General features: G+C 40.1%; 58 protein-coding genes, 1 tRNA gene and 2 other annotated features (2 of these 61 running past the window's edge). Of the genes, 54 read left to right on the top strand and 5 right to left on the bottom strand.

What is annotated here, in order from left to right; genetic code table 11:
- Window positions 1-935 carry the 3' portion of an aspartate kinase gene (locus J7E67_RS10825; RefSeq protein ID WP_214731838.1) on the top strand. Its footprint begins 283 nt before the window's first position, so 935 of the gene's 1,218 nt are visible here — the last part of the coding sequence; its start codon lies beyond the left edge, outside the window; it ends in the stop codon at window positions 933-935.
- Between the two features lie 48 nt (window positions 936-983).
- Here J7E67_RS10825 and J7E67_RS10820 read toward each other — a convergent pair whose 3' ends face one another.
- Window positions 984-1,427 (bottom strand): YslB family protein, encoded by a 444-nt coding sequence (locus J7E67_RS10820; RefSeq protein WP_214731836.1) that lies wholly within the window; start codon window positions 1,425-1,427, stop codon window positions 984-986.
- A 440-nt stretch (window positions 1,428-1,867) separates the two neighbouring features.
- Here J7E67_RS10820 and J7E67_RS10815 point away from each other — a divergent pair, with 440 nt between their 5' ends.
- The 7 genes from J7E67_RS10815 (at window position 1,868) to J7E67_RS10785 (ending at window position 8,633) form a co-directional block, all read left to right on the top strand.
- On the top strand, window positions 1,868-2,476 hold the full coding sequence (locus J7E67_RS10815; RefSeq protein ID WP_214731833.1) for a succinate dehydrogenase cytochrome b558 subunit: 609 nt from the start codon (window positions 1,868-1,870) through the stop codon (window positions 2,474-2,476).
- A gap of 57 nt (window positions 2,477-2,533) precedes the next feature.
- Window positions 2,534-4,282, top strand: coding sequence for a succinate dehydrogenase flavoprotein subunit (sdhA, locus tag J7E67_RS10810; protein WP_214731831.1), 1,749 nt, complete (start codon window positions 2,534-2,536; stop codon window positions 4,280-4,282).
- 15 nt (window positions 4,283-4,297) lie between these two features.
- On the top strand, window positions 4,298-5,059 hold the full coding sequence (sdhB, locus tag J7E67_RS10805) for a succinate dehydrogenase iron-sulfur subunit (RefSeq protein WP_214731829.1): 762 nt from the start codon (window positions 4,298-4,300) through the stop codon (window positions 5,057-5,059).
- Window positions 5,060-5,233: 174 nt separating this feature from the next.
- The gene (locus tag J7E67_RS10800) at window positions 5,234-5,815 is read left to right on the top strand and encodes a class D sortase (protein WP_214731827.1); all 582 of its coding nucleotides are present in this window, start codon (window positions 5,234-5,236) and stop codon (window positions 5,813-5,815) included.
- A gap of 141 nt (window positions 5,816-5,956) precedes the next feature.
- Complete coding sequence (gene gerE, locus J7E67_RS10795) at window positions 5,957-6,181, top strand: spore germination transcription factor GerE (RefSeq protein WP_026563391.1); 225 nt, start codon at window positions 5,957-5,959, stop codon at window positions 6,179-6,181.
- A 502-nt stretch (window positions 6,182-6,683) separates the two neighbouring features.
- Window positions 6,684-7,385 (top strand): Na-translocating system protein MpsC family protein, encoded by a 702-nt coding sequence (locus J7E67_RS10790; RefSeq protein ID WP_251026692.1) that lies wholly within the window; start codon window positions 6,684-6,686, stop codon window positions 7,383-7,385.
- Window positions 7,386-7,490: 105 nt separating this feature from the next.
- Window positions 7,491-8,633, top strand: a complete 1,143-nt coding sequence (locus tag J7E67_RS10785) for an ATP-binding protein (RefSeq protein ID WP_214731824.1) — start codon at window positions 7,491-7,493, stop codon at window positions 8,631-8,633.
- An 81-nt stretch (window positions 8,634-8,714) separates the two neighbouring features.
- Here J7E67_RS10785 and J7E67_RS10780 read toward each other — a convergent pair whose 3' ends face one another.
- Window positions 8,715-9,017 (bottom strand): HesB/YadR/YfhF family protein, encoded by a 303-nt coding sequence (locus J7E67_RS10780; protein ID WP_214731822.1) that lies wholly within the window; start codon window positions 9,015-9,017, stop codon window positions 8,715-8,717.
- A gap of 207 nt (window positions 9,018-9,224) precedes the next feature.
- Here J7E67_RS10780 and J7E67_RS10775 point away from each other — a divergent pair, with 207 nt between their 5' ends.
- From J7E67_RS10775 to yihA, 13 genes are all read left to right on the top strand, one after another.
- Window positions 9,225-9,671 (top strand): MarR family winged helix-turn-helix transcriptional regulator, encoded by a 447-nt coding sequence (locus J7E67_RS10775; protein ID WP_214731821.1) that lies wholly within the window; start codon window positions 9,225-9,227, stop codon window positions 9,669-9,671.
- Between the two features lie 14 nt (window positions 9,672-9,685).
- Window positions 9,686-10,480 (top strand): glutamate racemase, encoded by a 795-nt coding sequence (gene racE, locus J7E67_RS10770; RefSeq protein ID WP_251026691.1) that lies wholly within the window; start codon window positions 9,686-9,688, stop codon window positions 10,478-10,480.
- Between the two features lie 226 nt (window positions 10,481-10,706).
- A complete protein-coding gene (locus tag J7E67_RS10765) occupies window positions 10,707-11,759 on the top strand; it encodes a GerMN domain-containing protein (RefSeq protein ID WP_214731819.1) in 1,053 nt (350 codons plus the stop codon).
- Window positions 11,760-11,892: 133 nt separating this feature from the next.
- Complete coding sequence (gene rph / locus J7E67_RS10760; RefSeq protein WP_214731818.1) at window positions 11,893-12,660, top strand: ribonuclease PH; 768 nt, start codon at window positions 11,893-11,895, stop codon at window positions 12,658-12,660.
- Window positions 12,661-13,269 carry an XTP/dITP diphosphatase gene (locus J7E67_RS10755; RefSeq protein ID WP_214731816.1) on the top strand — a complete coding sequence of 203 codons (609 nt, stop codon included), beginning with the start codon at window positions 12,661-12,663 and terminating at the stop codon, window positions 13,267-13,269.
- Complete coding sequence (locus J7E67_RS10750; RefSeq protein WP_214731814.1) at window positions 13,269-13,784, top strand: metallophosphoesterase; 516 nt, start codon at window positions 13,269-13,271, stop codon at window positions 13,782-13,784. Before J7E67_RS10755 ends, J7E67_RS10750 begins: the two co-directional genes overlap by 1 nt.
- A 110-nt stretch (window positions 13,785-13,894) precedes the next feature.
- Window positions 13,895-13,968 (top strand) — tRNA-Arg (locus J7E67_RS10745).
- A 282-nt stretch (window positions 13,969-14,250) separates the two neighbouring features.
- Window positions 14,251-15,300: a tetratricopeptide repeat protein gene (locus J7E67_RS10740; RefSeq protein ID WP_214731812.1), complete on the top strand. Its 1,050-nt coding sequence runs from the start codon at window positions 14,251-14,253 to the stop codon at window positions 15,298-15,300.
- A gap of 158 nt (window positions 15,301-15,458) precedes the next feature.
- Window positions 15,459-16,739: a trigger factor gene (tig, locus tag J7E67_RS10735; RefSeq protein ID WP_214731810.1), complete on the top strand. Its 1,281-nt coding sequence runs from the start codon at window positions 15,459-15,461 to the stop codon at window positions 16,737-16,739.
- A gap of 398 nt (window positions 16,740-17,137) precedes the next feature.
- Window positions 17,138-18,397, top strand: a complete 1,260-nt coding sequence (gene clpX, locus J7E67_RS10730; protein ID WP_088089168.1) for an ATP-dependent protease ATP-binding subunit ClpX — start codon at window positions 17,138-17,140, stop codon at window positions 18,395-18,397.
- A 315-nt stretch (window positions 18,398-18,712) separates the two neighbouring features.
- Complete coding sequence (lonB, locus tag J7E67_RS10725; RefSeq protein WP_214731808.1) at window positions 18,713-20,380, top strand: ATP-dependent protease LonB; 1,668 nt, start codon at window positions 18,713-18,715, stop codon at window positions 20,378-20,380.
- Between the two features lie 244 nt (window positions 20,381-20,624).
- Window positions 20,625-22,952: an endopeptidase La gene (lon, locus tag J7E67_RS10720; protein WP_214731806.1), complete on the top strand. Its 2,328-nt coding sequence runs from the start codon at window positions 20,625-20,627 to the stop codon at window positions 22,950-22,952.
- A complete protein-coding gene (gene yihA / locus J7E67_RS10715) occupies window positions 22,949-23,530 on the top strand; it encodes a ribosome biogenesis GTP-binding protein YihA/YsxC (protein ID WP_214731804.1) in 582 nt (193 codons plus the stop codon). Before lon ends, yihA begins: the two co-directional genes overlap by 4 nt.
- Before the next feature lie 31 nt (window positions 23,531-23,561).
- Here yihA and J7E67_RS10710 read toward each other — a convergent pair whose 3' ends face one another.
- Entirely contained in the window at window positions 23,562-24,050 is a 489-nt protein-coding gene (locus J7E67_RS10710) for a LiaI-LiaF-like domain-containing protein (protein WP_214731802.1), read from the bottom strand.
- Window positions 24,051-24,326: 276 nt separating this feature from the next.
- Here J7E67_RS10710 and hemA point away from each other — a divergent pair, with 276 nt between their 5' ends.
- The 8 genes from hemA to ysxE all read left to right on the top strand — a co-directional run bounded on the left by hemA (window position 24,327) and on the right by ysxE (window position 33,145).
- Window positions 24,327-25,670 carry a glutamyl-tRNA reductase gene (gene hemA, locus J7E67_RS10705; RefSeq protein WP_214731800.1) on the top strand — a complete coding sequence of 448 codons (1,344 nt, stop codon included), beginning with the start codon at window positions 24,327-24,329 and terminating at the stop codon, window positions 25,668-25,670.
- Window positions 25,671-25,682: 12 nt separating this feature from the next.
- Window positions 25,683-26,516 carry a cytochrome C assembly family protein gene (locus tag J7E67_RS10700; protein ID WP_214731798.1) on the top strand — a complete coding sequence of 278 codons (834 nt, stop codon included), beginning with the start codon at window positions 25,683-25,685 and terminating at the stop codon, window positions 26,514-26,516.
- 25 nt (window positions 26,517-26,541) lie between these two features.
- Window positions 26,542-27,477, top strand: a complete 936-nt coding sequence (hemC, locus tag J7E67_RS10695) for a hydroxymethylbilane synthase (protein ID WP_214731796.1) — start codon at window positions 26,542-26,544, stop codon at window positions 27,475-27,477.
- Entirely contained in the window at window positions 27,474-28,256 is a 783-nt protein-coding gene (locus J7E67_RS10690; RefSeq protein ID WP_214731794.1) for a uroporphyrinogen-III synthase, read from the top strand. Before hemC ends, J7E67_RS10690 begins: the two co-directional genes overlap by 4 nt.
- Window positions 28,257-28,259: 3 nt before the next feature.
- Window positions 28,260-29,240 (top strand): porphobilinogen synthase, encoded by a 981-nt coding sequence (hemB, locus tag J7E67_RS10685; RefSeq protein WP_214731792.1) that lies wholly within the window; start codon window positions 28,260-28,262, stop codon window positions 29,238-29,240.
- 19 nt (window positions 29,241-29,259) lie between these two features.
- Window positions 29,260-30,546, top strand: coding sequence for a glutamate-1-semialdehyde 2,1-aminomutase (hemL, locus tag J7E67_RS10680; protein ID WP_214731790.1), 1,287 nt, complete (start codon window positions 29,260-29,262; stop codon window positions 30,544-30,546).
- A gap of 200 nt (window positions 30,547-30,746) precedes the next feature.
- A complete protein-coding gene (gene spoVID, locus J7E67_RS10675; RefSeq protein ID WP_308161385.1) occupies window positions 30,747-31,973 on the top strand; it encodes a stage VI sporulation protein D in 1,227 nt (408 codons plus the stop codon).
- 125 nt (window positions 31,974-32,098) lie between these two features.
- Window positions 32,099-33,145, top strand: coding sequence for a spore coat protein YsxE (gene ysxE / locus J7E67_RS10670; RefSeq protein ID WP_214731787.1), 1,047 nt, complete (start codon window positions 32,099-32,101; stop codon window positions 33,143-33,145).
- Window positions 33,146-33,164: 19 nt separating this feature from the next.
- Here the strand turns inward: ysxE and J7E67_RS10665 are convergent, their stop codons facing one another.
- Complete coding sequence (locus J7E67_RS10665; protein ID WP_214731785.1) at window positions 33,165-33,356, bottom strand: hypothetical protein; 192 nt, start codon at window positions 33,354-33,356, stop codon at window positions 33,165-33,167.
- Between the two features lie 166 nt (window positions 33,357-33,522).
- Window positions 33,523-33,758: a binding site (T-box leader), on the top strand.
- Window positions 33,759-33,809: 51 nt separating this feature from the next.
- Between J7E67_RS10665 and J7E67_RS10660 the strand changes: the two genes are divergently transcribed.
- From J7E67_RS10660 to pheA, 25 genes are all read left to right on the top strand, one after another.
- Complete coding sequence (locus tag J7E67_RS10660) at window positions 33,810-36,452, top strand: valine--tRNA ligase (RefSeq protein ID WP_214731783.1); 2,643 nt, start codon at window positions 33,810-33,812, stop codon at window positions 36,450-36,452.
- Window positions 36,453-36,727: 275 nt separating this feature from the next.
- Window positions 36,728-38,050 carry a bifunctional folylpolyglutamate synthase/dihydrofolate synthase gene (locus tag J7E67_RS10655; protein WP_214731781.1) on the top strand — a complete coding sequence of 441 codons (1,323 nt, stop codon included), beginning with the start codon at window positions 36,728-36,730 and terminating at the stop codon, window positions 38,048-38,050.
- Between the two features lie 217 nt (window positions 38,051-38,267).
- The gene (locus J7E67_RS10650) at window positions 38,268-39,032 is read left to right on the top strand and encodes a prepilin peptidase (RefSeq protein WP_214731961.1); all 765 of its coding nucleotides are present in this window, start codon (window positions 38,268-38,270) and stop codon (window positions 39,030-39,032) included.
- 16 nt (window positions 39,033-39,048) lie between these two features.
- Window positions 39,049-40,044: a type IV pilus biogenesis protein PilM gene (pilM, locus tag J7E67_RS10645; RefSeq protein ID WP_214731779.1), complete on the top strand. Its 996-nt coding sequence runs from the start codon at window positions 39,049-39,051 to the stop codon at window positions 40,042-40,044.
- A complete protein-coding gene (locus J7E67_RS10640; protein ID WP_214731777.1) occupies window positions 40,044-40,634 on the top strand; it encodes a PilN domain-containing protein in 591 nt (196 codons plus the stop codon). The genes pilM and J7E67_RS10640 overlap by 1 nt, the downstream gene beginning before the upstream one ends.
- A gap of 297 nt (window positions 40,635-40,931) precedes the next feature.
- Window positions 40,932-41,333, top strand: a complete 402-nt coding sequence (locus J7E67_RS10635) for a hypothetical protein (RefSeq protein WP_214731775.1) — start codon at window positions 40,932-40,934, stop codon at window positions 41,331-41,333.
- A gap of 67 nt (window positions 41,334-41,400) precedes the next feature.
- Window positions 41,401-41,709 (top strand): hypothetical protein, encoded by a 309-nt coding sequence (locus tag J7E67_RS10630; protein WP_214731773.1) that lies wholly within the window; start codon window positions 41,401-41,403, stop codon window positions 41,707-41,709.
- A gap of 133 nt (window positions 41,710-41,842) precedes the next feature.
- A complete protein-coding gene (locus J7E67_RS32100) occupies window positions 41,843-42,919 on the top strand; it encodes an SPOR domain-containing protein (RefSeq protein WP_214731771.1) in 1,077 nt (358 codons plus the stop codon).
- Between the two features lie 206 nt (window positions 42,920-43,125).
- Window positions 43,126-43,698, top strand: a complete 573-nt coding sequence (locus J7E67_RS10620) for a Maf family protein (protein ID WP_088089149.1) — start codon at window positions 43,126-43,128, stop codon at window positions 43,696-43,698.
- A 44-nt stretch (window positions 43,699-43,742) separates the two neighbouring features.
- Entirely contained in the window at window positions 43,743-44,432 is a 690-nt protein-coding gene (gene radC, locus J7E67_RS10615) for a RadC family protein (RefSeq protein WP_308161382.1), read from the top strand.
- A 160-nt stretch (window positions 44,433-44,592) separates the two neighbouring features.
- Window positions 44,593-45,615 (top strand): rod shape-determining protein, encoded by a 1,023-nt coding sequence (locus J7E67_RS10610; RefSeq protein WP_214731769.1) that lies wholly within the window; start codon window positions 44,593-44,595, stop codon window positions 45,613-45,615.
- 93 nt (window positions 45,616-45,708) lie between these two features.
- The gene (gene mreC, locus J7E67_RS10605) at window positions 45,709-46,590 is read left to right on the top strand and encodes a rod shape-determining protein MreC (RefSeq protein WP_214731767.1); all 882 of its coding nucleotides are present in this window, start codon (window positions 45,709-45,711) and stop codon (window positions 46,588-46,590) included.
- Window positions 46,587-47,105, top strand: a complete 519-nt coding sequence (gene mreD, locus J7E67_RS10600; protein WP_214731766.1) for a rod shape-determining protein MreD — start codon at window positions 46,587-46,589, stop codon at window positions 47,103-47,105. The genes mreC and mreD overlap by 4 nt, the downstream gene beginning before the upstream one ends.
- A gap of 162 nt (window positions 47,106-47,267) precedes the next feature.
- Window positions 47,268-47,948, top strand: a complete 681-nt coding sequence (gene minC, locus J7E67_RS10595) for a septum site-determining protein MinC (protein ID WP_214731764.1) — start codon at window positions 47,268-47,270, stop codon at window positions 47,946-47,948.
- A 1-nt stretch (window position 47,949) separates the two neighbouring features.
- Window positions 47,950-48,753: a septum site-determining protein MinD gene (minD, locus tag J7E67_RS10590; RefSeq protein WP_214731762.1), complete on the top strand. Its 804-nt coding sequence runs from the start codon at window positions 47,950-47,952 to the stop codon at window positions 48,751-48,753.
- A 600-nt stretch (window positions 48,754-49,353) separates the two neighbouring features.
- Window positions 49,354-50,142: a M23 family metallopeptidase gene (locus J7E67_RS10585; protein WP_214731760.1), complete on the top strand. Its 789-nt coding sequence runs from the start codon at window positions 49,354-49,356 to the stop codon at window positions 50,140-50,142.
- Window positions 50,135-51,001, top strand: a complete 867-nt coding sequence (locus J7E67_RS10580) for a M50 family metallopeptidase (RefSeq protein WP_214731758.1) — start codon at window positions 50,135-50,137, stop codon at window positions 50,999-51,001. Before J7E67_RS10585 ends, J7E67_RS10580 begins: the two co-directional genes overlap by 8 nt.
- Before the next feature lie 113 nt (window positions 51,002-51,114).
- Window positions 51,115-52,575: an Rne/Rng family ribonuclease gene (locus J7E67_RS10575; protein ID WP_214731756.1), complete on the top strand. Its 1,461-nt coding sequence runs from the start codon at window positions 51,115-51,117 to the stop codon at window positions 52,573-52,575.
- Between the two features lie 70 nt (window positions 52,576-52,645).
- Window positions 52,646-52,727 (top strand) — a sequence feature (ribosomal protein L21 leader region).
- Window positions 52,728-52,740: 13 nt separating this feature from the next.
- Window positions 52,741-53,049 (top strand): 50S ribosomal protein L21, encoded by a 309-nt coding sequence (gene rplU, locus J7E67_RS10570; protein WP_168245219.1) that lies wholly within the window; start codon window positions 52,741-52,743, stop codon window positions 53,047-53,049.
- Window positions 53,050-53,064: 15 nt separating this feature from the next.
- A complete protein-coding gene (locus tag J7E67_RS10565; protein ID WP_168245218.1) occupies window positions 53,065-53,394 on the top strand; it encodes a ribosomal-processing cysteine protease Prp in 330 nt (109 codons plus the stop codon).
- A gap of 12 nt (window positions 53,395-53,406) precedes the next feature.
- Window positions 53,407-53,700: a 50S ribosomal protein L27 gene (gene rpmA, locus J7E67_RS10560; protein ID WP_066257887.1), complete on the top strand. Its 294-nt coding sequence runs from the start codon at window positions 53,407-53,409 to the stop codon at window positions 53,698-53,700.
- A 210-nt stretch (window positions 53,701-53,910) separates the two neighbouring features.
- Entirely contained in the window at window positions 53,911-54,453 is a 543-nt protein-coding gene (locus J7E67_RS10555; protein ID WP_214731754.1) for a sporulation initiation phosphotransferase B, read from the top strand.
- A gap of 61 nt (window positions 54,454-54,514) precedes the next feature.
- Complete coding sequence (obgE, locus tag J7E67_RS10550; RefSeq protein WP_214731753.1) at window positions 54,515-55,807, top strand: GTPase ObgE; 1,293 nt, start codon at window positions 54,515-54,517, stop codon at window positions 55,805-55,807.
- 39 nt (window positions 55,808-55,846) lie between these two features.
- Window positions 55,847-56,296, top strand: a complete 450-nt coding sequence (locus J7E67_RS10545; protein ID WP_168245215.1) for an ACT domain-containing protein — start codon at window positions 55,847-55,849, stop codon at window positions 56,294-56,296.
- A 58-nt stretch (window positions 56,297-56,354) separates the two neighbouring features.
- Entirely contained in the window at window positions 56,355-57,212 is an 858-nt protein-coding gene (gene pheA / locus J7E67_RS10540; RefSeq protein ID WP_214731752.1) for a prephenate dehydratase, read from the top strand.
- A gap of 53 nt (window positions 57,213-57,265) precedes the next feature.
- Here pheA and J7E67_RS10535 read toward each other — a convergent pair whose 3' ends face one another.
- A protein-coding gene (locus J7E67_RS10535; RefSeq protein ID WP_214731751.1) for a transcription repressor NadR crosses the window boundary here: on the bottom strand, window positions 57,266-57,671 show its 3' portion. It continues 131 nt past the right edge of the window; only the last 406 of its 537 coding nucleotides appear in the window; the start codon falls outside the window, past its right edge; its stop codon occupies window positions 57,266-57,268.

Genomic DNA, 57,671 nt, shown 5'->3' with positions numbered 1-57,671 from the left:
TTACAGGCTGGCAGGCAGGAATCATCACAGAACCTGTCCATGGAAATGCCCGCATTTCGAATATTAAAACGTCTGCAATTGAAACGGAACTCGCAACGGGTAAGGTTGTCATTGTGGCAGGATTCCAAGGAATCACGGAAGAAGGCGCAATTACGACGCTCGGTCGTGGTGGTTCTGACACAACAGCTGTGGCATTAGCGGCAGCCTTAAAGGCAGATAAATGCGATATTTATACCGATGTTACTGGGGTTTTCACCACGGATCCAAGATATATCAAGAATGCTCGCAAATTATTATCTGTATCGTACGATGAAATGCTAGAGTTAGCTAATTTAGGTGCTGGCGTGCTCCATCCAAGAGCAGTAGAATTTGCTAAAAACTATCAGGTTCGGCTTGAGGTTCGCTCGAGCATGGAGAGAGTAGAAGGAACAGTTATTGAGGAGGAAGCAGCAATGGAACAAAACTTAGTAGTCCGCGGTGTCGCATTTGAAGACGAAATTACAAAAGTAACAGTATTAGGATTGGCGAATTCATTAACTAGTCTTTCTACCATCTTTTCAACACTAGCGGAAAATCACCTGAATGTTGACATTATTATTCAAAGTACTACAGAGGGCGATACGGCTAATTTGTCTTTCTCTATCCATACTAATGATTTATTAGAAACATTAAAGGTATTAGAAGACAATAAAGCAGTGCTTGCTTATGAGCAGATTGATGCGGAAAATAAATTAGCGAAGGTGTCAATTGTTGGCTCAGGAATGATTTCTAATCCTGGCGTAGCAGCAAAAATGTTTGAGGTACTCGCTGCAAACAACATCCAAATTAAAATGGTCAGCACATCCGAAATCAAAGTATCAGCAGTAGTAGAAGAAAAAAGTATGTTAAAAGCAGTAGAAGTCTTACACGAAGCCTTCGAACTGGCAAACAAATAAAAAAATGGTGTCAGGCACCAAGCGGTGCCTGACACCCTATTCTCACGTTTAGTTCTTTTCCCATTTAACAGTGAAAAGGACTTTATTTGATTTCTTTACAGGATGTTCAAAGGTTTCTGCATTGGCTTCTTTTTGTAGTTCAATTTGTTGGGCAAGGAAGCCGGCTTCGAGTTGGAAAAAGTGCTCAGCTTTTGATTTCACACGCGGGACAATAACAGGACTCATTAGTTCAAATTGGATCTCAGTTTTATTTTCTTTTTTAATTTCAAGTTGGCCCCAAGAGGCTTTGGTGAAAAAATCCATAATCTGAGCAATATCAGTTAGTGGAAATTTACGTGCGAGACGTTTTCCGGCCCAATATAAAATTTCAGGTGTATCTTTTCCTAAAATCTCAGGTAAAAGAATTTCTCTGATTAATTCATACCCGAATAGAGATATGGATTTTGGTTCATCGGTATCTATATTCTCAACAACAACTGTACTATCGTTCACAAGCTTCCCCTCTTTCTATCATTCTATTATATACGCTTTTTGTTAGGTGTCAGTACAGTTTTTTTAGATAAAACGAATCAAATTACATTAGTTTTTTTGTTATTTTGCAATATCTTGCCTTGTTTTCCATGATAATTATAATTCCCGATATGGTAAAAATAACAACCGTTATATCTTGGTAATTAATTGTAATTATCTATTTATTTTAATATAGATCCAAATTATTGGTGAAAATAATCAATCTATTATAATTTCAATATATTTTAAAAATTTTATTATTTATGATAGAATTGTGTATCCGTTTTCTTGACGCTCTAACATGATGGGAGTAAAATGGACATGTCACATTATTGTCACACTGATGTTAGGTTTCATATAAGGGGATTTCAATGCTAGAAACTGAACATCATTTTTTTTAAACATTATAGGGGGGTAAATTTATGGCAGGTAATCGAGAGTTTGTTTATCGGAGATTGCATTCGTTGCTAGGGGTTATTCCAATCGGGATCTTTGTAATCCAGCATCTGATTGTGAACCACTATGCGACAGTTGGGGTAGAATCCTTCAACAAAGCTGCGAATTTTATGGGAAATCTTCCTTTTCGCTATGTGTTAGAAACTGTAATTATTTATTTACCAATTTTATTCCATGCAATCTACGGGCTGTATATTGCTTTTACAGCCAAAAACAATGCAAGCCAATATGGATTCTTTAGAAATTGGATGTTTATGCTTCAACGTGTGTCTGGTGTGATTACACTTATTTTTATCACATGGCATGTATGGGAAACTCGGGTAGCAGCGGCGTTTGGAAATGAAGTTAACTTTCAAATGATGCAAGATATTCTTTCCTCACCGTTTATGTTTGCGTTTTATGTCATTGGGATTATTTCAGCAATTTTCCACTTTGCAAACGGATTGTGGTCATTCTTAGTTAGCTGGGGCATCACAGTATCTCCACGTTCTCAAGTTATTTCTACATACGTGACAATCGTTATTTTCTTAGCTCTATCCTATGTTGGAGTAACGACTTTATTAGCTTTTGTATAACAAATTCATGATTGATCGGAAAAATATTGGATTTTGGATTAAGGGAGTGAGTCACGAATGAGTAAAGGTAAGGTAATTATTGTCGGCGGCGGTTTAGCTGGCTTAATGGCAACGATAAAGGTTGCAGAAACAGGAACACCTGTAGAGTTATTTTCTCTTGTTCCAGTTAAACGCTCTCACTCGGTTTGTGCCCAAGGTGGTATTAATGGAGCAGTAAATACCAAAGGTGAAGGCGATTCAACATGGATTCACTTTGATGACACCGTTTATGGCGGAGACTTCTTGGCTAACCAGCCGCCAGTAAAGGCGATGTGTGATGCAGCACCAGGTATTATTCACTTAATGGACCGTATGGGCGTTATGTTTAACCGTACACCAGAAGGACTATTGGACTTCCGCCGTTTCGGGGGAACACAGTATCACCGGACAGCATTTGCAGGCGCAACGACTGGTCAACAGTTGCTTTATGCTTTAGACGAACAAGTTCGTCGCGAAGAAGTAGCTGGTCTGGTTACGAAATACGAAGGCTGGGAATTCCTGGGCGCTGTCGTTGATGACGATGGTGTGTGCCGTGGAATTGTGGCTCAAAATTTAAAAACAATGGAAATTAAGTCATTCTCAGGAGATGCCGTCATCATGGCAACCGGCGGCCCTGGTATTATCTTTGGAAAATCTACAAACTCAGTTATTAATACAGGTTCAGCAGCATCGATTGTGTATCAGCAAGGTGCTTATTATGCTAACGGTGAAATGATCCAAATCCATCCAACGGCCATTCCTGGTGACGATAAGCTTCGCCTCATGAGTGAATCGGCTCGTGGTGAAGGTGGCCGTATCTGGACATATAAAGATGGAAAACCATGGTATTTCTTAGAGGAGAAATATCCTGCTTACGGAAACCTGGTACCACGTGATATCGCCACTCGCGAAATTTTTGACGTTTGTGTTAATCAAAAACTCGGAGTCAATGGCGAAAACATGGTATACCTCGATCTTTCTCATAAGGATCCACATGAATTAGATATTAAACTTGGCGGGATTATTGAAATTTATGAAAAATTCATGGGTGATGATCCTCGTAAAGTTCCAATGAAAATCTTCCCTGCTGTTCACTATTCAATGGGTGGACTTTGGGTTGATTATGACCAAATGACAAGCATCCCTGGTCTATTTGCAGCGGGTGAATGTGATTATTCTCAGCATGGTGCGAACCGTTTAGGTGCCAATTCCTTGCTTTCAGCCATTTATGGCGGAATGGTTGTAGGACCAAACGTAGTTAAATATATCAAAGGCTTGGAGAAGAGTTCCGATGCAGTTTCTTCTAGCGTATTTGACCGACATGTTAAAGAACAAGAGGATAAGTGGAATTCAATTATGTCCCTAAATGGAAATGAAAATGCTTATGTTCTTCATAAAGAGCTTGGGGAATGGATGACAGATAATGTAACGGTTGTTCGTCATAACGACAGGCTATTAAAGACAGATGAGAAAATTCAGGAACTTCTAGAACGTTACCAAAACATCAATATTAATGATACATCCAAATGGAGCAACCAAGGGGCAGCCTTTACTCGTCAACTTCAAAACATGCTGCAATTGGCACGTGTTATTACAATTGGTGCATACAACCGGAATGAGAGCCGTGGTGCTCATTATAAGCCTGACTTCCCTACACGTAATGATGAGGAATTCTTAAAAACAACAATGGCGAAATTTGTTGACAGTTCATCAGCACCGGCTTTCCATTATGAAGATGTTGATGTTTCATTGATCAAGCCACGCGAACGCAATTACGCAAAAAGTTAAGGGGGAGTAGGAAGAATGTCTGAAACAAAAATGGTTAAATTTATTATTTCACGTCAGGATAACGAAAATACTACTCCTTACGAGGAGGAATTTGAGGTTCCTTACCGTCCGAATATGAATGTCATCTCGGCGTTAATGGAAATCCGTAAGAACCCATTAAATTCAAAAGGTCAAGACTCTAGCCCCGTTACCTGGGATATGAACTGTCTTGAAGAAGTATGCGGTGCATGTTCCATGGTCATCAACGGGAAGCCTCGTCAAGCTTGTTCAGCACTTGTCGACCAATTGGAGCAGCCGATTCGATTAGCTCCGATGAAAACTTTCCCTGTAGTTCGTGACTTGCAGGTTGACCGGAGTAGAATGTTTGATGCCTTAAAGAAAGTGAAAGCATGGATCCCAATCGATGGTACCTATGATTTGGGCCCAGGACCACGTATGCCTGAGACAAAGCGTCAATGGGCTTATGAGCTTTCAAAATGTATGACATGTGGTGTTTGCCTTGAGGCATGCCCGAACGTAAACAGCAAATCAAACTTTATTGGGGCACAGCCGCTTTCTCAGGTTCGTCTTTTCAATGCCCATCCAACTGGTGCAATGAATAAGGCAGAAAGACTTGAAGCGATTATGGGCGACGGCGGACTTGCAAACTGTGGGAACTCACAGAACTGTGTTCAATCTTGTCCGAAAGGTATTCCGTTGACTACCTCGATTGCTGCTTTAAATCGTGATACAACCATTCAAGCCTTCAGAAGCTTCTTTGGTAGTGACCACGCATAGAATTGCGGAAGACTTTTCGTTTAATTTAATTATGATTCAAAAAACCTTCTTTTCTATCATCGAAAAGAAGGTTTTTTGTCGTCTATGGGCTATAATTGCAATGGTTCTTTCAGTAGTGATTTGTTATACTCTTATTAATAACGTTAGTTCGTTGAAAAAGGAAGGTACATACAGGTGAAATCTAAATTTCCGCTATTAATTATTCTTACAGGACTAATTCTAGTAGGTATTGGGCTCTGGCAATTTATAGATGTGAAAACGCAAACACATGCTTCACTCAAGCAGGCTAAGGAACTAATTGCAGACCAGCCTGACGATGCCCCTAAAAAGAGGGAAGTAAACAGCAAGCCGCCAGAAATGGGGGAGACAGTCGGTCTTTTAGCCATTCCAAAAATCAAAGCAGAGTTAGCAATCATCGAAGGAACCGACCCCGACGATCTCGAAAAAGGTGTCGGCCATTATAAAGGAGCCTATTACCCTGGTGATCAAAGACAAATTGTTCTTTCAGGACATCGAGACACCGTGTTTCGTAAATTAGGGGAACTTGAGATTGGCGATTCACTGAAGATGGAAATGCCGTATGGATCCTATACTTATGAAATAATTGATACCAAAATTGTTAAGTCTGATGATACGAGCATTATTACGCTCCAACATAATAAAGAGGAATTAATCTTAACAACCTGTTACCCGTTTAGTTATATAGGAAATGCCCCAAAACGATACATTATTTATGCAAAGCCCAAAAACTCCTAATCACTAGGAGTTTTTTTTATAAAAACGAATCATCTGTTTGTAAATATAGTCACTACATTCGTACTGTTCACATAAGATATGTTGACTAAATATATACCCACCCCGTGTTCATACTGGCGAAGGCAAGGAGGGTTACAGTACTTGAAGGAGAATGTTTATAATCACAAGCCGTTACTCACCAAACGAGAAAGAGAAGTATTCGAGTTATTAGTACAAGACAAAACAACGAAAGAAATCGCTGGTGAATTATTTATAAGCGAAAAAACGGTTCGGAATCACATTTCAAATGCCATGCAAAAGCTTGGTGTAAAGGGGCGTTCACAAGCAGTTGTAGAGCTCCTTCGAATGGGAGAGCTAGAACTTTAATTATGACCGGCATCCTTTTGGGGAGGCCGGTTTAATTTTGAATAGATAGCCATAAAAAAGGTAAGCAAACGAAATGCTTACCCTTTTGTCTACAATGCAGATCAGCGATACTTGAAAAATACTTTTATGCTTACTTGAAAGCAGGCATTCTAAACCACCATTTTAGCCGAAAAGTGGTATGACTAAATAAGAATGCTGCTCTAATCCCCATAATAATTAAGGTTGAGAATAAGCTAAAGAGAATATTCAAAGCATATCCCTCCACATTGAAGATTCGTGTTAAAAAGTAACACTAAGATTATTGTTAATCTAGGAAATAATTTTATTCGGGATGTGTGTGATAACAACTACAAATTCAGTGCGAAATTTTCAACGAAAAGTAAATTTGTTACAAAAATTGCGAATAAATCTTCATAAATAAATTGATAATCTAGTTATAGACATTTAAAATAAACCTAGGATAAAAGAAATAATGCTTTTATCTCATAAAAGGATGTTTTTCTTGGAATACAAACAAGTGCAAACAGAACTGGCGGGGTATATTGGGAGAACACTTCGTGAAAACTTCGGGAAAGGTCCCGAATCTGTTTATGTTTCCTATAATCACACGATACTGACTGTTTATTTACGGAACTTTATTTCGCCTTCTGAAAGTGTTTTGTTAGGGCAGCAACAAGAAGCAATGATCCAAACAACAAGAGATTTGTTGATGCAAAAATTAATCCCTGAGTTTAAAGCCTATATTAAAATTCTGACAAGTATGGAAGTTAATGAGTTTTATTATGATTGGGGTTTACATAATAAAAGTGGATTATTTGTTTGTATTGGCTCTACCTCGACCGAAATCGAAATTAATAATGAAAAAACCTGTAATTATCATGGTCAAGAATCTCTTCACCAAGAAATTAATAGAATAAGCCTTCAAGCGGAAAAAACGCCTGAAGAGGTCGTTTCCTATTTATTAAATGAAAGAACGCTGGTAGTTATTCGAAATGGAATTCTTGTGCCAATTGAGAAGGAGTTAATTCGTTTAGGGAACTTTGAGATATTAAGGATTGCGAAACGGAATCTAGAGAAGCGATTATTACATAATAGCGGTAATTTTGAATCCATTCTACAAACGAAGGTGAATGATATATTTGTGGATTGGGATTTTTATCGCGATAAAAGTGTAATCGTACTAATATTATCACCAACTGCATAAAGGCGGAAGTGAACTAGACAATTTCAATTGAGCTAGACATAAGCCAAGATGGGATGACTCCTATCTTGGCTTTTATTTTATGGGGGAAGGAATAGATAAAAAGAGATGGGCAGTTCAATAAAAGCAGCTTATAATGGATCAATTAAAACGAATATAGAAGAAGAATTAGAAAAACGTGAAGAATCCTATCGGGATTTAATTGACAATTCACCTGACGCCGTAATCATTGCCTGTGAAGATGACATTCTTTTTATAAATGAAACGGGTGCAAGGTTATTTGGAGCATCAAACAAAGAAGAAATTCAACAAAAGAAAATAGTCGATCTCATCCATCCTGATTATCATGGGCGTATTAAAGAACGGGTGGAAATAGTTACGCGTGGGGATGCAACAGACTTTTTTGAATATAAATTGATCAGGTTGGATGGCACTGTGTTTGAGGCGGAAGTAAAAGGAATTCCCACGATATTTCAAAATAAACCAGCAAGGCATGTAATTATCAGGGATGTAACTGATCGAAAAAAAACACTAGAACTATTACTAAATGCTGAGAAATTAAATGTAGCTGGCCAACTGGCAGCAGGGATTGCCCATGAAGTACGAAATCCTCTCACTGCGATTAAAGGGTTTCTTCAATTAATAGAAACAAAGCTAAATGACCATAAATCTTACTTTGATATTATCCAATCGGAAATTGATAGAATAGAACTCATTCTCAGTGAGTTATTGATACTCGCAAAACCACAAGATCTAAAGTTTGAGCCTGTGCTTTTACAAGCATTGATTGAAGATGTGAAAACGCTGATTGATACCCAGGCAATTATGAATAATGTGCAGATTGAATTTGTTAATGATTGTGGAAATTTAATCATCAACGGCGATAAAAATCAACTAAAACAAGTGGTTATAAATTTTTTGAAAAATGCGATCGAAGCGATGCCGAATGGCGGGGTGATCACTATTGAGCTGAAGAAGCACGGTTTTAATCAAGTAAAGATGCTAATTAAGGATACAGGAAGTGGAATGCCGCAACATGTATTAAAACGAGTCGGGGAACCATTTTTTACAACAAAAGAGAGCGGCACTGGATTAGGAATTATGAATTCCAAACAAATTGTTGAAAATCACCATGGGACCGTTCATTTTTGGAGCGATGAAAAAGGAACGCTAATCGAAGTGATACTGCCAATTAATGGAGATAAGATTGAAAGGTCTAAACAGAGGGGGAGGGGTTTTTCGAAAAAATGATAAATAAAATAGGCAGGAGTTTTAATAAAGACTAAAATAGGAGGGTTGAGAACAACCTTCCTATTTTTATTGAGTATTCTATTATTCCGCTGACTTGGTATAACTATATTCTAATTCATCTGTTTTTTCATTGTAATTTACCTGTAAATCATGTCCATTAAAAAACCACAAGTCCCTTTCTTCAACATAAAACCACATGCCCTCTGATTCGAATTTAGTTATCATATCGATTGGCTCGTTATCTACTGTGAAACCGAGCGAAAAACCTTCTTGCACAGGGCTGTTTCCATAAACCTTTGGATAAAACTTCACCTTATCTCCTGTTTTTAACTCTACTTCGTCTTTAAACCACTTTAGTGCTGTCTTGCTGATTACAATTTCCATTCTTATCTCACCTTTGGTTGATTATTCTAATTTCCATTTTATTATACTCCAAAGAGTCTCAAACTAATATTTCTAATAGTTTCAACTTGAATTTTTAGCGAAAAAAGTAGAAAATAAGGTAAGTATTTAGATATTTAATTTTTGAACAATATGTTTAAATAGATATGGTCTTGAGGAGAAGAGAAGCTTTTATAGGAGTGTTATGAGATGAAACACGAAAATCAAGAAGCAAATGGTGACATTGTTGCCAATATTGAGAAGGATTTACGCTACATCTCTGGGATCATCAAGCAAAAAGGAAGAGAAATGCTAAGTAATTATACGATTACTCCACCGCAATTCATTGCATTGCAATGGCTCTTTGAAGATGGTGATATGACAATCGGGGAGCTCTCTAATAAGATGTATTTGGCATGCAGTACGACGACAGATCTTGTTGATCGAATGGAGAAAAATTTACTCGTAGAACGGGTAAAAAATCCAAACGATCGTCGTGTTGTCAGAATCCATCTACTTGAAGAGGGCAAGCGAATCATTGATGAAGTGATTAAAAAGCGTCAAGTCTATTTAGAAGAAGTGTTGGTCGATTTCTCATCTGAAGAAATTCAACTTCTTCAAAAAAGTTTAACGAAATTGCATCAGGAAATGCGTTAAAAGAGGCGATAAGTTTGAAACAAGCAATTGGTGTTATTGATTCCGGCGTTGGCGGATTAACTGTTGCCAAAGAGGTAATCAGACAGCTTCCAAATGAGAAAATCATCTATTTGGGGGATACCGCACGTTGCCCATATGGTCCGAGAACAACAAAGGAAGTAAAGAGGTTCACTTGGGAAATGACCTCTTTTTTATTAGAAAAGAAGATTAAGATGCTCGTTATTGCCTGCAATACGGCAACAGCAGCGGCACTAGACGAGATTCGTAAGGAATTGTCCATCCCAGTCTTAGGGGTAATTAATCCTGGAGCACGGGCGGCAATCAAAAAGACAAAAAACTACCGTGTCGGAATTATCGGCACAGAGGGTACAGTAAAAAGTGGTGCTTATGAAAGAGCCTTGAAATCATTAAATAGCCGGCTTTTTGTCAAAGCGCATGCTTGTCCAAAATTTGTCCCTCTTGTAGAGAGTGATGAATTTGGTGGGCCGATTGCGAAAAGAATTGTCGACGAGGCCTTAAAGCCGATGCAGAATCAGAACCTGGATACCCTTATTTTAGGCTGCACCCATTACCCATTGCTTGAGCCCGTCATAAAAAATGTCATGGGTGAGTCTGTAAGCGTAATTAGCTCTGGTGATGAGACCGCTCGAGAAATAAGTGCAATCCTCCAATATAATGGGTTACTTGATTCGTGTGAAGAAGAACCAGAGCATGAATTTTACACAACCGGTTCAAGGCGGATATTTTCAAAAATCGCCTCACAATGGCTGGGGAATCCAATTAACAATGTGCAAAAGATCAAGCTATAAGTCGAGCCTTCTTTAAATAAGAGGCTCGTTTTTATTTTGCTGAAAAAACGATAATGTCCACCGCTCGTAGACATTTGTACACGAGTGGTGCCTGACACCATTGTTACTATTTTTACTATTTATATTATTTTTTAAAATATTGTTCTATTTTTCTTGTGTAAGTCGGTCTAATTTCTCTCTAGGCTCGTATACATGTTAGTACAAACTGTCTTAGGGGGAAATAGTTATGTCTAAAAATAAAGCAAAGATCCTTATGTCGACTGTGCTTACTTCAACAGTTCTACTGTCAGGTTGTGGATTATTAGGGTCGGAAACACAAAAGAAAATTGATCCACCAAAGAGTACGACGATTGCAGAAAAAACAACAAGTAAGGAACCGACGGCTAAAGAAACGGCTAAGCAAGAAAACACAGTCAAAACGGAGCTTTATCTGGTTGATAAAGATGGCTATGTTGTACCGCAAACATTGGACCTACCGAAAACAACATCAGTTGCTAAACAGGCCCTTGAATATTTAGTGGCGAATGGACCTGTTACAGATCAACTACCTAATGATTTTCGAGCAGTCCTCCCAGAGGACACGGATCTGTCTGTGAATATTGATAAAGATGGCGTTGCCACGGTTAACTTTTCAAAAGAGTTTAAGAATTACCAAGCTGAAGATGAGATGAAGATCCTCCAATCGGTCACTTGGACGCTGACTCAGTTTGATAATGTTAAAACCGTTAAGCTAAAAATGAACGGTCATGATTTAACGGAAATGCCTGTTAATGGAACACCAATAAGTGAAAATCTTTCAAGAGTCACCGGTATCAACTATGATACAGCAGATGTAACTGATATCACTAATACCAAGCCAGTTACTGTCTATTATATTGGCGGTGAAGAAGGCTCCTACTATTATGTACCTGTGACGCGCCGGGTTAGCAACACTGAGAAAGATACTTATGTAGCAGTCGTCAATGAATTAATAAAAGGACCTAGTGGGAAATCACCACTCGTATCTGAATTTATGTCAGATGTTAAGCTCCTAGAGGCACCAAAGTACGAGGACGGACAAGTAACCTTGAACTTTAATGAGAATATTTTTGGCAGCTTTGAAGAAAAGGAAATTTCACAACATTTACTAGATGCACTCGTGCTTTCCTTAACGGAACAAGAGGGTGTTGAAAAAGTGGCTGTTCAAGTAAATGGCAAGGCAGACATCAAAAATGACAATGGCAAAAAATTAACTGAACCAGTAACTCGACCAGAAAAAGTCAATACAGGTAGTTTTTAAAAAAAATTATTTGTTATACTATATAGTGACCAAGAAAGAGGTTGGCTTTAAGCCCGCCTCTTCTTTATTTGGTATAAGTAAAATTCATGTACCAATTTAAAAATGCTTTACAAAGTTGAAGGAGGTAGTATTTGTGCGTGTTGATGGAAGAGAGCCGCTCCAACTAAGGCCCATACATATTGAACCAAATTATTTAATGCACCCTGAAGGTTCTGTCCTTATTTCTGTTGGGAATACGAAAGTGATTTGTGCTGCAAGTATTGAAGAGAGAGTTCCTCATTTTATGAGAGGGGAAGGCAAAGGCTGGATTACTGCCGAGTATTCGATGCTGCCAAGGGCGACAGAAACAAGAAACATTCGCGAATCGTCAAAAGGGAAGGTCTCTGGCCGGACAATGGAAATTCAACGGTTAATCGGGCGTGCCCTTAGAGCAGTTGTCGATTTAGGGGCGTTAGGTGAAAAAACCGTTTGGATCGATTGTGACGTGATCCAAGCGGATGGCGGGACACGAACAGCCTCGATCACCGGTGCATTTGTGGCGATGACCCTCGCTTTAAATTCTTTAGCAGAGAAAAAGTCGTTTGCAAGGTTTCCGATTACGGATTATTTAGCTGCAACAAGTGTGGGGATTTTACAAAATAACCAAACTGCTCTTGACTTAAATTATGCCGAGGATTCTAAGGCACAGGTCGATATGAATGTAGTCATGACTGGAAATGGCGAATTTGTTGAACTGCAGGGAACGGGCGAGGAATCAACATTCTCCTACGAGCAGCTTCAAGGTCTGCTTAGTGCTGCTCAAACTGGGCTTATGGAACTATTTGAACAACAAAAAGCGGTACTCGGTGAAGAGATTACCCGAAAAATAGAATCACGAAGACAAAACAAGGGGCGACTGTGAATGAAAGAAGTTATTATTGCGACGAAAAATCCCGGAAAGGCGAGGGAATTTGAGCATATCTTTGCGTCAAGAGGGATCGAAGTCCGAACCTTGCTTGATTTTCCTGAAATACCCGACGTAGACGAAACGGGCTCGACGTTTGAAGAAAATGCGATCTTGAAGGCGGAGGCTGTCTCCCAAGCACTTGGGAAAATGGTGATTGGCGACGATTCTGGCTTGATGGTGGACGCGCTTGAAGGAAGACCAGGAATCTATTCAGCACGCTATGCTGGGGAACCAAAAAATGACCAAAACAATACAGATAAAGTCCTGTCAGAATTAAAAGGACTTCCAGATGAAAAGCGATCCGCACGATTCTACTGTGCTTTAGCTGTCGCCGTTCCAGGTCAAGAAACCATAACGGTGTCAGGTACCTGTGAAGGTCGTATTCTTGAAGAACAAAGAGGTACCAATGGATTTGGCTATGATCCTGTTTTTTATGTACCTGAGAAAAGTCTAGCCATGGCCGAATTATCATCGGATGAAAAAAATAAAATCAGCCACCGTGCGAATGCATTGAAGAAGCTCGATGTGGTCTTGGATTCTATTTTAGAAAGAGCGGAAAAGTAATGAGCAAGATTTTAGTGGTTAGTGATAGCCATGGGTTGACGAAAGAACTCAATGTTTTAAGAGAAAGGCATTCTGAAGATGTTGATTTAATGATTCATTGTGGCGATTCGGAATTGATGCCTGATGATCAAGCGATTTCTGGTTATATAACGGTAAGGGGAAATTGTGATTTCGGCAGCGGATATCCGTTGGAGACGATGGCTGAGGCGGTGGGGAAGAAATTCTTCATTACCCATGGGCATCTTTATTCAGTAAAATCTTCTTTGATGAATATTAAATATAAAGCACAGGAAGTAAACGCCGATATCGTCTGTTTTGGCCACTCGCATGTCCTTGGTGCGGAAGTGATAGATGGTACCTTATTTTTAAATCCAGGCAGCATTCGCTTGCCGAGGGAACGCTTAGAAAAAACCTATGTTATTCTTGATTTGCAGGATGAGAAAGTTAAAATGTCAGTGTTTGAAGCGGATGGACGGGAAATTTCAGAGCTTGCCCGTGAATTTGCCCTTCGATAAATGCGAGGGAGATTTCCTCTCCCTTTTATTTTTTAAAAAAAATAATAGAAAGTCTGTTGACTTTTTGATATTACGGTAATATAATAAATCTTGTCTTAAACAACTTATATGTCCCAGTAGCTCAGCTGGATAGAGCAACGCCCTTCTAAGGCGTGGGTCGGGAGTTCGAATCTCTCCTGGGACGCTATACTACATGGTAGAAAAAAACTCACTTTTATAAGTGAGTTTTTTTCTGTTTATTAGTTGTCAAAACAATATTTATAGTTCTATATGACTGTAAAGGTGATGCAGCGAAGGTTACGGTCATATAAAGAGGTTCTATGTGACCGTAAAGGTGATGAGACCAAGTTTAAGGTCACGTATAATCAAATTCAACGAATAGAAATCAGTCACCATTGCTGGTGAGTTTTTTTTGCCTTCTATTTATGCTAAACTATGTTCCAAGACTATCATAAGGACGGATTTTATGAAAAAACGGGAACCTGTGAAAAGAATAGATAATGTGATCTTTTTTCCCGGACTTGAAAAAAGATTAACTGACAAAGGTCTGGAAAACCTTGAAAAGAAAAAATTCAACGAAGCGATAAACCTTTTGGAAGAAGCCAGAGAACATGATCCTGACAATGACGAAATATTGATTGGTTTGGTTCTGGCTTATTTTGAAGCATCTTCTTTTCAAAAAGCAAAAGCACTTGCCAAAGAAATGCTTCATAAAGGAATTGGGGACTATTTGCAAATGGTCGATCTCTATTTGACGGTCCTGATCCAGCTTCATGAATACCAGGAAATTGTAGCAACAATTGAAGTCTTATTAGAAGAAAAAGAGATTCCGCCTGAAAAACATGACCACTTTTTAACCATCCTGCAATTCAGCAGGAGAATGGCAGAAAACCGTCAACCAGACCCAGACCCAGACACAGAATCAAATACATATGACATCACCCCTGAGGAAACAAACGTTCATGAACTAAACCTTTTTTCGATTGATAATCTAAACGAACAAATGCTCCTCGTTTCGAGCTTGGCTGAGAAAAACATTCGCCCCTACCTTCCTGAGATTGCCGAATATTTAGCAGCAGAAGCAGGTCATCCATTCCTTAAAACAATCCTGTTATCTTTTTTAAAAGAACAGGAAATTGATACAGAATTATCTGTCATGAAATTTGAGATGGAGAAAAAAGTTATTCCCACACATCTTCCAGAAGTTAGGGAAGAACCAAGATTGAAAGAGGTAAAGGCTTTATTAGAGGCTCGATTGGAAAGTGAAGACCCCGTTCTTTTTGAAAACAGCTTCAGAATGGCAGAACGAAATTTTTTTATTAGCTATCCTTTCGAATTGCAGCCGAAAAGCACTGCTGCTTGGGCTGCAGCCTTTCACCACTTGGCCGAATATTACCTAGGTATGGACATAAAGATACATCACTTGTCCGGAGAATATGAAGTTCCAGTGGAGGAAATAGAAGAAGCTATCGCGATGATTGAGGTAATTGAGAAAATTTCTTATCCTAATATATAAGCTTCGCTGTTGAAAGAAAATAAACCTATGTTATAATGTAGTGGTTGCATTGTGTAAAAAACACATTTAAAAGAAGGATAATAGCTTGATGGACAAGTTATTTCCAAACTCAAATTCGTTACGAATGATATGAGAATAGATTGTTGGAGGGAAAAGGTATGACAACAGCGAAATGGGAAAAATTAGAAGGTAACCGCGGCGTTCTTACGGTTGAAGTAAGTGCGGAAAAAGTAAATGAAGGACTAACTGCGGCTTTTAACAAAGTTGTTAAGCAAGTAAATGTTCCTGGCTTCCGTAAAGGAAAAATGCCTCGTCCAATGTTTGAAAAGCGTTTTGGTGTAGAATCACTTTATCAAGATGCATTAGATATTCTTCTTCCAGAAGCATACGGAAGTGCAATTGACGAAACAGGCATCGAGCCAATCGACCGTCCAGATATCGACATCGAGCAAATGGAAAAAGGCAAAGAACTTATCTTCAAAGCTACTGTTACAGTTAAGCCTGAAGTAACATTAGGCGAATACAAAGGCTTAGAAGTAGAAGCACTCGATACAAACGTTACTGACGAAGACGTTGCTAACGAACTAAAAACTCTTCAAGAGCGTCAAGCTGAGCTTGTAGTTAAAGAAGAAGGCACAATTGAAAATGGTGATACTGTAGTTCTAGATTTCGAAGGATTCGTTGATGGCGAAGCGTTCGAAGGTGGAAAAGCTGAAAACCATTCACTTGAAATTGGTTCAGGATCATTCATCCCTGGCTTTGAAGAGCAATTAGTAGGTTTAGCTACTGGCGAATCTAAAGACGTGGAAGTTACATTCCCTGAAGAATATCATGCAGCTGAGCTTGCTGGTAAACCTGCAGTATTCAAAGTAACGATTCATGAGATTAAAGGTAAAGAACTTCCTGCATTAGATGACGAGTTTGCTAAAGATGTGGATGATGAAGTTGAAACATTAGACGCACTTAAAGAAAAAATCAAAACTCGTTTAGAAAACAGCAAAAAGCACGAAGCAGAGCATCATTTACGTGATACAGTTGTTGAAAAAGCTGCTGCCAATGCAGAAGTAGAAATTCCAGATGTAATGGTCAACAGCGAAGTAAACCGTATGCTTCAAGAATTCGAACAACGCTTACAAATGCAAGGTATGAACCTTGAACTTTACTTCCAATTCTCAGGTCAAGACGAAAATGCTTTACGTGAGCAAATGAAGGAAGAAGCTGTAATTCGCGTTCGTACGAACTTAACATTAGAAGCAATTGCTAAGGCTGAAAACCTTGAAGTAACTGACGAAGAAGTAGATGCAGAACTTGAGAACATGGCTGGAATGTACAACATGACCGTTGATAGCATTAAACAAGCATTAGGCGGACTTGAAGGTATCAAATCAGACCTTAAACTTAAAAAAGCAGTTGACTTTATTGTTGAAAACAAAAAATAATTTTTAAAATAATGCAGGGCACGATTCAAATCGTGCCTTGTTTTATACATTTTTTCAATTACATATTATAATAAGAAGTGGGAACATTTTTAACAATGGGCAGGAAAACAAGTTAGACATAGCGAATAAACAATAAATAATTTCCAGACAGGTTTGAGATTTATTTTCCTCATAATGGTTAAGATTAATGAGTACATAAGTTTTTAAAATGAATCACACCTAACAAAATGAGAGTTCAGAAAAACATATTTACCCTAAGCTTTTTATTTCCAGTCCATTGGCTTTATGTGTTACAATGCAACATACATACTATTCAATTATTAGAAAAGGACTCGAATTTTGGTTGTGTGATTCGCAGGTTCCAATAGGATTTTAACACGTTTTAAGGGGTGAAAGGATTGTTTAAATTTAATGATGAAAAAGGACAATTAAAGTGTTCCTTCTGTGGTAAAACGCAGGACCAAGTTCGTAAACTGGTTGCCGGGCCAGGAGTTTACATATGTGACGAATGTATTGAACTTTGTACCGAAATCGTTGAGGAAGAACTTGGAACAGAAGAAGAAGTAGAATTTAAAGATGTACCAAAGCCGAAAGAAATTTGTGAAATTCTTGATGAATATGTAATTGGCCAAGATCAAGCAAAGAAGTCTCTTTCTGTTGCGGTTTACAATCACTATAAGCGCATCAATTCCAATAGCAAAATTGATGATGTTGAGCTTGCAAAAAGTAATATTTGTATGATTGGACCAACAGGAAGCGGTAAAACTTTACTAGCCCAAACACTGGCACGTATTCTGAATGTACCTTTTGCGATTGCAGATGCAACTTCCCTTACCGAAGCTGGATATGTTGGGGAAGATGTTGAGAACATTTTATTAAAATTAATTCAATCTGCTGATTATGATGTTGAAAAGGCAGAAAAAGGAATTATTTATATTGATGAAATTGATAAAATCGCACGTAAATCCGAAAATCCTTCGATTACAAGGGATGTTTCTGGTGAAGGTGTTCAACAAGCATTATTAAAAATTCTTGAAGGTACGGTTGCAAGTGTTCCACCACAAGGGGGAAGAAAACACCCGCATCAAGAATTTATCCAAATCGATACAACAAATATTCTATTTATCTGCGGCGGAGCATTTGACGGGATCGAACCGATTATTAAGCGTCGTTTAGGCCAAAAAGTAATTGGTTTTGGTTCAGATATTAAGCAGCAGGAAGTGGGACAAAAAGAACTTCTTTCAAAAGTATTACCTGAAGACTTATTACGTTTTGGATTAATTCCTGAATTTATTGGGCGTCTTCCTGTAATCGCAAGTCTTGAGCAATTGGACGAAGCAGCATTGATTGAAATTTTAACTAAGCCAAAAAATGCGCTTGTTAAACAATATCAAAAAATGCTTGAAATCGACGAGGTGGAACTTCAATTTGAAGAAGGCGCATTGACTGAAATTGCCAAAAAGGCAATTGAACGCAAAACCGGCGCCCGTGGTTTACGTTCGATTATTGAAGGAATTATGCTTGATGTCATGTTTGACCTACCTTCACGTGATGACATTACTAAGTGTGTCATTACTAAAGAAACGGTCATTAACAATAGTGTTCCAAAACTTCTTTTGGAAGATGGAACTGTTGTTGCTGAAGAAAAATCTGCATAATAATTGACGAAGACCCGGCTTAAGCCGGGTCTTTTTCTTTCCAATAGGTGATTTTTCGTATATTTTATGTGCTTTTTATGTTCTATCAGCGAATTTTCATATTCAATCAGCGAATTTCTAGAATCAATGAGCGAATTTCTAGATTCAATGGGCGAATTTCTCGATTCAATGAGCGAATCCTCCGATTCAATGGGCAAATCTGATTTTCCACCACCCTCTGAACAGTTTCTTACAATTTGTGTTTATTCCACCCCACTGCAGGAAATACTTATTAATATATATTTAGTAATAAGTTGAAATGCAGGAGGGAAATGTATGAGTTGGACGGGGATTGCCTTATTTATACAGCTATTTTTCGGAATCATCATTGGGCTGTATTTTTGGAATTTGCTGAGGAATCAGCGGACACAAAAAGTATCCATTGATCGGGAATCCCGGAAGGAAATGGAACAGCTTCGCAAAATGAGATCCATTTCACTTACAGAACCATTAGCTGAAAAAGTTCGGCCTACAAGCTTTCAAGACATTGTCGGTCAAGAAGATGGAATCAAATCATTAAAAGCAGCACTATGTGGACCAAATCCGCAGCATGTGATCATTTATGGACCGCCAGGAATTGGAAAAACTGCAGCTGCACGCCTCGTATTAGAAGAAGCGAAAAAAAATCGTAAATCACCATTTAAACCTGAATCTGTGTTTATCGAACTAGACGCAACAACGGCACGATTTGATGAAAGAGGTATAGCCGACCCCTTAATTGGTTCCGTTCATGACCCAATCTATCAAGGTGCCGGAGCGATGGGACAAGCAGGAATTCCACAGCCGAAGCAAGGGGCAGTTACCAACGCCCATGGCGGAGTCTTGTTTATCGATGAAATCGGCGAATTACATCCGATTCAAATGAATAAGCTGTTAAAAGTATTAGAGGATCGCAAGGTCTTCCTGGAAAGTGCGTATTACCACGAGGAAAATAACCAAATCCCAACGCATATCCATGATATTTTTAAAAATGGACTTCCAGCTGATTTTCGTTTAATCGGCGCGACAACAAGAACGCCGAGTGAGATCCCGCCTGCGATTCGATCGCGCTGTATGGAGGTTTTCTTTAGGGACTTAAATCAGGAAGAAATTGTGGAAATTGCCAATAATGCCGCGAAAAAAGTTAACCTTCAAATAAGCGAACTTGGTGTGAATACCATCGCAAACTATGCAAGAAATGGCCGTGAAACAGTCAATTTGATTCAAATTGCGGCAGGATTAGCGATTACGGAAGACCGTAATTTTATCAAGGATGAAGATATCGAGTGGGTCATTCATGCTAGTCAAATGTCACCAAGAATGGAAAGAAAGATTAATGATATTTCTCATGTCGGGCTTATCAATGGACTGGCAGTTTATGGTCCGAATTCAGGTGCATTACTAGAAATCGAAGTGACTGTGATCCCAGCAAAAGATAAAGGATCGATCAATATTACTGGAATCGTAGATGAAGAAAGTATTGGCGGACAAGGGAAATCGATTCGTCGGAAGAGTATGGCGCGCGGTTCGATTGAAAACGTTATCACTGTTTTACGATCAATGGGTGTACCAGCAAATGACTATGATATCCATGTGAATTTCCCAGGTGGTGTTCCCATTGACGGACCATCCGCCGGAATCGCAATGGCGACGGGGATTTATTCCGCTATTTATAAAATTCCAATCGATAACACCGTGGCAATGACAGGAGAAATAAGCATCCATGGAAATGTAAAGCCGATTGGCGGTGTCTATCCAAAGGTGAAGGCAGCGAAAAAAGCAGGAGTAAAAACGGTGATCATCCCAGAAGAAAACATGCAGACAATCCTTAAAGAAATTGACGGGATCAATATTGTTACCGTTACCCATCTGCACGAAGTATTTGAGATTGCCCTAGTAAATGACTATCAGAAAATGGATGCGATCCCTGCATCGATTGAACTATCAAAAAAAGAAAGTATCTAACGAAAAACTTCGGTTTGTGGTTCAATAGGCAAACCGAAGTTTTTTATTGCATATTATTTCATGTGAGAATTCTAAAAGAACAGAGAAAGAATTCTTTATGTTTGGGGAAAATAAAGTCATGCTGAAAATGAGGTTTCATACACCTTCTCTAAAAATAGACACTTAAAAATAAATAGGATAGAATTGTACAAAGACCATTCTGATTTTACAGTAAAAAAAGATTTGCATGTGGAGGTGCAGTATTTTGACGAAAAAGAACGAATTGATCGTCCCCCTCCTGCCGCTTCGAGGATTGCTCGTCTATCCGACTATGGTCCTTCATTTAGATGTAGGACGTGAACGATCAGTACAAGCACTTGAAAAAGCAATGGTAGATGACCATTTAATATTCTTAACCACTCAAAAGGAAGTTTCGATTGATGACCCTTCTGAGGAGGATTTATACACGATTGGAACGTTAACGAAAGTTAAACAAATGCTTAAACTGCCAAACGGTACGATAAGAGTATTGGTTGAAGGATTAAATCGCGGGGAAATCATTTCATTTCACGATGAAGAAGACCACTATGCTGTTACGATTATTACCCACGAAGACCCGGATACGAAAGATGTCGAAGACCAAGCCTTAATGAGAACGATGCTTGATTATTTCGAGCAATACATAAAATTATCGAAAAAGATCTCTGCAGAAACCTATGCTTCAGTTGCAGATATTGAAGAACCTGGCAGAATGGCGGATATCATCTCATCCCATTTACCAATCAAATTGAAGGAAAAGCAAGAAATCCTTGAAATGACAGATATTAAAGAAAGAGTAAACAAAGTAATTGATACCATTCATAACGAAAAAGAAGTCCTGAATTTAGAAAAAAAGATTGGTCAGCGTGTTAAGCGTTCCATGGAAAGGACGCAAAAAGAGTATTATTTGCGTGAGCAAATGAAGGCGATCCAAAAGGAATTAGGCGATAAGGAAGGCAAAACTGGCGAAATTGCTGAACTTACCAAAAAAATTGAGCAATCAGGTATGCCAGAACATGTTCTTCAAGCCGCACAAAAAGAAATTGAACGTTATGAAAAGGTGCCGGCCAGTTCAGCAGAAAGTGCAGTTATTCGCAACTATATCGACTGGCTTATTTCCATCCCTTGGTCGAAAAAAACAGAGGATGACATTGATATTCTCCGGGCTGAAAAGATTTTAAATCAGGACCATTACGGACTTGAAAAAGTTAAGGAACGCGTCCTCGAATATTTAGCTGTTCAGAAGCTGACGAATTCGTTAAAAGGGCCAATCCTTTGTCTTGCTGGACCTCCTGGGGTTGGGAAAACAAGCCTTGCACGTTCGATTGCGACTTCACTCAATCGAAATTTTGTCCGCATTTCACTTGGCGGCGTCCGCGATGAATCAGAAATTCGTGGACATCGCAGAACCTATGTTGGGGCGATGCCAGGTCGAATCATCCAAGGAATGAAAAAAGCTAGTACCATTAACCCTGTCTTTTTACTCGATGAAATCGATAAAATGTCTAGTGATTTCCGTGGAGATCCATCAAGCGCCATGCTTGAAGTACTCGATCCTGAACAAAATAGTAACTTTAGCGACCATTATATAGAAGAAACCTATGATCTTTCCAAGGTTATGTTTATAGCGACAGCCAATAACTTATCAACAATTCCTGGTCCGCTTTTGGACAGAATGGAAATAATCACGATTGCCGGCTACACGGAACTTGAAAAAGTCCATATTTGCCGAGATCATTTACTACCAAAACAGATTAAAGAAAATGGTCTTTCTAAAGGAATTCTTAAGGTCCGCGATGATGCCATTCTAAAAGTGGTTCGTTACTACACACGTGAAGCAGGCGTTCGAAGTTTAGAGCGTCAGATGGCAACTCTATGCCGGAAAACGGCAAAAATCATTGTTTCAGGCGAAAAGAAGCGTGTCATCATTACCGAAAAGAATATCGAAGAGTTTTTAGGAAAAACAAGATTCCACTATGGGATGGCCGAGTCAGAAGATCAAGTTGGAGTAGCAACCGGGTTAGCCTATACAACGGTGGGTGGAGACACTCTCCAGATTGAAGTTTCTTTAGCGCCAGGTAAAGGGAAACTTGTGTTAACTGGAAAGCTTGGCGACGTCATGAAGGAATCAGCACAAGCTGCGTTTAGCTATATCCGATCCAAAGCCAAGGAACTAGGGATTGATGAGAATTTCCATGAAAAATATGATATCCACATTCACGTTCCTGAAGGTGCAGTTCCTAAAGATGGACCATCGGCCGGTATTACCATGGCAACGGCGCTTGTATCAGCCTTGTCGGGCAGAGCCATTCGCCGAGAAGTAGGAATGACCGGAGAGATTACTTTAAGAGGCAGAGTTCTTCCAATTGGCGGCTTAAAAGAAAAAACACTTAGTGCCCATCGAGCGGGCTTAACAAAAATTATTCTTCCAAAGGATAATGAAAAAGATATTGATGATATTCCTGAAAGCGTTAGGAATGAACTGGATTTTGTCCTTGTTTCCCATGTGGACGAAGTCTTGAAGCATGCCCTGTTGGAAGGTGAAGTGAAATGAAGGTAGTCAGCTCAGAGATAGTCATCAGTGCAGTAAAGCCAGAACAATACCCGGAAACAGATTTACCTGAATTTGCGCTTGCAGGTCGTTCCAATGTCGGTAAATCTTCTTTTATCAATAAAATGCTGAACCGAAAAGGTTTGGCGAGAATATCCTCCAAGCCAGGAAAAACACAAACGCTTAATTTCTATTTAATTAACGAAATGCTGCATTTTGTCGATGTTCCTGGTTATGGATACGCAAAGGTTTCAAAATCTGAGCGGGCCGCATGGGGAAGAATGATTGAAACGTATTTTACATCGCGGGAGCAATTAAAAGCGGCGGTTCAAATCGTTGATCTTAGACATCCACCATCAAAGGATGATGTCATGATGTATGATTTCTTAAAGCATCACGAAATTCCTTGTGTCATCATTGCCACCAAGGCAGATAAAATCCCCAAAGGGAAATGGCAGAAGCATTTAAAAATAGTTAGAGAAACCTTAGAGCTTGATAAAAATGATCAAATGGTTCTATTCTCCTCCGAAACTGGTTTAGGAAAAGACGAGGCTTGGTCTGTTCTACAGAGTTTTATGTAAAAAATAAACGCCTGGGCATAAGCGCCAGGCGTTATTTTTTCTTCTTTAGGAGAAAATAAATACCAACCACAATGAGAAGAGCAGGCCAAAATTTCCACACAAAGCTCATCCCGTTTTGAAGTAAATCAAAATAGGCAGTAATTTTATCATAAAATAACAGAAGGATTGCTAAAATTAGAAAGAGGAATGCTTGGAATAATCCTGAATTCGTCTTTTGAAACCGTAGAAAAAATCCGATAGAAATAATTAAAATTAACATACCAATATTGTTACTAGGCCAAAAGGACACCTTACCGACAAGATGGAAGTGAAGTCCAAATCCAGCCATAATGACCCCAGGAAGTATTGCCTCAGACTCTTTAGCAGAATACCCTTGACCTAAAAAGGCAATTCCAACAATCATAAGTAAGGTCGGCCATGTGAAAAATTGTTGGAAAATAGTGATCCCAGTTTGCTGCAATAGGAAGTAAGCTCCAAAGCCTATAAGAATGATCCCAGGAAAAATTCGTTGATTCTTCATCAAAAACACCGCTTCCAGTAAGGTTCACTTGAATCTTGTCCATTTTTTTGGTACTGTACATAAGGAAGTATTTTAAAAAAATAGTTATTGGTATTAAGAAAGTCTAAAGGAAACTTTGCTAAAGTGTCCCTATCGGGATTATCTTTACTCGACTTTACTTAAATATATTAACATATAGTTTCGTTTTCTGTTCACATTTTTCGAGCAAAAGTCGAAATTGCTCATGATATAATCATACTAGTTAAGTTGTAATATCTATTGGGGGTGTCCTTTCAAATGCATACATTAGTGATCGGTATTAACTATAAAACTGCCCCCGTGGAAATTCGTGAGCGGTTGTCATTTAATGAAGCCGATCTTGCGGAGGCCATAAAAAAGTTAAATACCAAAAAAAGTATCCTAGAAAATATCATCTTGTCTACATGTAATCGTACGGAAATTTATGCGGTTGTGGATCAATTACATACAGGCCGCTATTATATTAAAGAATTTCTGTCAGAATGGTTCGGTATAGAACAAAAAGAATTTTCTCCTTTTTTATTTGTATATGAAGACGATGGCGCAGTGGATCATTTATTTAACGTTACCTGTGGACTTAATTCCATGGTTTTAGGAGAAACACAAATCCTAGGCCAAGTTCGTACGAGCTTCATGTTAGCCCAGGAAGTAGGAACTACGGGTACCGTGTTCAACCAATTGTTTAAACAAGCAATTACCGTTGCCAAACGCGCGCATTCAGAAACGGATATTGGTGCTAATGCCATATCTGTCAGTTATGCAGCAGTGGAATTGGCGAAGAAGATCTTTGGTTCACTTGCTAATAAACATGTGTTAATTTTTGGCGCAGGAAAAATGGGTGAATTGGCTGCCCAAAACCTGCACGGTAATGGTGTGAAGAAAGTTACTGTTATTAATCGGACCTATGAAAAAGCGCAAGACTTAGCTAACCGGTTCAGCGGTAAAGCGAGAACCTTAGCTGAATTAGAGAAATCATTAGCAGAAGCTGATATCCTGATCAGTTCAACCGGTGCAAAAGACTTTGTTATTTCAAAAGAAATGATGGTCAAGGTCGAGAAAAAACGCAAGGGTAAGCCGCTATTTATGGTGGACATTGCTGTACCTCGCGACTTGGATCCAAGAATTGCTGAGCTTGAAAATGTCTTTTTATACGATATTGACGATTTAGAGGGGATTGTTGAGGCCAACCTGCAAGAGCGTAAGAAGGCAGCTGAAAAAATCATGCTCATGATTGAAAAAGAAATCGTTGAGTTCAAGCAATGGCTTGGAATGCTAGGGGTAATTCCAGTTATCTCGGCTCTTAGAGAAAAAGCACATGTAATCCAATCGGAAACCATGGTTAGTTTGGAGAGAAAGCTGCCAAATTTATCAGAGCGTGATCTAAAAGTGTTAAATAAACATACAAAAAGTATCATCAACCAGCTCTTAAAAGACCCTATTTTACAAGCGAAAGAATTGGCTGCGCGACCTGATGCAAATCAAGCAATGGATCTTTTTATGAAGATCTTTAATATTGAAGAGCTTGTTAAGGAACAACATTCGAAAGCAGCCGAAACCAACCAAATAACGGTTACAACACCGCAGGCTTCCTTTCAGTCATAAGGGGTACGTTCTATGTTTAATGTCTTTATGACAAGGCTTCATGAATTAACCGTTGTTCTATATGCCTTCAGTGTGTTGTTATATTTTTTCGATTTTCTACATCATAACCGGAAGGCAAACCGTATTGCTTTCTGGTTACTTGCATTTGTATGGGTTTTGCAAACCGTTTTTCTCGGAATCTATATGTATAAAACAGGCAGATTCCCTGTGTTAACTATTTTCGAGGGACTCTATTTTTATGCCTGGATATTAGTCACATTGTCAATTGGTATAAATCATTTATTACGAGTCGATTTTATCGTCTTTTTCACGAATATACTTGGCTTTACGGTCATGGCGATTCATACATTTGCCCCGATGCAATATGGTTCGCATATCATGGCGAAGCAGCTTGTTTCTGAACTGCTTTTGATTCATATTACGATGGCGATCCTCTCATACGGGGCCTTTTCATTATCATTCGTTTTTTCAACATTATATCTGCTTCAATATGATTTATTAAAAAGGAAAAAATGGGGAACTAGACTCTTACGACTGGCCGACTTAGATAAACTTGAAAAATCATCCTACATATTGGCCGTAATCGGTGTTCCGATGCTTCTGCTCAGTCTCATCTTAGGATTGCAGTGGGCCTTTCTTAAGGTACCCGGGATGCCATGGTACGATATGAAAATCATCGGCTCATTTCTGTTATTAACCGTCTATAGTATTCTTTTATATCTTCGCATTGTGAAAAATCTATCGGGAAGAAAATTAGCGATTTGGAATACAGCTGCCTTTTTAATTGTTTTAATTAACTTTTTCTTATTTGGTCAATTATCATCTTTTCATTTATGGTATGCGTAGCGCATAACCTCAGGAGGTCGCAATCATGAGAAAAATAATTGTAGGTTCTAGACGAAGCAAATTGGCATTAACACAAACCAATTGGGTGATCGATCAGCTAAAAAAGTTGGACCCTCGCTTTGATTTTGAAGTAAAAGAAATCGTCACAAAAGGGGATCAAATCCTTGACGTTACCCTTTCGAAAGTTGGCGGTAAAGGACTTTTTGTAAAAGAAATTGAGCAAGCAATGCTTGATAAAGAGATTGATATAGCCGTTCATAGTATGAAAGATATGCCAGCTGTCTTACCAGAAGGACTTACAATTGGATGCATTCCTTTTCGTGAGGACTACCGTGATGCGCTAATTTCAAGAGGGCATGTGAAGTTAAAAGACTTAAAACCAGGTGCAGTTATAGGCACAAGCAGCCTACGCCGCAGTGCACAGCTATTAGCAGCCCGCCCAGATTTAGAGATTAAATGGATCCGAGGTAATGTGGATACAAGATTAGCAAAATTAGAAACAGAGGAATACGATGCAATTATTTTAGCCGCAGCTGGCCTTAACCGTCTTGGCTGGGCTTCTGACGTGGTCACCGAATTCCTCGATGCAGATCTATGTATTCCTGCCGTCGGTCAAGGGGCATTGTCGATCGAATGCCGTGAAGATGATAAAGAACTTCTCGAACTTTTTGAAAAATTCACCTGCAAAAAAACGGAAAGAGCGGTTCGTGCAGAGCGTGCCTTCCTTCAAAAAATGGAAGGCGGGTGTCAGGTACCAATTGCCGGCTTCGCCTATGTAGCTGAAAATGATGAAATTGTCCTAAATGTTTTAGTGGCTTCACCAGAAGGACATGAAATCATTAAAGAAGAAGTTAGAGGACAAAATCCAGAAGAGCTTGGTGTTCAGGCAGCTGACTTATTAATTCAAAAAGGCGGGAAAGACCTAATTGATAAGGTAAAGCGGGAGCTCGAAGGTCAATGATCCAATCGTTACCTTTGCTTGATAAAACCGTTCTTATCCCAAGAGGAGAAAATCAAGCAAAATCCTTTTCACAACTTGTAGAAAGGTATGGAGGGATTCCAATCGAAATCCCTCTTATTGCCTTTCGTCCGATAGAAAAAAATCAGCGCCTTCACGAAGCTTTGCTGGTTCTTGATACATATGACTGGATTATTTTTACGAGTAACGTAACTGTTGAAACCTTCTTTTCTTTTTTAAAAGAGGAAGGGGTTAGCGAAGCGTTTCCGAAAATCGCTGTTATTGGCAAAAAGACAGCAGAGGTTTTGATGGAAAGAGGACTATCTCCAGCGTTCGTCCCGACAGCTTATGTGGCGGAAACGTTTGTAGAGGAATTTATCCCCATGATTGATAAGGATTCACGGGTGCTCGTTCCAAAAGGAAACCTTGCCCGAGAATATATCGCCAGATCCTTAACAGGGGCCGGTGCCGTGGTCGATGAGGTTGTGATCTACGAAACCTATATGCCCGATGAAAGCCGCCTGAGGCTGGCTAATATGCTAGCAGATAACCAACTGGATATCCTCACGTTTACGAGCCCTTCAACGGTTGACCATCTAATGGATGTCGTGAAGGAGTATCGATTGGATGAGCAGCTGAAAAATTGTATCATTGGCTGTATCGGTCCCGTTACCGAGAAAAAATTACGTGCTTATGGATTAATGGTCCATGCCTCACCAAAAGAGTACACCGTAAAAGAAATGATTAACAGTACGATTGCCTATTTAGATATGGAGGAATAATAAATGGAACTTCAATTTAAACGTCATCGCCGCTTACGCTCAAGTGCGAGCATGCGCTCACTTGTTAGAGAAAATCACTTAAAAGCGGAGGACTTTATTTATCCGTTGTTTATTTATGAAGGTGAGAATATTCGCAATGAAGTCTCATCCATGCCTGGAGTATACCAAGTATCTATGGATTATTTGGAAGCAGAAATGGAAGATATCGTTGCCCATGGAATTAAATCCGTTCTCCTATTTGGGATTCCAAAAACGAAAGATGCATGCGGTGAGCAAGCATTTCATGACCATGGGATTGTCCAGGTGGCCACCCGTTTTATCAAAGGAAAATTCCCAGAAATCATTGTCGTTGCTGATACATGTCTTTGTGAGTATACAAGCCATGGGCACTGTGGAGTAGTTGAAGGGGAGAAGGTTCTAAACGATCAATCACTTGAATTGCTTGTAAAAACTGCGGTAGCTCAAGCGAAAGCAGGTGCAGACATTATTGCGCCATCTAACATGATGGACGGCTTTGTTGCGGCGATTCGTGCGGGATTGGACGAAGCAGGCTTTACAGAGATTCCGATCATGTCTTATGCCGTAAAATATGCATCGGCATTCTACGGACCTTTCCGTGAAGCTGCGGAAGGTGCGCCGCAATTCGGTGATCGCAAGACCTATCAAATGGACCCTGCTAACCGAATGGAAGCCTTTAGAGAAGCAGAATCTGATGTCGAGGAAGGTGCCGATTTCTTAATCGTGAAGCCAGGTATGCCATACCTTGACATTGTTCGTGATATGAAAAATACCTTTAATTTACCGATTGTTATTTACAACGTAAGCGGAGAATATGCAATGGTTAAAGCCGCTGCCCAAAACGGCTGGATTGATGAGAAAAACACGGTTCTTGAAATGTTAATGGGTATGAAACGTGCAGGCGCTGACCTTATTATTACTTATGCTGCCAAAGATGCAGTTCGCTGGTTAAAAGAAGACCAATAATTTGAAAAGAGGGAACAGAATGCGTTCTTATACGAAGTCGATTGAAGCATTTAAAGAAGCCCAAACCATCATGCCAGGCGGAGTGAATAGCCCGGTTCGTGCCTTTAAATCCGTGAATATGGACCCGATTTTTATGGAAAGAGGAAAGGGTTCTAAAATCTATGATATAGATGGCAATGAGTACATTGACTATGTTCTTTCATGGGGGCCGCTTATCCTCGGCCATACGAATGACCGTGTGGTAGAAGGCTTAAAAAAGGTTGCTGAACTTGGGACAAGTTTCGGTGCACCTACTTTAATGGAAAATAAACTAGCTAATCTTGCCATTGAACGGGTACCATCGATCGAAGTTATTCGGATGGTATCTTCAGGAACAGAAGCAACGATGAGTGCGCTTCGTTTAGCCAGAGGCTATACGGGCCGGAATAAGATTTTGAAATTTGAAGGCTGTTACCATGGTCATGGGGACTCCCTTTTGATTAAGGCTGGCTCAGGCGTGGCCACACTTGGTTTACCTGACAGCCCTGGAGTTCCAGAAGGTGTAGCGAAAAATACCATCACAGTGCCTTACAATGACCTTGAGAGCGTGAAGTTTGCGTTCGAACAATTTGGCGACGATATCGCGTGTATTATCGTTGAACCTGTGGCCGGAAATATGGGACTAGTTCCACCACTGCCAGGATTCTTAGAAGGTCTGCGTGAAGTTACTTCAGCAAACGGCGCATTGCTTATTTTTGATGAAGTAATGACTGGCTTCCGTGTAGGCTACAATTGTGCACAAGGCTATTTCAATATCACTCCTGATATTACATGTCTTGGAAAAGTAATCGGCGGCGGTCTTCCTGTTGGTGCTTACGGCGGTAAGGCGGAAATCATGCAGCAGATTGCTCCAAGCGGCCCGATTTATCAAGCAGGAACACTGTCTGGTAACCCACTTGCAATGACAGCTGGCTATGAAACGTTAAGCCAATTAACACCAGCACATTATGAGGAGTTTATCCGTAAGGGTGACTTACTGGAAAAAGGCTTTAAGGCTGCTGCTGAAAAATATGATATTCCAATAACATTTAACCGTGCAGGTTCGATGATTGGCTTCTTCTTTACCAATGAAGCCGTCATTAATTATGAGGTAGCAAGATCATCCAATTTGGAATTCTTCGCAGCGTATTATCGCGAGATGGCTCTTCAAGGGATCTTCTTGCCGCCTTCACAATTTGAAGGATTGTTCTTATCTACGGAGCACTCCGATGAGGATATTGAAAAGACAATCCGTGCAGCAGAGATTGCATTCTCGAAGCTTAAATAAGATGGTTCCCGGCACCCACTTTTTTGGTGGGTGTTTTTTGTGAGGTTAGAAACTTAATTAGAAACCAGCTCCCACCCCTCAAAAAAACTTCAATCAAACCCCCATTCCCAAATAATACGATTCTTTTCCAGACGAAACTCTCTTTTTTATCATAAATAAAAGCCTTGGTTCATAGAGTGTAAGTGACATAGTGATTTTGAGTGAAGGAAACGAAAGGAGGAGTCGCTTTGTCTCAGGAGAATCAATCGTGCCTACGATTTTCTTTGGAGGAGTCATTGTGGTTTAGAAAAGGACAGGAAGTCGAAGAGCTTGTTTCCATTTCTCTAGACCCAGACATTACCATCCAAGAAAACGATCAGTACGTAACCATAAGAGGTTCGCTAGAACTCACAGGCGAATATAAAAGTTACGAACCTACCAATGAAAACGAAGATGAAGATGTAACATCGCAAAAGTTTGTAGAGAGGGTCGATGCACGAGGGGGAGGAAACTGTGAGTTTTCACATCGATTCCCTGTCGATATCACGATCCCCAATAATCGAATTCAAAGTATCTATGATATCGATGTCCTCGTCGAATCCTTTGATTATTCGATTCCTGAGCGCAGCTGCCTCAAGCTAGCAGCTGAACTGACTATTAGCGGCTTATACGGAACTGAGCAACAACAGAAGCAACAGCAACAACCGCAGGAAGAAGTAGTTGAACTTGAGCTTATCCCTCGCTCTGAAATTGAGTTCTTTGAGGAAGATGCCGAAGAAATTGAAGTCGAACTTGCATCAGTTCAGAGCAGTTACCAAGATAACTTCTTGTTTGAAGCTGAGGCAAGAAAACCACAAGAAGAAGACGAGAGTGTGGAGATTTTACCGAAGTTTCCGACCTTCAATTATCAACCACAGGAAGACGTTGAGGAAGAAGCTAACCAACCATCCTTGGATTTCGTAGAGGCAAGGAGTGAAGCCAGCAAACCAGCCTGGGAATTCGAAGAAACAAGAAGTGAATCCAGTAAACCTTCATGGAATTTCCAAGAAGCAAGAAGCGAAGCTAGCCAGCCAGCTGAGACCATCCAGCCAGAAGTGGTTGAAGTAGAGCCAGTGCCACCTCCAACCGTCCAGTTTGAAGAAGAAGTTAATCCAGCAGAGGAAAGCTCTTCCGCACATGAAGAAGCACCACCAAAGAATATTAAAAAGAAAAAAGCACCAAAAAAGAAAAGCATGACATTAACTGAATTTTTTGCTCGGAAGGATGAAAGTTCTGCCCAGGCGAAAGTAAAAGTTTGTATCGTCCAAAAAGGGGATACCGTTAACAGCGTGGCAGATCGATATGATGTTTCGGTACAAAACCTCATGCGCATCAACAATCTTGAACTCAGCCAAGATATATTTGAAGGTCAAGTATTATATATTCCCGGCAGCCTTACAAAAAAATAATTATTAAAAGATGAGCGGGTTACTTTGACCTGCTCACCTTCTTTTCATACACAGTCAAAGTGCTCCAGTCCATACGCCGCTAAACGGGCGCTTCCGCTTTTAAAATGAAAGTGAGTTGAGTACGCTTGAGTAACCCGAATCAACTAAACACATTTGCTACCATCTTAAAAAATTACCTTGTTGAGCCTCATTTTGTAGAGGATTTCGGCAGCGTTCAGAAGATTTATTCAAATAAAGGGACGTTTGCCTTAAAAAAAATCGACCCTGCGACCGGGACCGACTTCATTCGCCATGTTCATCTCCTCTACCAAAAAGGGTATAATCGCATCGTTCCCATTTACCCTACGATGGACGGCAGGTATGCGGTCTTACACGAGAATAATCTTTATTACTTAATGCCGTGGATGTCGAATGAACACAAGGAAGACCGGCAGCAAAAGGATCATCAGCTCTTTCGTGAACTCGCTCGTCTTCATACCCTGTCAGCCAAAGAAATTACCTTGAACAAAGAAGAGCGGACCGAGCATTATGAAAAGACGATTCAGCAGCATGAAAAACAACAGGCATTTCTCGATGGCTTCATCGACGAATGTGAAAAAAAGACCTATATGTCGCCGTTTGAATTGTTATATTGCCTCTATTACAATGAAATCAGCCAGGCGCTCCGATTTTCGAAAACGAAATTTGAAGAATGGTATGAAAAAACGAAAGACAATGAAAAGGCCCGCATGGTTATTACGCACGGAAAATTGTCACCCGAGCATTTCTTGTATGATGATAAAGGGTACGGCTTTTTTATTAATTTTGAGAATGCTCACTACGGCTCACCGATTCACGATCTCCTTCCCTATTTATCACGTGCCTTAAATACCAATCCGAAGCGCAGCGACACAGCCGTTGACTGGGTATACCACTACTTTAAATACTTTCCATTTAAAGCAGATGAAAAACTATTATTCTACAGCTATTTAGCGCTTCCGATTCCAATCATCCAAGTGGCAGAAAGCTATTATCGAAAGTCGCGCCCAAAGAATGAATTAAAATATGTCCGTCAGCTGCAGCACCGCTACTGGCATTTGAAAAATTCCGAATATGTCGTCATGAGAATGACCGAAATGGATGCGCAGGCAGCCGCCGCCGCAGCAGCAAAAGAAGGAGCCCAGCCGCAGTAATCATCTGCAAAAGGGCTCCTTAAACGATTTCAAAATATAGTGACACGGCTATGGCAACAAAAACCGTTAATAATAAGATATCGAAAAACGTTGGAATGATGAGTGTTCGAATAAATTGGAAGATCACAAACGGAATAATTAACTGTGCGCAAACTCTCCGACAGGTTCTAAACCAGGGTTGGTATTTAAATTTATGGAAATTTCTTTTCACCGACAACCCCCCCTTTACAAATCTGGCATATATTTTTCTTTATGTATATTCCACAAGTGCGGAGAACTCTCCAAAAAAACGGCATATAGTATAAAAAATAAAAAAAGTGGTTATCATTATTGACGTCAAACCCTTTTTTTCGGTAGTATTACTATATAATTTAATTATATAAGCAACGACAGGGAAGAGTACGATACAAACCTGCTTCAAGAGAGGGAAATCATTAGCTGGAAGATTTCCTAAGCAGAAAGTCGGAAGGTCGCCCACGAGCTTCTTCTGCGAACGGATGACCAAATCCTATTAGTTGAAGACGGACTAAATCCGTTATCTACATAAGTGCCAATCAGTTTTTTGGATTGGAAAAAAGGTGGTACCGCGAAGCAAACTCCATTCGTCCTTTTATGACGAATGGGGTTTTTTGTATGGAACAGGAATCAAAGGAGGAATTTTACAATGGAAACAAAGGAACTAACAATGCCTACCAAATACGACCCACAAACGATTGAAAAAGGGCGTTATGAATGGTGGTTAAACGGTAAGTTTTTCGAAGCAAAAAACGATGAGGGCAAAGAGCCGTACACGGTTGTTATCCCGCCGCCAAACGTTACCGGGAAACTTCATTTAGGTCATGCCTGGGACACGACCCTACAAGACATTGTGACCCGGATGAAGAGGATGCAGGGGTATGATGTTCTTTGGCTACCAGGTATGGACCACGCCGGGATTGCGACCCAGGCAAAAGTAGAAGAAAAACTTCGCAATGAAGGCAAAAGCCGTTACGATCTAGGAAGAGAAAAATTCGTCGAGGAAACATGGAAGTGGAAGGAAGAGTATGCGTCCCATATCCGCCAGCAGTGGTCGAAACTTGGCCTAGGACTTGATTACAGCCGCGAGCGTTTCACGCTGGATGCTGGCTTATCTGATGCCGTTAAAGAGGTTTTTGTTACCCTTTATAAAAAAGGTCTCATTTACCGCGGGGAATATATTATTAACTGGGATCCGTCCACCAAAACAGCTCTATCCGACATTGAAGTAATTTATAAAGATGTTCAAGGTGCTTTTTATCATATGAGTTATCCGCTTGCCGATGGTTCTGGACAGATTGAAGTGGCTACAACTCGTCCAGAAACGATGCTGGGTGATACTGCGGTTGCTGTACATCCAGAAGACGACCGCTACAAGCACCTCATTGGCAAAACTGTTATCCTCCCAATCGTTGGCCGTGAAATTCCAATCGTTGGTGATGACTATGTGGATATGGAATTCGGATCTGGTGCGGTAAAAATTACGCCAGCCCACGACCCGAACGATTTTGAAGTGGGTAATCGTCATAATCTAGAGCGAGTTCTCGTAATGAACGAAGATGGCTCGATGAATGATAGAGCTGGCAAGTATAAAGGACTCGACCGTTTTGAATGCCGTAAGCAAATCGTTAAGGACTTGCAGGAACAAGGCGTTCTTTTCAAAATTGAAGAGCATCCGCATTCCGTAGGTCATTCGGAACGAAGCGGAGCCGTTGTTGAACCGTATCTTTCCACCCAGTGGTTTGTTAAAATGCAGCCGCTCGCAGATGAAGCGATTGAACTGCAAAACAAAGAAGAAAAAGTAAACTTTGTCCCGGACCGGTTTGAAAAAACCTACCTACGTTGGATGGAAAATATCCGCGACTGGTGTATTTCAAGACAGCTTTGGTGGGGTCACCGCATTCCTGCTTGGTATCACAAGCAAACGGGTGAGGTATATGTAGGTACAGAAGCACCGGCCGACGCTGAGAACTGGGAACAGGATAAAGACGTACTCGATACATGGTTCAGCTCTGCTCTATGGCCTTTTTCAACCATGGGCTGGCCTGATACAGAAGCGTCTGATTTCAAGCGTTACTTCCCAACCGACGTGTTAGTAACAGGCTATGATATTATCTTCTTCTGGGTATCCAGAATGATTTTCCAAAGCATTGAGTTTACAGGCGAGCGTCCATTTAAAGATGTGCTTATCCACGGCCTCGTTCGTGACGAACAGGGACGGAAAATGAGTAAGTCACTTGGAAACGGCGTCGATCCAATGGATGTCATCGAAAAATACGGTGCCGATGCACTACGATACTTCCTGTCAACAGGAAGTTCACCAGGTCAAGATTTACGCTTTAGCTTTGAAAAAGTAGAGTCAACTTGGAACTTTGCCAATAAGATTTGGAATGCTTCCCGTTTCGCGTTAATGAATATGGATGGTATGACCTACGAAGAAATTGATTTTAGCGGAGAAAAATCCGTTGCGGACAAGTGGATTTTAACACGCTTAAATGAAACGATTGAACATGTGACAAGACTTTCTGACCGTTATGAATTTGGTGAAGTTGGCCGTGCGCTTTACAACTTTATCTGGGATGACTTCTGTGATTGGTATATTGAAATGGCGAAATTGCCGCTATATGGTGAAGATGAAGCAGCGAAGAAAACAACTCGTTCGATTCTGGCGCATGTATTAGATCAAACGATGCGTTTATTGCATCCATTCATGCCATTTATCACCGAGGAAATTTGGCAGAACCTTCCTCACCAAGGAGAATCGATTACGACAGCAGCTTGGCCTGAAGTAAATCCAGCTCATTCTGATGACCAAGCAGCACAAGAAATGAAACTGCTCGTCGAGATGATTCGCGCGGTTCGGAATATTCGTGCTGAAGTAAATACTCCAATGAGTAAGAAAATCAAAATGCTTGTCAAAGCAAAGGATGAAACGGTTCTCAAAGCAATCGAGAATAACCGCGGCTATATTGAACGCTTCTGTAATCCAGAAGAATTACAAATGGGCGTTGACCTTGAAACGCCTGAAAAAGCAATGACAGCCGTGATTACTGGTTTAGAAATCATCCTGCCGCTTGAAGGCTTGATTAACATCGATGAAGAAATCGCTCGTCTCGAAAAAGAATTTGACCGCTTAAATAAAGAAGTCGACAGAGTTCAGAAGAAATTAAGCAATGAAGGCTTCATGAAAAAAGCACCTGAGAGTGTTGTAGCCGAAGAGCGTGCAAAGGAAAACGATTATCGCGAAAAAAGAGCGATTGTCGAAGCACGAATTAAAGAATTAAGAGGGTAATAATTAGTTTGGCGAGGCGAATTCTCTGAGGATTCGTCTCGCCTTATTACTTAAACATTGAAAACACAATCAAAAACCAGTTTTAATGATGCAACTTTACAGAAAAAAACAATTTATCAGCGGTTTTCGGCAGTATATCAGCGAATCCGTCTAGTTTATCAGCGGATTTTGGATTTTATCAGCGGAAATTCCACTTTTATCAGCGAATCAAAAAATAGATTGCACTTTAGAAGTAAATATTAATCAAACATTAAAATATAGATGGGGTGTCACGAATGTTTGCTACATATAAAGAAGCCCTAGAATGGATTCATGCGCGGTTAAGGCTGGGAATCAAGCCAGGCTTAAAGCGGATAGAATGGATGATGGACAGACTCGGCAATCCAGAAACAAAAATGAAGACCGTTCATATTGGCGGTACCAATGGTAAAGGCTCCACCGTTACTTTTCTCCGTTCGATTCTTGAAGCAGGAGGGTATTCAGTGGGTACCTTTACCTCGCCCTATATTGAACAGTTCAATGAGCGGATCAGTGTGAATGGGAAAGCCATATCAGATGCGGAGCTGCTCCAATTAGCAAATATCATTCGCCCATTGGCGGACGAATTAGAAGAAACAGAGCTTGGCGGGCCGACTGAGTTTGAAGTCATCACCGCGATGGCGTTCCATTATTTCGCAACCATGAACAAGGTTGACGTTGTCATTTTTGAAGTCGGTTTAGGCGGTCGATTTGATTCAACAAATATCATCCAGCCATTAGCCTCGATCATTACCAATATTGGTCTTGATCACACTAACATCCTCGGTAACACCTATGAGGAAATCGCTTTTGAAAAAGCAGGGATTATCAAAGAAAACACCTCTATTTTTACGGCTGTCAAACATCCAGGGGCGATAAAGGTAATTGAGGAACAAGCAGATAAGAAAGAAGCACCTCTTTACCGCTTGAATCAGGAATTTTCGATTAGTGCTCATAAATCCCTTTCAAATGGTGAAGTGTTTGATGTAATCACTCAACTTCAAACCATCGACCAATTAGAAATCAGAATGATCGGTCAGCATCAAACGGAAAATGCCGCACTTGCTGTCATGGCCGCCCAATTTTTAAATCAAAAAGGTTCATTCCTGATTACAGAGCAAGCTATTCGTACGGGCTTAAAAAGGGCTTACTGGCCAGGGAGATTTGAAATCCTTTCTGAAAGTCCACTTGTAATTATTGATGGGGCCCATAATGAAGAGGGAATATCTGCTCTAACCCATGAATTAAGTACTAGATATCAAAATCGCAGTATTCAGATCGTGTTTGCCGCGCTATCGGATAAAAAGCTTGATCAAATGATTGCCAAATTGGACCAACTGGCTTCCCAAATTGTCTTTGTCAGCTTCGATTTTCCACGTGCCGCTAAAGCAGAAGAATTACTTAAAATTAGCCAATCACCCAACAAATTGGCAGTCGATGACTGGGGTCCTTTTCTTATAGAAGAGATTCAAAATATTGATAACAACAGCATGTTAGTCATAACGGGTTCACTCTATTTTATTTCAGAGGTAAAACCATTTTTGGCTAACTATTTGAAAAATAAGATAATTTCTTTATGACAAGTTATTTTTATGATAGCAAAATAATTATATCTAAATAAGATCGAGAGGAGGATAAGCATGAAAGTAAAACCTCACGTCAGGAATTCTGTTTTCCTTGCCTGGATTTTGTTGGTCCCTGCAGGAACCTGGTTCACCTATATGGCTTATCCTCCCAATATTCGTGATTTGGCCCAATAAAAAGTATTTAATTAGGGAGAATGATAGTTAAATGGAAATGTCCTGTTTTCCTTATATAATTCTATTCATATATAGTTGTGCCTTAGGCTCATTCTTTAATGTAGTCGGCCTTCGAGTCCCATTAAACCAATCAATTATCAAACCAAGATCAGCTTGCACAACATGCGGGCATCAATTAAAACCATATGAACTTATTCCAGTAATTTCATATTTATTACAAGGAGGAAAATGCCGCGGCTGTCAGTCGCAGATTTCTCCTATCTATCCAATCTTTGAATTGCTTACTGGATTACTATTTATGACAGCGCCATTAGTTATTGGCTGGTCTGGAGAATTAGTAGTGGCACTAACACTAATCTCAATGTTTATGATTATAATTGTTTCAGATATTCACTATATGCTCATCCCTGATAAAATTCTGATCTGGTTTGCAGGGATTTTTTTATTGGAGCGGATTATTTGGCCGCTAAACCCATGGTGGGACAGTATTCTTGGTGCAGTAACTGGTTTCATCCTCCTGATGGTCATTGCTATTATTAGTAAAGGCGGAATGGGTGGTGGGGATGTTAAACTGTATGCCTTACTTGGACTGGTCCTAGGGTTTAAACTAGTACTTTTGTCCTTCTTTCTTTCGACATTGTTCGGAGCCGTTATTGGCGGTCTTGCTTTAATTTTTAAAATTGTTAAAAGACGACAGCCAATTCCATTTGGGCCATTTATCGCTGCTGGAACATTAACAGCTTATTATTGGGGATCGGATTTAATTAATTTGTATATTCATTTCCTTAATCAAGGATTATAACTAAGGGGTTTTTTATATGGCTTTTTCCCTGTTTACATCTAAAAACCTAATAATTAATCTCGTTTTGAATGATCATTCGATTCGTCTGCTTGAGTTAAAACAGGCGAATCCACCTGTTGATCAAAGATGGTGCGAACGCTTCCTCCCACCTGGAATCATTAGTGATGGGAAAATAATCGATATCGATTCTTTGGCAAACATCCTAGAAGAATGTATCGGTGAATGGAAGATTCAAAGACGTCAAGTTCGCTTTCTAGTGCCAGATCCGCTGGTCATCATCCGGAAAGTTTCCGTTCCTGCTGAAATTCAGGAGGATGAAATTCAGGGATACCTATATTTAGAACTTGATTCTAGTATCCATTTACCGTTTGAAGAACCAGTCTTTGATTTTTATTCATTAAAAAGTGACGGGAAAACAAGGGATTTACTTTTATTTGTAGCACCTGAGCAGCAGGTAATGGAGTATTCGAGTTTATTGGCCAAGCTCAAACTTGACCCGATTGTAGCAGATATTTCCCCGCTTGCACTGTACCGGTTGTATCATCAACTGGAACAACCAAGTGCAAATGAAGTAATATTTTCGGTTCAATTTGACTTGACGAGCGTTAATTTATCTATCTTTGAACAAAATGTGCCGCTTGTTATGCGTCAATTTGCTCTACCATTTAATGTTGATCTATGGGATGTTAAGGTTGAAATGGATGGTCAATTGGCTTTTAAGTATACGGGCGATACAGAAGAGTTAGTGATTCAGTTTGAGGATATATTCAGAGAGATTAATAAATTAAGTGACTTTTACCGCTATTCACTAAGTAATGATAGAAGTGATATCACCAAGTTTTTACTGAACGGTGATCATCCAATGCTTCAAGCAATCTTCGATGAAATGAAAGAGAGATTTGAAGTCCCTGTCGATATGATTTCTCTTGAATCCAATTCAAAAGGAAAAATAGAAAGAGTACCTCCTAGTTTATTACTACCTTTAGGTCTCGCATTAAAAGGGGTGCAATAATGTTAGTAGAAATTAACCTGCTTCCCCAAAAGGAACCGAAGAAGATCGGCTTTATTATCACTTTGTCTTGTTTAGTTGTACTATTTGTCCTTGTGGGTTCATATTACCTCTGGCAGACCAATTCCACCAAAAGTGAAATCGCCTCATTAGATCGACAAATCACAATGACAAAGAAGATTGCTGACAAAGAAAATAAAAGTACAGAAACAGTTGAAACTACTAGCTCAGTTAGTCAATTAAAGACGGCAATCGAGTGGGCAAATGATTATCCGATACAGACGATTCCTGTCATGCGTCATTTGACATCATTATTACCTGAGCGTGGCTTTATCCAAAGCTTTGCCTATACAGAAGCAGGGACGATCTCGTTAACCGTTCAATTTGATAGTGCTAGAGAAGCTGCCTACTTTTTAGATAACCTAAATGAATCCAAATGGATCGAGGAAGCAAGTTTAAGCTCATTAGCAGCAGCCTCAACCGCAGAATCAACAGTTGATAATACTAATACTACAACGTCGACTAACCAAACAAACGCAACAAATTCAACGACTCAAATAACGAGCCACAACGAACCAAACCAATCCAGCTAATTCGGATCAAACGGTTACTAATCAGAGTTCAACTTCAAATCCTAATAGTCAAACGAATTCAGCTGCAGGAACAACTGGAACAACTGGAACTGGCGGTCAAGCTAATACGGCGAACGCGTCAACAACTACAAGTACTGTCAACAATTCAACGACACCTTCAAGTAATACCGAAAGTAAGACAGTAAGCGATAATATCCTTCCTCGCTATACAGGTCAATTTGAAATAAAACTCGATAAAGAAGTTGTTAAAAAGAATATTAAAAAGAGCAACAAAAATGAGGAAGGAGTGACTGGTTCATGAAGCTCCGTTTCTCAAAAAGACAAAGCCTAATAATTGGGATCGTAACTCTTTTAGTGGTATTATTCCTTGTTTATGCTCAGTTCTTTAAACTCTCACCTTTAAAATCAGATTTAGCGAACAAACAGCAGTCACTTGAGTCCGAACAAAAACTATTGGAAATCGTAAGTCAAAAAAAGGCCGAGGATACGAAAAAGACTTCTGAAGATACTCGGGAATTACAGAAGAAATTACCTGTAAAGCCGTTACAGGAACAATTGATATTAGACTTAGAAAAAGCAGAAAACCTTTCAAAAAGTAAGATTAGTTCAATGAGCTTTTCAAAAGATGCGGATGTAAATACTGCCGCTGAACAAGCAACTGGATGCTACTGGTCAACAAGCTACAACGAATCAAACTGACACGAGTCAAGCCACAGCCAATCAGGACACAGCGGCACAACAAACCGTTTCTGTCCAAATTGCGGGTTTGAAGAAGCTGACCGTTTCGTTGAGTGTGGAATCACCAAGCTATGAAGATTTAGAGAAGTTTATTGATACATTAGAATCTTTAAACCGCATTGTCGTGGTTGAATCGATCAGTTATTCAGGCGGGCAAGAGATCACCAGTTTAGACCAAGAAGATGAGCCATTATCCTACAGTCTGACAATTTCTGCTTTCTACATGCCGAGTTTAACAGACCTAGCCGCAGAGCTTCCAAAAATCGACGCACCTGCACCAGCTGGTAAAGATAATCCACTAAGTCAGTTCTCTGCCACGACCGGGACGCAGCCATAATTAACACCAACGCAACTAGTAAATATTTTGGCGAAAGTCTACGATAACAAGACGACAAAAGTCTTGTTATTTTTTTTTGCCTTTATGATAGGATGAAACCAATTACCAATGGAAGAGAGAGGAGTACGGTTTAGTGGACAAGCCTAATAAAGGCAATACAATCAAGATCAAATTAAATGGAGAAACCCCGCCCCAATTGGATGTTCCTCCAAAAGAAGTCGAAGCCAGCATCGACCCCATTCCTAAAGTGATAAAAATAAATTCGAATCTCTCGGAATCGGATAACTTCATGGAGACAGCGGCAGCACAAGAGTCTGTCGACGAAAGTTTTGATTGGATTATTCCTGAATCCTCCGAAAATGACATAGAGGAGTTTAAAATTGTACCAAGTCAAAGTGGCAAAAAATCTGCCCTTCCCAAAATAACAACCTTTTCATCTAATACTAAAAAGAAAAATGGCCGGCCGTTAGGAACCATTTTAATTTCTGCCGTCTTCGCGATCCTTATCGGAACAACGATCGGGGTTGTGATGCTAAAGTTAGTGATAACTACACCAACTGACAAGACTGTTGTAACTGAACCTACTGTAGTCACTGAAAAGCCTGCTAGCACCACCGAAACCAAAACTACGGAGGGCAAGAACTCGTCAGCAGCTATATCCCAAGTAACTGCTTACGTCATTCAGGGCGGAGTTTTTTCATCGGAAGCTGGTGCCAAGGAGACATCTTCCAGTTTAGACTCGAAAGGCATACCATCCCAAACAGTTGAAATGGATGGCAAGTACTTTTTATTCCTTGGTGTTGCGGATTCCATCGAAGCCGCTAAAGCTCTTGGGGGTCAATATAAAGAAAATGGAATTGAAGATGTGTTTGCCAAGCCGCTGTTATTAGATGAAAAGAAGTTTACCGGTGTTACTGAAAAAGAAAAGACCTTTTTAAAAGCTGTACCAACCATTTATCAAACGCTATCTCTTACATCTTCGAGTGCTCTCCTGACCAAGTCGCTTTCTGAGGATTCAAGCAAAGCCCTCATAGAGATTGAAGAACAATTAAAGAGTAGTGTTAAAAACAAAAAATTAAAAGATCTAAAAGCAGAATTAGTTAGTGCGAACGAGAAACTAAAAGCATTTCAAGAATCAAAATCCGAAAAGAATCTTAGTGATGCCCAACAGCACTTGCTAAACTTCATGTCATTGTATTTTTCAAAGTAATCAATATCTGACAAAGCTCGATATTTTCCGGGAAATAAGGCCTATCGAAACTGGATAGGCTTTTTATTATGTCATAAAAAGAATTATTCCGCATAATTTTACAAATTCCATCAAAATTTTTTTCGTATAAAAATTGTTTGCAACTACAATTTCTGATACGATTGAATTGTATCTCCCTAATACGTACCAAAAGGTAAGGTGATCGAATGCAGAACCTCATTTTAGCCTCTTCTTCTCCACGGCGAAAAGAACTTCTAGAAACTCTCCGTTTAACATTCGCGATTTCAAGTAGTGAAGTTGATGAAAGTTTTGACCCAGCTCTCTCTCCTAAAGAAGTAGTGATGGAGTTAGCCGACCGAAAGGCCCAGGCGGTTTTTAAAGAAAACCAGAACGCCTTTGTGATTGGCTCGGACACAATAGTTGTGGCGGATAATCAAATTTTAGGAAAGCCTGCAGATGAAGCAGAAGCATTTACGATGTTAAAAAGCTTGTCAGGAAAGCAGCATGATGTCTTTACTGGAGTTTCGATTGTGTCTCCAACAGGTACAACAACGTTTTATGAAAGAACAGAAGTTTGGTTTTGGGAGTTAACTGACGACTCAATACGGGCGTATGTAAAAAGTGGTGAACCGCTTGATAAAGCAGGTGCATATGGCATTCAGCAGCTCGGAAGTATGCTTGTCAAAAAAATAAATGGAGACTATTTTGCGGTTGTCGGTCTGCCTGTTTCAAGAACGATTAGAGAATTGAAAAAGGCTGGCTACCAGTTGCCGTATTAAACTTTTTTAGTTCATTAACTCCCTTAAAAAAGGGAGGAAAAAAAGTGTCCACCAATACATTAATGATCCGTGATTTCCCTCAAGATGAAAGGCCTAGAGAACGCTTTATTCAGCATGGACCACAAAGCTTATCCAATCATGAATTGATTGCCATCTTACTTCGAACCGGAACAAAGGACGAATCGGTCCTGCAACTATCGAATCGACTGCTGACCCATTTTGAAGGGTTACGACTTTTAAAAGCAGCTACGTTAGAAGAAATGACTGAGATAAAAGGGATTGGTTCGGCGAAGGCCATTCAAATCCTTGCTGCTGTCGAAATTGGCAGAAGGATTACCAACCTGGATTACAAGGACCGATATGTCATCCGCTCACCGGAAGACGGTGCGAAGTATTTGATGAATGATATGAGCTTTTTATCACAAGAGCATTTTGTTTGTATGTATTTAAACACTAAGAATCAAGTAATCCATAAACAAACCATTTTTATTGGCAGCTTAAACGCCTCGATTGTTCATCCAAGGGAGGTGTTCCGCGAGGCGTTAAAGCGGTCAGCTGCTTCCGTTATTGCAGCGCATAATCACCCGAGCGGTGACCCGGCACCAAGCCGCGAGGACATTGAGGTAACCAAGCGACTGGTCGAATGCGGAAAAATTATTGGCATCGATTTACTCGATCATTTGATCATCGGAGAAAACAAGTTTGTGAGTCTCAAGGATAAAGGGTATTTATAACTATGATTTTGTTTGACGTTAAGTTATAATAATGCTTATGATTTTTTAGGACTACTTAAGATTTAACTAGATAAATATTGGGAAAAAAGACATGATATTAAAGTGATTACCTACCTATTAGAGTTTTTGCATTATGTATCAGAAAGGGAGCTACAAAATTATGTTTGGAATAAGAGCTAGAGATCTTGGGATTGACTTGGGGACTGCAAATACCCTTGTTTATGTAAAAGGAAAAGGAATTGTCTTACGCGAGCCATCCGTTGTGGCAATGCAGACAGATACGAAGAATATTGTCGCAGTTGGTAACGACGCGAAAAATATGATTGGACGGACACCGGGGAATATCGTCGCTTTAAGACCGATGAAGGATGGAGTCATCGCTGATTTTGAAACCACAGCGGCAATGATGAAGTACCATATTCGTCAAGCACAGAAAGGGAAGAACGTATTTACGGGAAATCCATACGTGATGGTTTGTGTGCCTTCTGGGATTACAGCGGTCGAGGAAAGAGCGGTGATCGATGCCACTAGACAAGCAGGGGCAAAGGATGCCTATACCATTGAAGAGCCATTTGCTGCGGCGATTGGCGCCAATTTGCCTGTTTGGGAACCAACTGGCAGCATGGTCGTCGATATTGGCGGGGGAACGACCGAAGTGGCGATTATTTCGTTAGGTGGAATTGTTACAAGCATTTCAATCCGTGTTGCTGGCGATGAAATGGACGAGTCGATTGTTTCTTATATTCGAAAAAATTATAACTTGATGATCGGGGACCGGACTTCTGAAGCGATTAAAATGGAAATTGGCTCAGCAGGGGATCCTGAAGGTGTCGACAATATGGAGATTCGCGGCCGGGATTTATTAACGGGTCTGCCAAAGACAATCGAAATCTCCGCAAAAGAAATTGCTGGAGCATTACGCGATACGGTTTCTGCGATTGTAGAAGCGGTCAAGAATACGTTAGAAAAAACACCGCCTGAACTCGCGGCCGATATTATGGATCGCGGGATTGTCCTAACAGGTGGGGGAGCACTGCTCCGCAATTTAGACAAAGTGATTAGTGAAGAAACGAAAATGCCTGTTCTGATTGCCGAGAATCCACTCGATTGCGTAGCGATTGGAACAGGAAAAGCTCTCGATCATATTCATTTATTTAAAAACAAAACGAGAGATTCACGCTAAGAATAGCGGCAGCGCCCGTTAGCCGCTGGAGCAAGATAACTATCAAAGCTTAAAAACTATACTTTTTATCTAGGAAAATAGAGGTGTATAATCATGCCACAGTTCTTTCTGAATAAACGTCTGATTATTTTGCTTGTCAGCATCATTGTTCTCGTGGCATTGATTGGGTTTTCATTAAGGGAGAGAAGTAAACTATCCTGGCCGGAGCAATTTGTCAAAGATACTACCGGCTGGGTTCAATCCCTGGTTTCAAAGCCTACCCATTTTGTTGCAGGCTTTTTTGAAAATCTCCAGGATTTGCAAAATACATACAATGAGAATAAAGAATTAAAATCGCGGATCGAAAATCTTGTCAATCTTGAAGCACAAGTCCAAGAGTTGAAAAATGACAATGAAGAATTGCGTGACATTCTCGGTGAAAAAAAGACCCTGAGAGACTTCAAACCATTACCAGCTACCGTCATTGGCAGAAACCCTGATCGTTGGCATGAAATGATTATTATCGACAAAGGCAAACTAAACGGCATCGAAAAAAATATGGCTGTCGTTACGGCAACCGGTCTCATTGGAAAAGTAAAAAATGTGACACAATTCAGTTCTACTGTACAACTTTTAAGTGCAATGGATCCTAAGAATCGAATTTCTGCTGTCGTACAAGGCAAAAAAGATGTTTATGGATTTGTACAGGGTTTTGATGACAAACAAAAATTACTATTAATTAAGGCGATTCCATCTGGCTCAAAAATTGAAAAAGGCCAAACCGTGATTACTTCCGGTTTAGGTGGTGTTTTTCCAAAAGGGCTGATGATTGGAAAAGTGGTTGATGTTAAACCCGATCAGTATGGCTTGAATCAAACGGCCTTAGTGAAACCTGGGGCGAACTTTTACGATATTGAAAATGTCATTGTCATTAAAAGATTAATGACTCAGCCAGTTAAAAGTGAACTATCTAATGAAAAGGGGGGGGAGTTGTGAGGAAATTCCTTCTTCCTCTTTTATTTCTTTTCCTTTTTATCGTAGAAAGTCTTTTTGTCGAGTTTTTACCGGCAAAGATTTTTGGTTTTGAGCGAATATTTGTCCCGCACTTTCTGTTTACAACCCTTTTGTTTTTAACGATTTTTGTCGGAAAAAAACACGGAATTATTTATGCGGCCATTTTTGGGCTTTTATTTGACATTGTTTATGTTGAAATTATCGGTATTTACTTTTTTCTATATCCATTTATCTCCTATCTCATTTATAAATTATTGCAGGTTTTTCAATCAAATATTATCACTGCTTTTCTTGCTGCCCTTCTCGGGATCTCGTTATTAGAGATGGGTGTTTATGAAATGAATTATTTAATCCATGTAACAGACCTTGATTTTATCGGCTTTATTAATTTACGTTTTTACCCTACCCTTTTATTAAATGCAGCTATTACTCTGATTATCGCCTATCCATTAAAGTGGCTATTTGAAAAACATTCGGAAGCATTAAGGGATGAATGATTTTTTTATAAAAAGAGGAGAATGGACGCATCGTGTCGAATTTTTATTAAGATAGTATGTACTTTTGATTCGGAATAAGCATGAGGGCTTGCAAATCCCATTGAAACAACGAATTTTGCTTGTTTCGAAATTGCTTTCTTATTATGAGGTGAAAATTTCTCCATGAAAAAACGGCAAAATGTTACAATAAAAGGAACGAAGGAAGGTCTCGTCCTTCATCTTGATGATACCTGTTCCTATGAAGAACTAAAAAGGGAACTCGATCATAAGCTTTCGGCGAACTCCAGGACACAGGATGAGCGTCATTTAACCTCTGTCAAAGTGGCAATCGGCAACCGCTATATTACGGAATCGCAGCGGGAAGAGCTAAAAAACTTAATTCTCAAAAAGAAGAATTTTGTGGTTGATGAGATTGTATCAAACGTAATCACGAAGGAAGAAGCAGAGCGTCTAATTGCCGAAACAGAGGTCATGACGGTTTCTAGAATCATTCGTTCAGGACAAGTCCTCGAAGTGCCTGGGGATCTGCTATTAATTGGCGATGTCAATCCAGGTGGAACGGTGATGGCCGGCGGTAACATTTTTATCATGGGGACATTAAAAGGTATGGCCCACGCCGGCTGCTATGGCAATGAGCAAGCAGTCATTGCTGCGTCAAATATGAAACCATCCCAGCTTAGAATTAGTGATTGTTTAAATAGAGCACCAGACAGCGTCCAAAGCAATGAAAAACGGGAAATGGAATGTGCTTATATAGATGATGACCGTCAAATCATTATTGATAGATTGCAAGTTTTAATCCAATTAAGACCTAATTTAACGAGATTAGAAGGGGGACATTAAAGTGGGAGAAGCAATAGTAATTACATCCGGTAAGGGTGGAGTAGGAAAAACAACAACTTCTGCTAATATCGGCACATCATTAGCCCTTCAAGGAAAAAAAGTATGTTTAGTAGATACAGACATCGGTCTTCGGAACTTGGACGTTGTAATGGGACTGGAAAACAGAATCATTTATGATCTGGTCGATGTTGTCGAGAAAAGATGCAAAATCCATCAAGCCCTTGTGAAGGACAAACGATTTGACGGGTTATTATACTTACTGCCAGCTGCGCAAACGGTGGATAAATCCGCTGTGAAGCCAGAACAGATGAAAGATTTGATTTTAGAATTAAAGCAAGACTACGATTATATCATTATTGATTGTCCTGCCGGAATTGAGCAGGGTTTTCATAACGCCATTGCTGGAGCAGATAAAGCGATTGTTGTTACAACGCCAGAGGCATCTGCTGTACGCGATGCAGACCGAATTATTGGCTTGCTCGAAAAACAACCCGATATGGAGGCGCCCAAATTAGTGATCAACCGGATTCGAAATCATATGGTGAAGACAGGTGATATGCTTGAGATTGATGAAGTTACCCAGCATCTTTCCATCGAGCTCATCGGAATTGTAGCGGATGATGACGAGGTAATTAAAGCTTCTAACCACGGTGAACCGATTGCCCTGAATCCGAATAACAAAGCATCGATTGCTTACCGAAATATTGCCAGACGGATTCTCGGGGAATCCATCCCGCTCCAGTCACTCGAAGACGCAGACAAAGGTGTCTTCAAAAAGATTAAAAAATTCTTCGGAGTTCGTTAATTAGAGTAGCGGAAGCGCCTACTTTTTTCAAACAGCCTGCCCACTAACTTGTGGACAGGCTGTTTTTATGCCGTTTACGTAAACTTTGTTGTTTTTACAGACATGAAAGACAAATCTCTTGAACCTGAGGAGAGATTTGTCCATCATACTGCTTATGAAGGACAAAACTCTTGAACCTGAGGAGAGTTTTGTCCATCATACTGCTTATGAAGGACAAAACTCTTGAACCTGAGGAGAGATTTGTCCATCATACTGCTTATGAAGGACAAAACTCTTGAACCTGAAGCGATTTTTGTCCATCATCCCGCTTATGATGGATAAAATCTCTTGCTCAATCTCGCTTCTTCAAGTAGAGATTGGTCGCTTAGACGATTAATATTCGTCTGATCTCTATATATAAGGAATTAGTGTGATGATTAAGTAGTGATCCATGCACGTGGAATCTGCAGAAAAAAGTGGCTAGTCCATTAACCTAAATTCAAAGTAATTTTCTAACAGCCTGCCCACTAACTTGTGGACAGGCTGTTTATATTTTTCAGACATACTCTTCCATTTTCCCTCATAGACTTGTACAAATTAGTTGGAAAAGGGGTGATGGGGATGGCGCGGTCTACACCGGAAGAAATTAGGCGACGAATCGCAAAGCGAAAAAATGATACTGGAGCAACAACTGTAAAAAGTCCCGACCGCCAAATTGCTTGGCCAAGTGACGATGAAAAATATGGATTCAATCAGTTTACTTCATCAGGAAGCAGTAATGGCGATGATGGGCATCCATTGTTTAAGAAGGAAGTATTTTTTTTCAAAATATTGTCCTCTGTCCTCCTGTTTTTAGTGATAGCGATACTATTTAGGAACCATTCCGCTACTTTTGAGCCAGCTAGAGACGTGGTCATGAAAACAATGGACAAGGATTTTAAATTTGCGACTGTTTCAAACTGGTACGAAAGCAAGTTTGGGAAACCATTGGCCCTACTGCCATTTTCTGAAAAAGATCAAACTGGGAAAAAAGAAGTAGTTGAAAAAGAATTTTCCGTACCAGCAATGGGAAAAATCCTTGAAAACTTTGAAAAAAATGGCCAAGGTATCATGATTGAAACAGGAAAAGGGGCGTCCGTCCAAACCATTAATGATGGCATCGTTACCTTCGCAGGGGTGAAGGAAGGGTTGGGGAAAACTGTCATTATTCAGCATTCCGATGCGACCGAAACATGGTACGGTAATTTGGACCAAATCAAGGTTAACTTATATGAATATATCGATAAAAGAAAAGTAGTTGGCACGGTCTCAGTGTCGGCAGGAGAAGATAAAACCAAAGGAAAATATTACTTTGCAATAAAAAAAGGCGATGATTTTATCGACCCAATTCAGGTGATACGCTTTGAATAGAGCCATGAATTTATTCCAACTTATCTCTATCCATCCCTTATTGTGGATTGTGATTGGACTTTCAATTGTGACCGCTCATTTCCTTGAGGTTTGCTTGTTGCTTGGAATCATTTTTATTCATGAAATGGGGCATGCTGCTGCAGCTTCTTTTTTTTCATGGAGAATCAGGAAAATTACCCTGCTCCCGTTTGGCGGGGTTGCCGAAATGGATGAGCATGGCAATCGGCCGTTAAGGGAAGAGACGATAGTCATCCTTGCAGGGCCGCTTCAGCATGTGTGGATGGTAGCCCTAGCCTATGGGTTGGTTACCGTCAACTTAATGCCTGAAGACCTTTTTCAGCTATTCTTAAGCTATAATCTCATGATTTTTGTTTTTAATTTTTTTCCAGTTTGGCCGCTGGATGGCGGGAAACTTGTATTCTTACTGCTCTCATTAAAAAGTTCCTTCCCGATCGCCCATCGCCAAACGCTCATCCTTTCGTTGGTCAGTCTTTCCATCTTTTCGCTGGTGATTGTGATCGCTGCCCCGACACATATCAATGTCTGGGTCATCATCGCCTTCCTTTATTTCTCGCTTTACCATGAATGGAAGCAGCGGCGTTATATTTTCATGAGATTCTTGCTGGAGCGTTATTATGGGAAAAAATCCAGTCTTCAGACCTTGAAACCAATTGAGGCCAATGAACAGGAGCTACTTATTCACGTCTTAGAAAAATTCCAACGTGGCTGTAAACATCCAATCATCGTCGAAGCAGACGGCAAAGAAAAAGGGATGTTAGATGAAAATGAACTATTGCATGCCTATTTTACCGAAAAACGTTTAACCGATAAAATCAGCGATCTTCTTTTTTCTTATTAAACCCTATGTTGATTGGAGCGGAAAGCGAAGCGCCTGGAGCGGAAATCAACATGCATGTTTCACATAGCCTAACTAAAAAGGTATAATTAGAAGAAAAAAGTGAGGTCGCTTGATTGGAAACACTAATTATTAATTACAATTCACGCGAAAAGCGATTTGCTTATCTGAAAGATAACCGCGTTGAAAATATCGTTTTTGACCGACCAGAACATCGATCACTGGTCGGTAATATTTATTTTGGGACTGTGACAAAAGTATTGCCGGGGATGAATGCCGTATTCATTGATATTGGCGAAGAGAAAAATGCGTATTTACACCGTGATGTACTTCCTTCCTATCTTTTATCTGCCGAAAAACAAAAGTCTGTCACCTCATTTGCCCACCAAGGTGAAAAAATGCTGGTTCAGGTCGATAAGGATGCAACGGGGACGAAAGGTGCTCGCGTGACGGGAATTATTGAAATACAAGGGCCCAATCTCATCTACATGCCAAAAGGCCGCTATGTGGCGGTGTCTAAAAAAATCGCTGACGAAGGTCAAAAAGCAAAACTTCGCCGGAGCGGCAGTCGTTTGAAAAAAGAGGAAGAGGGGATCATTTTCCGGACCTCATCGATAACGAGTACAGAAGATGAAATCCTTGCAGAACTAATGACCCTGCGCGAGAACTATCAAGAACTGTTACAAAAAGTGGCCACGATGAAAAAACCAGGAATCATTTTTCAAAAAGATACCTTTATCGAAATGATTTTGGACCAAGTAGCTAGAATGATTAGCGGGGAAGTAATCGCCGATGATTTAGCGCTAAAAAAGCTAGCTGAAGAAAAAAATGATCAACTCAAATCCATTTACTACAATGGAAAAGAGAATATTTTTTCTGTACATAAAGTGGAACATGAAATTGATAAAGCCCTCAAGCGTATTGTCTGGCTTGATAATGGTGCTTACCTTATTTTTGACGAAACTGAAGCGTTAACGATTATTGATGTGAATACCGGGAAATTTTCCGGAAAGACCAATTATCAAGACACGGTATTAAAAACAAACCAGTTGGCCGCAAAAGAAGTGGTAAGGCAACTGCGTCTGCGCGATATTGGCGGAATTGTTCTCATTGATTTCATTGACATGACACGCGCTGAGGACAAGCAATCGATTCTCACGCTGATTGAAACGGAATTAACCAAGGATCAAAAAAGAACAAAAATGATTGGCTTTACACCGCTAGGCATTCTCCAACTGACTAGGAAGAAGACAAAGGTTGCTCTTTCTGAGGCACTTGAGGTGAAGTGTCCTGTTTGTGATGGGACGGGCCGAATCCTTAGTCCTGAAACGGTTGGCTTTAGGCTTGAACGGGAGCTGCTAGAGCACCGAAATTCTGAATTTGAGGCAGTATTGGTCGAAACAACTAAAGAGGTGAAAGAGGAACTGTTAGGACCGAATGAAGCCCACCGGGAAGCATTAGAGGAGCTAATACATATCAAACTATATTTTTCAGTTCAGCCCTCAGCCCGCCATTATTATCTTTTGAAGCAGTTCGGCAATGTGAGTGAGATCTCACAAAAAGTATTTGATTCCTAATCAAGTTCCTAAATTTCTATTGACACTTTTGCCTATTTTATGTTAGGATTTTAATGTTATGTTTGTAGCACCCGTGCTACAACCGCACAGAACAGGTAGTAAGATTTGTGTGAAAGCATAAGCGCCTGTATATGGCGAGTCTGAGTTTATAAGGAGGTGCAGTTCATGTACGCAATTATTGAAACTGGTGGTAAACAAGTGAAAGTCGAAGAAGGCCAAGCTATCTACATTGAAAAACTTAATGCAGAAGCTGGTGAAACAGTTACTTTTGACAAAGTTCTTTTCGTTGGCGGTGAAAACGTAAAAGTAGGAAGCCCTGTTGTTGCAGGCGCTACGGTTACAGCTAAAATTGAAAAGCAAGGTCGTCAAAAGAAAATTACTGTTTTCAAGTACAAAGCGAAGAAAAACTACCACAAGAAGCAAGGTCATCGTCAACCTTACACTAAAGTAGTCATCGAAAAAATCAACGCGTAAGGTGTTGAATCATAGATGATTCAAATTACGATTAATCGTACAGAGTCCGGATTTATTCAATCATTCGAAATAAGTGGTCATGCATTTTTCGCCAATCGAGGCAAGGATATCGTCTGTGCAGGCGTATCTGCAGTATCAATTGGAGCAATCAACGCTGTGCACGCCCTAACAGGTGTCACGCCCGAGATTGAGCATGAGGGCGGCTTTCTCCGCTGTGTTGTACCGGAACATCTTTCGGAAGACATTTATGAGAAAGTACAACTTCTTCTAGAAGGTATGACTGTTTCATTGCGTACGATTGAAGAAGAATACGGAAAGCACATAAAGATTACCTTCAAAAAGTAGGAGGTGGAATAAATGTTATTAAAATTAGATCTTCAGTTGTTTGCATCTAAAAAAGGTGTAGGTTCTACAAGGAACGGTCGTGACTCACACGCTAAGCGTCTTGGTGCTAAGCGTGCAGACGGACAATTTGTATCTGGTGGTTCAATCCTATACCGTCAACGCGGTACAAAGATTTACCCAGGTGAAAACGTTGGCCGTGGAGGAGACGATACTCTTTTTGCAAAAGTTGACGGCGTTGTGAAATTTGAACGTTTCGGACGTGATCGCAAAAAAGTGAGCGTTTATCCAGTAGCTCAAGAAGCTTAAGGTAACTAGCGAAAACTCTAACCTGTTTGGTTAGAGTTTTCTTTTTGCTAACGAATTTTTCCTTCCATCTATTCTTCAGGAAAACGACTTCGTAGATGCTTCTTTTTGCCTCTAATGATCTTTCATCACATAAAATTGCTTACTCAGGGTTATTTTTTTGATATACTATCAGCAAAATAGTGTTGTGACACTTAATGTGGGAGTGTACGTATGGAGAAAGAATGGGATATTGTTGAGGTGCTCCGGCACTCTCGACATGATTGGTTAAATAGGCTTCAGTTAATTAAGGGGAACTTGGATTTAAATCGAATCGACCGGGCAAAAGCGGTTATTGACGAAATTATTATTGAAGCACAGCATGAGTCACGGCTAACGAATTTAAAAATGCCTTTATTTGCCTCACTGCTGTTAAAAGCTAATTGGGAGAATCCTTCCTTTAAGCTTGAATATGAAGTCCTTCAAGATTCGGAATCCTTTCAAATTAATGAAGAACAGATCACAAAGTGGACTTGCCTTTTTTTTGAGTGTTTAAATGAGGCAATTGAAGCATTCCAAGAAAATCATTTATCAATATCAATTGATCCGCAATCAGAGGGAGTTCGTTTCTTTTTTGATTTTAGCGGGATAATAATAAAAAGTGAATTAATTGAAGCATTCCTTGCAGACTCCAAAATTCTACTGGATGTAGTGGTCAAGGAATTTTCAGAAAGCGAACTCACAGTAGAAGTTTTTATCCCTATTCAAAAAAAATAGGCTAAAGCTGAGATATTTTTCGTGACAAAAGTTAATTCGATATGCAGACTGGAGGAATAAGATGTTTGTTGATCAAACGAAGATTTATGTAAAAGCTGGAGATGGCGGAAATGGTATGGTTGCGTTTCGTAAGGAAAAATATATACCAAAAGGCGGTCCAGCCGGTGGTGATGGCGGTAAAGGTGCCAATGTTGTTTTTGAAGTAAATGAAGGCTTGCGCACCTTGATGGATTTCCGTTATCAGCGTCACTTTAAAGCACCGCGCGGCGAGCATGGCATGTCCAAAAACCAGCACGGAGCCGGTGCAAAGGATATGATTGTTAAGGTACCGCCAGGAACAGTGGTCATTGATGAAAAAACGAAGGAAGTTATTGCTGATTTAGTCGAGAATGGACAGCAGGCGATTATTGCTCGAGGCGGCCGTGGCGGGCGAGGAAATTCACGATTTGCAACCCCGGCCAATCCAGCACCAGAGCTATCTGAAAATGGAGAACCAGGCCAAGAACGTGAAGTCATTCTTGAATTGAAGCTGCTTGCTGATGTCGGATTAGTTGGTTTTCCAAGTGTTGGTAAGTCGACATTATTATCGGTTGTATCATCGGCAAGACCGAAAATCGCCGAGTACCATTTTACCACAATTGTTCCGAATCTTGGTATGGTAGAAACGGAAGACGGCAGAAGCTTTGTTATGGCAGACCTTCCAGGTTTGATTGAAGGGGCAAGTGAAGGTGTTGGCCTCGGCCATCAATTCTTACGTCATATTGAACGGACAAGGGTTATTGTCCATGTCATTGATATGGCGGCGATGGAAGGCAGAGACCCATATGAGGACTACCTTACAATCAACAAGGAATTAAAAGAGTATAACCTGCGCTTGACAGAACGGCCACAAGTTATCGTTGCTAATAAGATGGATATGCCTGAAGCTGAGGAAAACTTGAAAAAGTTTAAGGAGCAGCTGGAAGAGGATTATCCAATCTTCCCTATTTCAGCCGTAACTAGAAAAGGACTGCGTGAGCTATTGTTTGCTGTAGCTGATAAAATCGAGGAAACACCAGAATTTCCACTTGAACATGAAGAAGAGGAAACAACGGGTGTCCATCGTGTTCTTTATAAGCATGAAGCAGAGCCGGAAGCATTTAGAATTACGAGAGAACCTGATGGGTCATTTGTCGTCTCTGGTGAAAAAACAGATAAACTCTTTAAGATGACAGACTTCTCAAGAGAAGAATCCGTCCGCCGTTTTGCACGTCAACTTCGTGGACTTGGTGTTGATGCAGCGTTAAGGGAAAGAGGAGCAAAAGACGGGGATATTGTGAAATTAATGGAGTTTGAATTCGAGTTTATTGAGTAGAAGGAAAGGCCCTGAAGAGATCAAGGTAGGGTGATGAAAATGGAAAACGCTGATAAAAAATTTTACTTAGTGCGTGAAGATGTGTTGCCAGAAGCGATGAAAAAAACGCTTGATGTCAAGGAAATGCTTGAAAGAGGTAAGGCGGAATCAATTGCAGATGCAGTTCATAAAGCGGATTTAAGCAGAAGTGCCTTTTATAAATATAGAGATACTGTTTTTCCTTTCTCGTCCATTAAAAAGGAAAAGATTATCTCGCTTTTCTTTCACCTAGAAGATCGTTCAGGCACGCTATCAAAATTGCTCAGTGTTGTGGCCAATTCAGGCTGCAATATTGTTACCCTTCACCAAACGATTCCGTTGCAAAGCAGGGCGAATGTGACACTCTCATTAAACACTTCAAACATTACGATGGAAATAGATGAGTTACTTAAAGAACTAAGGAAACTCGAATTTGTAGAGAAGGTAGAAGTGCTGGGAACAGGTGTGTAGGAAAAATCTACAACCGGCTCTCAGCTTTCTTTTTAAAAAAATAAGGAGTGGGGAAATAGTGAAGGTTGGATATTTAGGACCAAAGGCTACATTCACAGAGTTAGCAGTGAAAAAGGTTTTTCAAGGATTTGAACTTGTGCCCTATCAGACGATTCCTGCAAGTGTCGATGCCATCGTTGATAAAGAAGTGGATCTTGCAGTCGTTCCAATTGAGAACGCTTTGGAAGGCTCAGTCAATATTACGCTGGATTATTTAACACATGTTGTTCAGATTCCGATTATTGGTGAAATTACGTTACCTATTAAGCAGCATTTGATGGTTCATCCTGATAATATGGACAATTGGCGTGATGTGAGTAAGGTATACAGCCACTCCCATGCGATTGCCCAGTGCCATAAATTTTTACATAATCAATTAAAAGGAATACCGTTTGAGAGTGTGTCTTCCACTGCAGCAGCAGCGCAAATGGTAATGGAACAGCCTGCCTTAAAAGCGGCCGCGATTGCGAATGAATTAGCGGCGAAAGAATATGGGTTGACGATAGTCCAAAGAAACATCCATGATTTTGACTATAATCACACGCGGTTTGTGGTCCTAACAAAAGAGAATTTTGATTTTCAGGCCATGAGTGGTTCATCCCATTACAAAACGACACTGATGGTTACACTGCCTGAGGACGACCAAGCGGGAGCCCTTCATCAGGTGTTATCAGCGTTCGCCTGGAGAAAGTTAAACCTATCAAAAATTGAATCTCGGCCGATGAAAACTGGAATTGGCAATTACTTTTTCATTATTGATATCGAAATGGAATTTGATGAGGTATTGATACCTGGAGCAATGGCTGAGCTAGAGGCATTAGGCTGTAGTGTTAAATTATTAGGAAGCTATCCATCCGTTATGGTGAAATTGGATTAATAAAGAAAGGACCCGTACACCCGGGTCCTTTTATTGTTCTGTCTATCAAGGCGCTATTCAATCATAAAACCTTCTGCCTTAAGGGCTGCTTCGGCTTTATCTAAGACTTGGGTGCTTGAGGCTGAAATGGTATGAAGGTGGATTCCCTCCGTTAACTCAGATAATAAAGAAGCTTTGGTTTTTTGCATGTTTTCCATGAATTGTTTAACCTCTTGGCGATTTGAAACCATAATCGATGCGGTCAAATCTCCGTAAACCGTGTGTTCAATTTTTACATCTTTCACTAACACACCATGGTCAACTAGCAGATTTAGCTCCCTTTCTGTGTCTTCCGGTAAATGTCTGCATGCAATCGTTCTTTCAAAGGAATAAGTGCTGGAGTTTTGCCTTAAATAAATATAACCTTGGCTGGTTGCAATAATGGGTTCATTTTTAGCCTTAAGAAGAGTGATATCCCCG

The organism is Bacillus sp. ISL-46 (genome assembly GCF_018613205.1).
Note: the sequence above shows the minus strand (reverse complement) of the source record. Positions and strands in the feature narration are given on the sequence as shown.

What these genes read in the sequence shown, in the direction of transcription:
- J7E67_RS10815 (WP_214731833.1), top strand. Translation starts at nt 1,868, where the DNA reads ATGGCAGGTAATCGAGAGTTTGTTTATCGGAGATTGCATTCGTTGCTA.
- sdhA (WP_214731831.1), top strand. Translation starts at nt 2,534, where the DNA reads ATGAGTAAAGGTAAGGTAATTATTGTCGGCGGCGGTTTAGCTGGCTTA.
- sdhB (WP_214731829.1), top strand. Translation starts at nt 4,298, where the DNA reads ATGTCTGAAACAAAAATGGTTAAATTTATTATTTCACGTCAGGATAAC.
- J7E67_RS10785 (WP_214731824.1), top strand. Translation starts at nt 7,491, where the DNA reads ATGGGCAGTTCAATAAAAGCAGCTTATAATGGATCAATTAAAACGAAT.
- J7E67_RS10780 (WP_214731822.1), bottom strand. Translation starts at nt 9,017, where the DNA reads ATGGAAATTGTAATCAGCAAGACAGCACTAAAGTGGTTTAAAGACGAA.
- J7E67_RS10775 (WP_214731821.1), top strand. Translation starts at nt 9,225, where the DNA reads ATGAAACACGAAAATCAAGAAGCAAATGGTGACATTGTTGCCAATATT.
- J7E67_RS10765 (WP_214731819.1), top strand. Translation starts at nt 10,707, where the DNA reads ATGTCTAAAAATAAAGCAAAGATCCTTATGTCGACTGTGCTTACTTCA.
- J7E67_RS10755 (WP_214731816.1), top strand. Translation starts at nt 12,661, where the DNA reads ATGAAAGAAGTTATTATTGCGACGAAAAATCCCGGAAAGGCGAGGGAA.
- J7E67_RS10750 (WP_214731814.1), top strand. Translation starts at nt 13,269, where the DNA reads ATGAGCAAGATTTTAGTGGTTAGTGATAGCCATGGGTTGACGAAAGAA.
- J7E67_RS10740 (WP_214731812.1), top strand. Translation starts at nt 14,251, where the DNA reads ATGAAAAAACGGGAACCTGTGAAAAGAATAGATAATGTGATCTTTTTT.
- tig (WP_214731810.1), top strand. Translation starts at nt 15,459, where the DNA reads ATGACAACAGCGAAATGGGAAAAATTAGAAGGTAACCGCGGCGTTCTT.
- lonB (WP_214731808.1), top strand. Translation starts at nt 18,713, where the DNA reads ATGAGTTGGACGGGGATTGCCTTATTTATACAGCTATTTTTCGGAATC.
- yihA (WP_214731804.1), top strand. Translation starts at nt 22,949, where the DNA reads ATGAAGGTAGTCAGCTCAGAGATAGTCATCAGTGCAGTAAAGCCAGAA.
- J7E67_RS10710 (WP_214731802.1), bottom strand. Translation starts at nt 24,050, where the DNA reads ATGAAGAATCAACGAATTTTTCCTGGGATCATTCTTATAGGCTTTGGA.
- hemA (WP_214731800.1), top strand. Translation starts at nt 24,327, where the DNA reads ATGCATACATTAGTGATCGGTATTAACTATAAAACTGCCCCCGTGGAA.
- J7E67_RS10700 (WP_214731798.1), top strand. Translation starts at nt 25,683, where the DNA reads ATGTTTAATGTCTTTATGACAAGGCTTCATGAATTAACCGTTGTTCTA.
- hemC (WP_214731796.1), top strand. Translation starts at nt 26,542, where the DNA reads ATGAGAAAAATAATTGTAGGTTCTAGACGAAGCAAATTGGCATTAACA.
- J7E67_RS10690 (WP_214731794.1), top strand. Translation starts at nt 27,474, where the DNA reads ATGATCCAATCGTTACCTTTGCTTGATAAAACCGTTCTTATCCCAAGA.
- hemB (WP_214731792.1), top strand. Translation starts at nt 28,260, where the DNA reads ATGGAACTTCAATTTAAACGTCATCGCCGCTTACGCTCAAGTGCGAGC.
- hemL (WP_214731790.1), top strand. Translation starts at nt 29,260, where the DNA reads ATGCGTTCTTATACGAAGTCGATTGAAGCATTTAAAGAAGCCCAAACC.
- J7E67_RS10660 (WP_214731783.1), top strand. Translation starts at nt 33,810, where the DNA reads ATGGAAACAAAGGAACTAACAATGCCTACCAAATACGACCCACAAACG.
- J7E67_RS10655 (WP_214731781.1), top strand. Translation starts at nt 36,728, where the DNA reads ATGTTTGCTACATATAAAGAAGCCCTAGAATGGATTCATGCGCGGTTA.
- J7E67_RS10650 (WP_214731961.1), top strand. Translation starts at nt 38,268, where the DNA reads ATGTCCTGTTTTCCTTATATAATTCTATTCATATATAGTTGTGCCTTA.
- pilM (WP_214731779.1), top strand. Translation starts at nt 39,049, where the DNA reads ATGGCTTTTTCCCTGTTTACATCTAAAAACCTAATAATTAATCTCGTT.
- J7E67_RS10640 (WP_214731777.1), top strand. Translation starts at nt 40,044, where the DNA reads ATGTTAGTAGAAATTAACCTGCTTCCCCAAAAGGAACCGAAGAAGATC.
- J7E67_RS10635 (WP_214731775.1), top strand. Translation starts at nt 40,932, where the DNA reads ATGAAGCTCCGTTTCTCAAAAAGACAAAGCCTAATAATTGGGATCGTA.
- J7E67_RS10620 (WP_088089149.1), top strand. Translation starts at nt 43,126, where the DNA reads ATGCAGAACCTCATTTTAGCCTCTTCTTCTCCACGGCGAAAAGAACTT.
- J7E67_RS10610 (WP_214731769.1), top strand. Translation starts at nt 44,593, where the DNA reads ATGTTTGGAATAAGAGCTAGAGATCTTGGGATTGACTTGGGGACTGCA.
- mreC (WP_214731767.1), top strand. Translation starts at nt 45,709, where the DNA reads ATGCCACAGTTCTTTCTGAATAAACGTCTGATTATTTTGCTTGTCAGC.
- minC (WP_214731764.1), top strand. Translation starts at nt 47,268, where the DNA reads ATGAAAAAACGGCAAAATGTTACAATAAAAGGAACGAAGGAAGGTCTC.
- J7E67_RS10585 (WP_214731760.1), top strand. Translation starts at nt 49,354, where the DNA reads ATGGCGCGGTCTACACCGGAAGAAATTAGGCGACGAATCGCAAAGCGA.
- rplU (WP_168245219.1), top strand. Translation starts at nt 52,741, where the DNA reads ATGTACGCAATTATTGAAACTGGTGGTAAACAAGTGAAAGTCGAAGAA.
- J7E67_RS10565 (WP_168245218.1), top strand. Translation starts at nt 53,065, where the DNA reads ATGATTCAAATTACGATTAATCGTACAGAGTCCGGATTTATTCAATCA.
- rpmA (WP_066257887.1), top strand. Translation starts at nt 53,407, where the DNA reads ATGTTATTAAAATTAGATCTTCAGTTGTTTGCATCTAAAAAAGGTGTA.
- J7E67_RS10555 (WP_214731754.1), top strand. Translation starts at nt 53,911, where the DNA reads ATGGAGAAAGAATGGGATATTGTTGAGGTGCTCCGGCACTCTCGACAT.
- obgE (WP_214731753.1), top strand. Translation starts at nt 54,515, where the DNA reads ATGTTTGTTGATCAAACGAAGATTTATGTAAAAGCTGGAGATGGCGGA.
- J7E67_RS10545 (WP_168245215.1), top strand. Translation starts at nt 55,847, where the DNA reads ATGGAAAACGCTGATAAAAAATTTTACTTAGTGCGTGAAGATGTGTTG.